The organism is Caproiciproducens sp., from assembly GCF_053840905.1.
On the sequence record NZ_JBNLXQ010000009.1, the window covers coordinates 1 to 57,050 of the forward strand.

Consider the following 57,050-nt stretch of genomic DNA (forward strand, 5'->3'; position numbering starts at 1 on the left):
ATAGCTTTCGTTGTGGGGGCGTAGCTCAGCTGGGAGAGCGTACGGTTCGCATCCGTAAGGTCGAGAGTTCGATCCTCTTCGTCTCCACCAAACCCAAGGCACCGACTCTTAAAGGGTCGGTGCCTTGGGTTTTATAGATTGATGAGGGATCGGACTCCGGCGCAAGTACAGAGAAAAAGCACGATGGCCCGCGCACCGGGAAAAAGGCAGGGACTCGCGGAACGCGGGCGGAAACCGGACCGCCCGATCCTCTTCGTCTCCACCAGATTTTTATCAAAAGAAGCCGATTTCTGCAAAAGAATCGACTTCTTTTTTTATATGATAAAATAAGATATAGATTCGGCCCTGACGTGATTGAGCGGATCAGGGGACTGATCGGTATTGGCTTTCGGGCCGCAAAGGGAGGGCTATTCACGCGTAAAATTTTCACTTTTGTTCTGGTTTTGGGTATATTCTGCAGCTTGTGCGGGTGCAGCAAACAAAGTCCCGGTACAAATGATTCCGGCTCGTCCCGGACGGTATCGCAAACTGTGTCAAGCTCTGCAGATTATTCTGTTTACCAATTTTATACGGTGGATGATCATGGCAATATCTTAGACTCCAAAACCGGGAAGGTTGTCACGAATGACATATTAGCCGTTGACAGCAGCGGAAACATTGTGCTGAAAGAAAGCCAACAGGTCGTTGTATCATCAAAGCAAGTGCAGGAAAATAAAAAGCTGTACAGTTTCTCGCAAAGCACTTCCTCACAAACCACAAATAAAGCAGAAAGCACATCAAAAGCCGAAGAAGCGAACAGCTCCTCTTCCAGCAAAAAATCCACTTCCTCAGCAGTAAAGCCTGCCGTTTCGTCAAAACCTAAGCCGCACAGCGAGCCGGTTCCCATGGACAAGGCAAAAAACTGGGATTCGCTATACGGCTCAAAGGAATGGATTTTCTTTAATACGGAAGAAAACAGACAGAAATATGACGGCTCTTCTGCCTTTGTATGCAGGTTTTCCGCGGGGCAGGATTCGCGCGCAACGATTTCTGTGGAATCCTATTGTTTGTTAGACAAATGGAAATATCCTTTAAACAGTGACGATGTAGTACGAACAATGAACGGTCAAAAATATGTTCAGATCTTTTGGAGCGGGTATAAAGGAGACCTTTATACTTTTGTCGGCAGCGAAGATACCGTCATCCTTGAACTGAAATGCTATGATGCTACCGGCCATAATTGGTTGTCCGACGAGTTGAAATTCAAACGTACCGAAAATAATTCTCTGCAGCTGATAAGCGGCGATTACAATGAGTTCGGACTGAAAAACGGTGATGTTTTTGTACGATAATCTGCGCATTGGCCGCAGTAAATGTTTATGCCGCCGCAAATGAATTTTGTGCTGTCTTGTGGGCGGGCGGAGAATAAACTTTTTTGACCTCATCCGGTGCGGACAAAAGCCGCATTTTCCAAGGTTTCAAGAATCTGAGAAAAAATAAAAAAGCAGAGCATATTCGATGAATGGCTTTAAAATGGAATTCTCACAATATCATTTTAAAGGTCACCGATATGCTCTGTAATTATTTATGTCGGAAAACTGCCTGGAGTCAGAGAGGGAATCTTTGAAGCGCCGGTATCGCTGTCCGTGATGCGACAGGCATGCTCAGTCCAGTTTTTCCGTATGGGGTCCTGCCTCAGAATAAAAATTGCTTCGCGTTGTAACAGCTGATCACAATAATAACTGCCATGAGGGCAATAAAGAGCTTACGCACCTGTTCGTCATTCAGGCGCCGGTTCAGAACTCGCCCGGCAATTCCCCCCATGACTCCTCCCGCTACCATTGCGATCAGCCAGATTATCCTGCACTCCGGCACACTGCGCGTGGCAAGAGTCGTCAGCAGGCTGGCCAATTGGCTGATAAAAATGATATACAGACTGTTTTGGGCGGCTGTTTTCGTGGACATAGAGAAGAAATAGTAAAACAGTACCAGATTGATGGGTCCGCCGCCGATGCTCAGAAAGCTCGATATAAGTCCAAGCAGGAGGCCGATCATCAGGCAAGCCGGAATATTTCGGACGTTATGCGTCCGTATACGGTCACTTTTGACCGTATACAGCAAGGTTCCCAGAACAATAACTGCAAGGCTGACAGCCTGATATCCTCCTACCCGCTCAGGCTGAGCGGCTGCGGCCCGCAGTAAGCTGAACAGGTTATTCCCCAGAATGCCGCCCGCCGCCGCGCCGACGGCCAGAGGGGTGACGGTTCTAAAGGCCACCTGGCTTTCTCCGTTCAGCAGTTCCTTACACACCGAGTAACAGGACATACTGAGCACCATGCAGCCCGACAGAAAGCTGATAGTTGAAACCGACGCGACGGACAGACTGTCCAGAACCGGCTTCACAATGACACCGCCGCCGATCCCGCAGATCGCCCCGGCGACGCTGGCCAGAAAGCTGATAAGCAGCAAAATAATGGTCATGACGTGTAACGCTCCTTAAAAATAGAGGCACGGCGCGCAGCGCTGTCCCTGTTCAGGCCGCGCAGACTCTGCGGCACTCAGCCGCAGCAGGGATGATCGGAAGCGCCGTCCCTGAAAGTGCTGTTTTTGTCGGGGTCCTTCATGCACAAATGAACCGCCGCGGTCGTAAAGGTCTGGGGCAGAGCGAGAATGTTGGGATTTTCCCCAACAAATTTCCGTTTGGCATCCTCAAGCGCCTCTTCGAAAGTCGCGCGGGTTTTCAGCCCCATTCCCCGGGCAATACCCGGCTCTCTGGCACCCACGATATAAATCGCGCTGGTGTGCATTTCCGCAATATGCCCGCAGCTCATCATGGAAAAGCCATGGAAGGGGTGGAACGCATTCGCAAACCGATATTTCCGGATATAGTCCTCATTGGTCGCAAAGTATTCTCCGTAACGGTTCATGTCCGGCAGAATCTGCATATAATCGTGCTGGAACAGGTTGTACAGCTCCCGGAGATACGGCCAGCGTTCGTCGTGGAAATAGCCGTCACAGATGCTGGAAACGATGAAAACACAGTGGTCGCTGAGAATCCGCTTGTGCCGGATGACCTGTGCCGAGAGGGCCTGCATCATCTGGATCGGGTTCGTTCCCATGCCGTTGCCGTAATGGAAGTTCGTGGGCATGCCGAACACGACGACGTCATATTTCTTTTTGGCCCAGTGGATATAGGTGCGCTTGTCAGCCATCTTCCAGCTGATCGGCTGCATTTCCTTTGCCCAGCCCGAGTTGATCTCGATCTGGCGGGATTTCGTATCCAGAACGGCGTCGCAGCAGAAGAATTTCTTTCCCATTTTCCCTTCCATAAACTGGCCCTGCTGATCGAACTTGTTCCGCATCTCGCTGTTGGTGGACACGGGGACGAAGTCCTGACGGTGCATGACCTGGGGAACATGATGGGCCGCGATACTCCGCCAATGCGTGATGCCCGTCGAGCAGTGTTTGTATCCACCGGAATATCCGCCGTAGGGGTTGCCCTGCGTATGGCCGATCAGGATGGCAACGTCGGCATCATAAACATACTTGTTCATGATGACGTGATCGCCGTTTGCGGTGTAGCCAAGATCGATCAGATGCTCATAATCCTCGCTGTCGTGGCTTGTGATCTGTCCGGAGGGGTAAAATTCATTAAAAAGATCCGGTCCAAGAATGGTTTTCATTTCCGGAACGGTCGCTCGCGGATGAAGGCCGTTTGAAATAAGAAGCAGAACGTCCTTCTTTTCAACGCCTGCGCCGTAAAGCTCGTCGAGACAGACCCGGATTGCCACCTTTCGGTGGCTTGTGGGCTGATTGCCCCCCTTTACGATATCGGGGATGATGATGACAGCCCGGCTGCCCTTGTGCGCGAGCGCTGAAAGCGCCGGCATGCCGATCGGGTTCCGGACGCTCTCAAGCGTCGCGTGATAGAGACTGTCCCAATCCTGTGGAAGGCAGGGTGGGTCCGGGACGGTTTCACCTGGGATAAAAACGTCCGTATCGTCGGGCAGCTCGGCACTCATCATGCCCTGACCATATTCAAATTCTAATTTCATTGCTTCCGTTCTCCCTTCCCATATCCTTGGTGGCGACCCAGTCGCAGCCCGTTCCGCATACATTGGGCACCACCACGTCGCCGATCTTTACCGGAGCGCTCAGGCAAACCGTATTCAGCATGCGCATCACCTCGCGGATTTTCGCTTTTGGTACGGCTCCGGACGTTTTGACCGGACAGCACGGATGCGCCGCGTTCCGGATATGTACGATGCTGGTCAGCACCCGGGTAGGATTCGTAAGCTCTTTTTTACCGTAAGCTTCACCGCGGGGACAGCCAAAATTGGTGACCCGGTAGCCATTTTCTTCATCCACGCGCAGGTGGCAGCCCTTTGGGCAGACAATACAGATCAGTTCAGTCATCGTTCATTCCTCCTTAACGGCCAGCTCCACGGTCAGCCCATCCCCAAGCGCCTTGTTAAGCAATCCTGCCGGAATTGTGATTTTTTCCATTTCTCCGGGTGCCAGATGGTCCCGCTTAAAGCTGCAGAGCACGTTTTCGCCGTCCGTCACGCGGACCGTACCGCCGTGATAGACGTTGTTTACGCGGAAAAAGACATCGACGGACTTTTCCACCTTGCCGGGACGGATTTTCTGAGGCACCGTATAATTGACGCGCGGACCATTTTTGAGATTCAGCACCCGGCCAGGCATCTCCTCCCCGCCCGCTTTGACATATTCGGCTGCGGCCTTTCCGGCGCGCTGGCTCTCCGCGGTAACAAAATCGACGAGGTCATGCACATGAACCACATTGCCGCAGCTGAAGACGCCCGGCATTTCGGTCTCCATATTCTCGTATACGACCGAGCCGTTGGTACGGCTGTCCATGGGAATGCCTGCGGCGCGGGTCAGCTCATTTTCAGGGATAAGTCCCACGCTCAGCAGCACCGTGTCGCAGTCCAGGCTTATCTCCGTACCGGGAATCGGCTTTCTGTCCGGTCCGACTTCGGAGATCAGCACCTTCTCCACCCGCTGCTTACCAACGATTCCGGTGATAGTATGAGAGAGATACAGCGGAATGTTATAGTCGTTCAGGCACTGAACGATATTTCGGTTGAGCCCGTTGGAATAGGGACACAGTTCCACACAGGCGAGCACCTTCGCGCCCTCCAGGGTCATGCGCCGCGCCATGATGAGACCAATATCGCCGGAGCCCAGAATAACCACCCGTCTGCCGACCATCCAGCCCTCGACGTTGATATAGCGCTGGGCGGTACCTGCCGTAAAGATGCCGGCCGGCCGGTCGCCGGGAATGCCGATGGCGCCGCGGGTGCGCTCCCGGCAGCCCATCGCCAGGACGACCGCTTTTGCGTGCACTTCGAGCAGCCCCTCCGCGGCGTTGACGGCGTATACGGTTTTGCCCTCGATCAAAAGCACCATCGTATCCAGTTTTAACACCACGCCCATAAGATTTGCCTTATGGATAAAGCGGGCGGCATACTCCGGGCCGGTCAGTTCCTCTTTAAAGTAGTGCAGTCCGAAGCCGTTATGGATGCATTGGTTCAGAATGCCGCCGGGCTCTTTGTCCCGTTCCAAAATCAGTACGCTTTCCGCTCCGTTTTCCTTTGCCGCGCAGGCGGCCGCCAAACCGGCCGGACCGCCGCCCACCACGACAATGTCGTATTCAAGCTTCATAATCATCCGCCTCCTTGATTGGCGAAGTAAGCAGGAAGGTACCCTGCTCGTCCATGAGAATGTCCATGGGCGAGACGTTCAGTTCCCTCGCCAGTATCTCGTGAACCCGGGGGCCGCAGAAGCCGCCCTGGCACCGCCCCATGCCCGCGTTGCACCGGCGCTTGATGGCGTCGATGGTTCGCGGCTGTATGGGCCTGTGGATAGCCTCCACGATCTCGCCCTCTGTCACAGTCTCACAGCGGCAGATGACCCGGCCGTAAAGCGGATTTTGAGAAATGATCTTCTCCTGCTCTTCCCGGCTCAATTCGCGGAATTTGATCCGCTTCCTTTTATCAATAAAGTTTTTCTTTTCATTCAGGACAAGGCCGCAGCCTTCAAGAAGCTTCGCGCCCTCTTTTGCAATCGCCGGCGCACTGGACAGTCCCGGGCTCTTGATTCCCGCCAGATTAATAAAATGCGGACAGATTCCGGATTCTTCGATAACAAAATCCGGTATCTGCGTGTTGGGCCGCACGCCCGCGTATTCGTGAATGATCTGCCGGAAGTCAATGCCGGGCACCGAACGGTGGCCGTGTTCCTGAAGCTCCTCCAGCAGCGGGGAAACGGTGGCCACGCAGTCTCCGTTTTCGACCACATAGGAATCCGGGCCTACAATCAGATTGCCGTGTACGGTGGGCGCCACGAGCACACCTTTAAAGCCGTGCTCGTCAGGGCACGGAAAAATAACCGAATTGATGAGTTTTCCCTGATTTTTGTCCAGCACGTAGTACTGTCCGCAAAAATTGGTCTGTTTCAAGTCGTTTCCGCCCACCAGCCGGTAGACGTCCGCCGAGAACGCGCCGCCCGCGTTAACGACATACTTTGCCTCGTAAACGTCCGTCCCGGCCGTCACCTTAAAATGCCCCTCCGGCATTTTCTCAATGTCCGTAACCGGACTGCAAAGCCTGACCACGGCGCCGTTGGTCACGGCGGTCTCGGCCATGGCAATGGCATACTCCCAGGGGTTGATAATCGCCGAGGAGGGCGCGTATAAGGCGGCGATCAACCCGGGATTCAGACCGGGCTCCAAAGCCAGGGCTTCCTCCGGGCCGATAATGCGCACGCCCGGCACGCCGTTGGCTATGCCCCGCTCGTAAAGGGCATCCAACTCTTTTTTCTCCCGTTCATTAAAAGCAATGACAAAGCTGGGGATCTCCCGCCGCTCAACGTCCAGCTTTTCGCAGATCTCTTTGGCCAGCCTCACGCCCTCCACGTTCAGTCTGGCCTCCAGGCTGCCGACGGGACAGTCGAATCCGGCGTGCAGAATGGCGCTGTTCGCCTTTGTCACTCCGTTGGCCACATCGTTGGAGCGCTCACATACGCATACCGAAAGGTCATACCGTGACAGTTCATAGGCCATCGCCGCGCCGACCACGCCGCAGCCCACAATCAAAACATCATACATACATTATTCTCCTTACCACCACTTGATCTGATCGGTGACATACTGACGGATGTCGATGAACGCCTGATCGGTCACGTCCCGGGGGCGGGGCAGTTCCACCTTCATATCCTCTTTGATGGTGGTGGGCTTGTTGCTGAGGATCAGAATGCGTTCGGCCAGATAAACGGCCTCTTCGATATTGTGCGTGATGAAGATCACCGTACTGCCCAGTTCCCGCCACAGGCGGATCACTTCGTCCTCAAGATAAAAGCGCAGCTTGATATCCATCTGGCCGTAGGGTTCGTCCATCAGCAGAAGATCCGGATTCATGGCAAAGGCCCGACCGATGATAATACGCTGCTCGGTGCTTACCGACAGCTGATGAGGATAAGCGTCACGGAACGGCTCCAAACCCATAAGCTTAATGATAGTTTCCACCCGTTTGTCGATCTCCCCCTTTGGAAGCTTTTTCAGCTCCAGGCCGAAGCGCAGGTTCTGCTCCACCGTCTTCCACGGGATGGCGGAAGGCTCCTGAAAGACAAACGCCAGATTATGCTTTTGCGGGGTCGCAGATTCCCCGTCGATCAAAAGGTCGCCCTTGGAGGGCATATAAATACGGGTCAGCAGGTTTAAAAAGGTGGTCTTTCCGCAGCCCGTCGGGCCTACGATACAGACGAATTCCCCCTTTTTGACCTTAAAGCTGATGTTGTCGAGAACATGCAGGTTCCCGAAATATTTGGTGAGGTTGTTGACCTCCACTTTATATTCGCTCATCATGCGCCTCCTTACAGTGCTAGGTCGGTGTTTTCGCTGATCAGCTTTCGCAGGCGCAAAAACTCCGGGTCAATCGCATTGCGCGGCCGCGGCAGATTGATCTCATAGATGTCCTTGACCGCCGCCGGACAGTTTGTCAGCAAAATAATTCGATCGGCCAAATACAGGGCCTCCTCGATGTTGTTCGTCACAAAAATAACCGTGCGCTTTTCAGCTTCCCATATCCGCAGGACTTCGTCCTGCATGGCGTAGCGGGTCTGGGCATCCAGCTGGCCGAACGGCTCGTCCATCAGCAGGATTTCCGGGTTGTTCGTATAGGCGCGGGCAATACCCACCCGCTGCTTCATGCCGCCGGAAAGCTGATTGGGATAGCATTTCTCAAAGCCCTGTAAGCCTACCAGATCGATGTATTTCTGTGCGATTTCCCGCCGGTCTCCTTTTTTCATCCCTTTTATCTTGAGACCGAACTCGACGTTTTCCATAATGGTTTTCCACGGCATCAGCGCCAGCTTCTGAAACACCATGCCGATTCGCTCGTCGCTGCCCCGGATTTCCTCCCTATCCAGCAGGATGCGCCCTTCCACCGGTTTTTCCAGTCCGGCGATCATATTGAGCAGTACGGATTTTCCGCAGCGTCCGGGGCCCAGAACGACCAGGAATTCAGACTCTCTGACTTCCAGAGACACGCCGACAACCGCGTCAAAGACCTTGTTCTTGACGATATAGCTTTGGGAGATATTTTCCAGTTTCAGCTTGATTTTTTTGCTGTCCATGGCAAGATGATCCTTTCTAAGACTTGAATAATAACAGCCAGCAGCGCACCCACCAGACCGATGCAGATCATTGAAAGCAGGCAAAGGGAATAATCCCCCGAATCCATGCCGCGGGTAATCAGAAAACCCACGCCGGATTTTCCGCCCAGCATTTCGGCTGCCAGCACTACCATCCAGCCCGCGCTGGTGGATGTCCGGATGCCCGCGAATATAGCGTCCAGCGCCGAGGGAATGGCGATCTCAAACAACATCTGGCGCTGGCTGGCGTTAAAAATGCTCCCTACGTCCAGATACAGCTTCTGTACGTTGGCAATGCCGGCCTCTGTATTTACCACCACCGGCATCAGCGCACCGACAAAAACGATCAGGATCTTCGGGAACTCACCGGTTCCGAACCACATGGTCACCAACGGTACCCAGGCCAGAGGAGGAACCGAGCGGAAGGCCGTAAACAGCGGGCCCAACAGGGCGTTCGCCTTTTTGTTCCAGCCGATCAGTACGCCGAAGGAAATGCCGGCCAGCCAGGATATGCCCAACGCGATGAAAACGCGCTGGAGGCTTGCCCAGATATGGCCCATCAGGCTCAGGTTCTTAATGGGCTTTTGCAGAAACAGGGTAAATCTGTCGGCGATGTCCTTTGGCGAGGGAAAGTTGCTGCCTTCCGCGGAAGATGCCGCGAACCACAGCAGCAGCAGCAGTGCAACGGATACGAACGGAAGCACGCTGTAAATTTTGCTGCGCCGTCGTTCCCTGCGCTCATATTCGCTGCACACGATCGTCTCTTCCGTTTTTTTCATTTCTTCCACCCCAATACTCTGTATTCGATCCTGCCCAGCAGCGAAGTGAACAGAACCCCAATGGCGCCGATGACCACGATGCCGAGAATGATGATGTCGGGCCGGGCAAACTGACGGCCCTGCTGGATCATATAGCCCAGTCCGGTACTCGCAGCCAGCATCTCCGCCGCTACGAGCGTGGCCCACGCATTGCCCAGCGCCACCCGTATGCCGGCAAAGGTCATGGTCATGGCGGAAGGAATCCCGATTTTTCTGAAAATCGTGAAATTAGAGGCGCCGCACGTTTTTGAAAAATTGATCAGCACGGGGCTCGTCTGCCGGATTCCGGTATAAGCGTTGATCACGCAGGGAACGAAGGCCGAGAAGAAAACGATAAACGCTTTTGCTTTCAGGCCCACGCCCAGCCAAAGGATCGTGATCGGAATCCATGAAACGGGCGGGATCGGGCGCAGGATCTCAAAGATCGGGCGCATAAATTTGTCAAAAGCACGGTACCAGCCCATGAGCAGGCCCAGCGGCACACCGATGACGATCGCCAGTCCGAAGCCCGTGAGCGCCACCTGCAGGCTGCTCAGGATATGCAGGCCCAGCGTCGCGCCGTCCGGATTGGGGTCCGTCCATTTTTCAAAAAACAGTTCGACGACCCTGGACGGCATGGGCACGTACCGGCTGGGCAGCCAGCTTGCCGCGACCGCCACCTGCCATAGAATCAGAAAGCCCAACACGCCGATAATGGAAAGCATCGTCAGCTGGTAATCGCTGTGGCGCTTCTGGCGCTGTACCAGCTGGACCCGTTCTTCGTCTGTCAGTCTGGCAGCCTCGTATTCTTTTTCACTCATATTCGTTCCTCCTTAAAGGCTTGTTACGACGCATCATGCCGGTGCTGAAATAATCGCTTATAGAATCTTCGGGATCGTCCGATCCAACCGGTTAAGGAGGCCGGGACGATCCCATAAGATATTGCTGTTTTTCGGAAGGCGCCTCTTTACGAAAGATATCCCAGCTGCGTCAGCGTATCCTTACAGGACTCGGCAACCGAGGAGTCGACGAGGCCCTTGTCCAGAATGTTCTTACGGTCCGCCGCCGTATAGCTTCCCAGTCCGATAAAGAAGTCCAGCGTTTCAAAAAGATAATTGGAAGCCTGAAGAACCTCTCCGGAGCCGGAACGGTCCGTCACTTTGGTCGTCATATCGGTGTAGCTTTCCTTGACGGAGGGGCATTTGAAAATCTTCAGTGCGCGCTCACAGATCGACTCGCTGGACGCCACGCCCTCATCCTCGCAGGACTGCACATAAAGCTCCACCGCCTTGGACATGTTTGCATCGCTCTCCTGGCACCATGCCGCGGTCATGTAATAGACCATCCAGGTCAGTTTGAGCAAATCTGCTTTGTTCTTAACGGCGTCCCCCGTCGCACACAGTCCGCAGACGTTGTTCAAGCCCATCTTGCTCATGTCCGTCACACGCACGAGTCCGCTGTCGTCCGCGTTGTACGCCACGGCGTTCCATGCGCAGACCGCATCGCCCTGACCCGCCTTAAACGCGGTCAGACTGCTGGTAACGTCCATGCTGACAATGTTCACGTCGTTGATGCTGGAGCCGATGCTGTTCAGATAACTCGCGCACATATACTGCAGGGTCGTTCCGCTGTTAAGAATGATGGTCTTGCCTTTCCACAGATCCGGGTTCGCAGGATCCTTTGCAAGGTCGCTGTCCGGGCGGACAAAAAGGGCGGTGTTCAATTCGTTGTCGCACAACCCGATCAAATGGACGTCGTGGTTCTTCATGCCGTTCAGGACGCCGGGGCCTCCCACGTCGCACACATCCCAGTTTGAGCTTACCTCCATCATCGCCGGGCCGTTAATAAAGGATTCATATTCCACATCGATGTTCAATTCTTTGAAAAATCCCATTTTGTCGGCAATATAGAAGGGCATGCTGTGTGCGGAGCCGGAAAAGAACCCGACCCGCAGGGTCGTGGGCTTGTCCAGCGGGGTAAGGCCGAAGGTGGTGCCGGATTTTTCCGTGCCCGCAGCGCTTCCTTCCGCACTTGAGGCCGCAGAGGACGCGGAGTCCGCGGTTCCGCCGCAGCCAGCCATTGTCGTGCAGATCATTGCAAGCGTAAGAAACAGTGCAAGTGCTCTTTTCATGTTTTTCATGTTGTTTCCCCTTTCAATACATAAGCTCTTAATGCCGCCGAAATCTGAAAGATTAAACCAGGCAGAAGCCTCCGCAAATGTCAGAAACCAAACCGCATCATCAAAAGCACAAGAATGGTCCTGCAATCCTCAGTTTTTGCTTCAATTTGCGTAGAAATTCAACCCAAATATCTCGCAAATCCAGATCATCTTTGCGGCATTTTCCTTTCGACATCCGTCGATTTTTTCTATTACAAAGGTACCATTTTCGCTGATACACTGCAAGCGATTTTCGTAAATTTTACACTCCGTTTTACCCAAACGTTTTCATTCCCACTTATTTGCAAGTTTTACGGTCAAATTTTTGTGATATCTGTCAATTGAATTGTACTTTTTGCATAACTACTACAAAAAATTCCATAATAGCCCGAAAATTGTTTCTGAATTTTATTGTCTTTTGCGTATTTTTGTGCTATCTTTTTAAGCAAAGGAGCTGTTGTATATGACTTTAAAGGAAATTGCAGCCCAAGCCCATGTGTCGATCTCAACCGTCTCCCGGGTGCTTAACGCTACATCGCCAAGTGCCGCCGGCAAAGAAATTCAGGAACGCATATGGAAAATCGCGCAGGCGGGCGGTTATATGCCCAACAGAGAAGCCCAGTCTTTGAAGAAGTCCGGTAAGACCTCGCCGCAGCCGATCAGTTCCATCTACTGCCTCGTGGCCTGCTCACCCGAGGAGGTGCGGGACGACCCTTTTTTCACCCACGCCATATCCAGTATCGAGCGTGAAGCCTTCCAAAACGGCTATACATTGAAATACACCTTTTATTCGGGCGGAATCGAAAACGGCTCTACCGATCAGTTTATGCAGGAGGCTTCCAGCGATCAGCTCATCATCATCGGAAGGTTTCAGTCTCAGCTGTACCAGCTTCTGAGCAAGCATTTCAAAAAAACCGTTTATCTTGGATGGAACGATCTGGACGTGAGATGCGACGGCATAATCTGCGACGGCTATCTGGCCTCTCAGGAGGCTGTGCGTTATCTGTACGGCCTTGGACATCACCGCATCGGCTTTGTGGGAACGGATCGGAACGAGGCCCGCTTCCGGGGTTACCTGCACGGGCTGGAACTGCTGGATCTTGAGCGCAGCGAACGGAACATTGCCACAAATCCGGTGCTTTCCTTTGAATGCGGCTTCCGGGGTTTGGAACGTCTTCTGGCGCAGGGTATGGACGCCACAGCGCTTTATTGTGCCAACGACAATACCGCCATCGGGGTACTGCAGGCCTGCAAGGGCCACGGGATTCGGGTGCCGGAGGATCTTTCGGTAATGGGTGCGAACGACATCGAAGCAGACCGGTATGTCTCGCCGATGCTCACAACCATCCACATCCCGTTGGACGAGATGGGAAAGATCGCGACACGCGTGCTCATCGACCGCATCAACGGCGGGCATTCCTCGCCTCTGAAGGTCATCGTACCGTGCCACATCGTGCGGCGGGAAAGCTGTTCCGCTCCTCCCGCCACGCCGCGAACCGCCGCAGAGCTGCCCACGGAAGCGGCAAACTCCTGCGTGGAACCAAAGCCATGAACAAAGGTTAAAAAGCAGGAAAGGGATTTGGACCACAAAGGTTCAAATCCCTCAGACGACGGGCAAAATATCAATACCCGTCTGGAATCCGGAGCATGGTGCGTGATGATCTCTTTTTATCCTTCTTCATAGCAAATGATGGGGGTTCCTACTTCTATATTTTCAAAAATCGTTTTCGCCAGATAGAACGGGGCGTTGATGCATCCGTGAGTCCCGTTTCTTTTATAGATCTCTCCTCCAAAGGAATATCTCCAGCTGGCGTCGTGCAATCCTGTATTTCCGAAAAAGGGCATCCAGTAAGTGACATTGGCTTCATATCCCTGGCCGCTTAAAACGGCGCCTTCCTGTTTGTAATTGAGCATGTAAACCCCGGTCACAGTGGACCATCCCCTGTTGGGATTTCCGGTTACCACGGAGCCGTTGGTCAGGAGCTTTCCGTCCAAATAGAACCATACATGCTGTTTTGTTATGTTGATTTCCAAATAGGTATCGCCGATTTCATCTTCCCCTCTGAATAAAGCCCTCTGGGCATAGACCGGCTCTTTTTCCACTGCTTCCCCGCGCGTTATATTTTCCAACAGCGCTTCCGCTTCGGCCTGCCGGTCGATTTTCCACCCGTAAAGACCGCCTTTCACCGCAACGGTTTTCCCCACGGATGTTTTGAAGCTTCTTGCCGCTCCGACCGTATCGTATTTTCCGCTCAATTCAATGACATATTTTTTAACTGCGGTTTGATTGATTGCAATTCCCAAATCTTCACTGACAGTAATCCATTTATGGATGGTATCCCCATTTACCGTTTCCCTTTTCCCGTCGAATCGATAAGTGATATTTGCGGATACATATCTGTTCAGCAGGTTCTCTACTATGTGCGTTTTATAGGAGCTCAAGGTATACTCCGGCTCTTTGTAGCAATGCTCTTCCTCTAAATTTAACTTTGCTTCTCCCTTTTCAATCCTCGTCTTTACGGCTTTGTTCAACCGATCCTGAAGGATTGCATTCCCATATACTTCTTTGACCGCTTCATAGAACCCGTTGGAATACTGAAAAGTGACATTTTTCGGTTCCTCGGCAGTCCTATTGGAACAACTTAATTGGTCAATTTCCTTTTTTAAAAGGTCTTGATTGTAAAGATATAAATCATTGATCGTATATTTTTTACCTTCAAATAACGAGCTTATCCATTGAAACGGTCTTTGCAGAGGGTAAATACCAGAAATCCCGACTTCTTCATGATACCGCAAGCCGATATCGTGTCCCGCTATCTTCTCCGTTTCCCCATTTCTTTCCGTTAACTGCAGTTCGTAGCCCTTCATATAGTCTCTGACCGCCTGATCCGCAGTTCCGTACGCTTTTAATGAGACATTCGCTCCGTTTATTTCCGTATTGAAAAAGAAATGGCTGCAAAAGTACAGGGAAACCAGTGTATAGAGCAATGCAATGGAAGCCGCTGAAATGAAAATATTTTCCGCAGGCCCGCTTTTCAGGAGCTTTTTTAGATCAATATGTCTCATATGGCTCTATCCCTACCGTCACATCTATAATCAATCCTATCATATGTGCGCATTTCTGCTTTTAAAACTCTAATACCGCAGTTTAACTTTTTTTGCGTTTCAGGCTTTTAGCTGATATAATATTTCAAAGTACACGGATCGATACCATGAGAGGGGACTCCGGTATGCCGCCAATTTTCAATAAAGTTCATCATATTGCGATCATTTGCTCAGACTATCAGAGATCCAAAGAATTCTATGCTGGCCTTCTGGGCCTGCCCGTTATCCGCGAGGTCTATCGCCGCGAGCGGGATTCTTACAAACTTGACCTGAAAATCAGCGATTCCTGCAGTCTGGAGCTGTTTTCTTTCCCGTCTCCGCCCAAACGTCTTAGCTATCCGGAAGCGGCCGGGTTACGCCATATCGCGTTTGAGGTGGAAAACATCGAGGCGGTCTGCTCGTTTCTGCTTGCACATGGCGTGGCGACAGAGCCCATCCGGATTGACGAATTTACAAATAAAAAATGCACGTTTTTTCATGATCCCGACGATCTTCCCATCGAAATTTATCAAGGTTGACATGAGAGCGTGTATGCAAACCGGGCGTCCCGCCGGTTCGGCTAAAAGGGCGGCTGACTGCGTCAGACACCCGACATGCGGCGCAAGTATCCCGGGTTTAGGTTCTTTTGCGTTTCGGGCCTTCGGCTGATATAATACTTACAAGTACGTTGCTTATAAAATGCAAAGAAAGGATTTCACTATGATTTTATCGGATAAAACCATTATTAAAATGCTAAAGGAAAAAACATTATTGATAGAACCGATCGGGGAAGAACAGATACAGCCCGCAAGCGTAGATATCCGTCTTGGAAACACATTCAGTATTGTGGAAGACTCCCCCGACGGAATCATTACCTTACAAAATGAAATCCGATATAAAACCATTCAGACGGATAAATATCTTCTCCTCCCCGGGCAGTTTGTCCTTGCCACCACATTGGAGTATTTCGTAATGCCCGATGACCTGACCGCGTTTGTCGAGGGCAGAAGCTCCCTTGGAAGAATGGGCCTGTTTATCCAGAACGCCGGATGGGTGGACCCCGGCTTCGAGGGAGAGATCACCCTTGAATTATTTAACGCAAACCGCTGCGCGATCGAGCTGCAGTCCGGCTGGAGAGTGGGACAGCTGGTATTTGCCCAGATGGACGGTATCGCCCTCAAGCCCTATCAGGGGAAATATCAGGGGCAAAAAGGCGCTACCGGTTCAAAAGTGTTTCTGGATAAAGAAAGAAACGGGGAGAAGAACGATTATGGAACTTGTAACAAAGAAATTTAAGGAACTGACGCTGGATGAGCTGTACGATATTCTGAAACTCCGCGTCGATGTGTTTGTTGTAGAGCAGAATTGTCCCTATCACGAAATGGATGATCTGGATCAGTCGGCTTATCACGTATACTTAAAAGACGACGAAGGAATTCAGGCATATCTGCGGGTTCTCGATGCGGGTGCGGCATTTGACGAAGTGGCGATCGGACGCGTCGTAGCGCGCAAACGCCGCTGCGGATTGGGGACACAGATCCTCTCCGCGGGAATAGAAACAGCCAAAAGGGTAATGGGAGCCAAAAAAATCAAAATCGAAGCGCAAACCTACGCATGGTCGCTTTACGAAAAAGCGGGGTTCCGGCAAATTTCAGAGGAATTCCTTGAGGACGGAATTCCCCATATTCTGATGATGCTGGAAATATAAATTCCGGCAGTTTCCGTCACGCCGCAAAATTGCTCCAAACGGAACTGTCCGTGCGGAATCCCAGTGTTTCGGCATACGGAATCAAAATTTCGGCATGGTCGTCCGGCGTGCTCACAGTGAAATTCACGACGATTCCGTCCTTTTTGAAACAGAGTTGGGACTGGTCCAGACTGTCCTTTAAAACCTGAGGAGTAAAATACGTCTGAAGTTCGTGGGAAAGCTGCTTTTTTACGGCCTCGTCCGCCGCTTTGTACAAAGCGTCATTATTCACAATCAGGTCCTGTTCCATAACCGCCTGATCCGCTTTCAGATCGTAATTCACTGTGCGAACCGATCGGAACGTATGAGGATTCCCTTTTTTCAAAAAAGAAGTCTCAAACGCCGCGCTGACAAAATCCTTGGAACTGAATTCCACACGTCCGGCTGTTTCGGCCATGATCCCCGCCGCGTCCTCATGCGCCTTTACGTTGTCCATGGTGCTGAGCGCTTCTTTTTTCAGCTGCGCATTGACTCCGGCATATTCTTTTCCGTCAAATTGCGGGTATCCCGCTGTGATCTCCGTATCGCCCTTTTTGTATTCCGCGGAAACCGTACGGACAGACGCTTCCCCGGAAGATACGCTTTCCGGTGCGCTCTGTGCGGCGGATGCCGCGCGGATTTCCGTGCCGCACCCGGCAAGCGCGGTCAGTATCGCCATTCCGATCCAAAAAACCATCCGTTTTTTCATTAATCAATACCCCTTTTCATCATGCAAGTTCGATTTTGCTTGTTCCATTATAGGCCTCGGTTCCAAAAGTTTCCAGTTACAGGTTCGTAACGACGGTTACAGGAGTCCTCTTATACAAATGATGTTTCAAAATACTGAAAAACAAAATTCCCCTCACGATAAAAGGGCTGCAAAGAGAAAAGACAACCTCAATAAAGAACAAAGGAGATCAGAATCATGGAGAGCAAAATTGCAAACGCCGTCAACCTTCGTTACTCGCCCGTAGCCGTTCTTTTTTCCGACAGCAAGCCGGAAGGCGCCCTGCAGTTCGCGCAGGGCCGTCACGGCTGCGTGGCGGCAATGCTGATGTCCGCGGCGAAAGGAAGAACCGCCGCTTTTGACCGTCAGACGTTCGGCTGTCTGGGCGGGGGGACCGGGCTTGGCTTTGGCAACCAGTACACCAAATTTCCCGGCGGAATCGAGTATTACCTTTCGACGGGCAATCAGGAATTTGCCCGCAGCGAGGCCGCCAAAAATTTTCACACCTCCACCCCGCTGGATATAGGGGAAAGATATTATAAGACCCCGGAACTGGCAAAAAAGTTCATCGATTCCCTGCCTATGACGGACGTCCCGACCGAATACGTCCTGTTTCAGCCGCTGGAACAGGTGGACGGGAACGAAACGCCCGAGGACGTCGTATTCCTGGCAAATCCGGACCAGCTTTCCGCGCTGATCGTCCTGGCCCACTACGACAGGGAAGCCGGGGAAACGGAAACCGTGATCGCCCCCTTCGGCGCCGGATGCCACAGCGTGTGCATCCTGCCGTTTGCCCAGGCAAAAAAGGAACATCCCAGCGCGATTATCGGCATGACGGATATCTCTGCGAGAAAATACATCGATAAGGACCTGCTCTCGTTTGCCGTCCCCTATCAGATGTTTTTGCAGATGGAAAACAACGCGGAGGGCAGTTTCTTGCAGGGCGCGACCTGGGCGAAGGTATTGGAGAGAAACCAATAACACAGATCATTCTATCTACAGACAGGCGGCGGACAGGATTTTATCCTGCCCGCCGCTTTCCTTTTACGCTTATTCGCTTTTTGTGCCGGTGTAGACGAGAACCGCGTCACGCAGAAACGCGGCCAGCCCTGGCTGGTGCTTGTCATAATAGGCGGTGAAGCGCGGATCGTCCACATACATCTGCGCGACCCCGGCGTGCGCTTCCCTGCTGTAGCTGTCCCAATAGAAGGTCAGCCACTGACGGTGCAGGTCCGCCGCCCGCTGCGCAAGCTCCCGGCGGGGTCCCCCGTCCGGTAGGCGCTGAGAAGCGTCTGCATGATTTCCTCACCCAGGGCGGTAACCCGGCCGTACTCTTCCCGCGTCATATTCTTCAGCTTCCGGTTGGTTCTGTCTACCGCTTCTTCTCCGTACTTCTCACAGATTTCCGCTCCATATTTCCGTTCGTTTTCGTCAACGAGCTTCTGCTTAAAGCCTTCAAATTTTTCCTGATCGGCCATATCTGTCTCTCCTTTCGCGTAAGCCAGTGTTTTTTCCACATTGGCGATGAGCGCGTCGAGCCGCACCCTTTTGGCAAGGAGCTTCTCACGGTGGGAACCCAGCGCGTCCTTCACGGCAAAATCCGGTGCGCTGAGGATCTTCCCTATTTCCTCCAGGCTGACGTCCAGCTCACGGTAAAACAGGATCTGCTGCAGGCGGTCGACCTGATCCTGCCCGTAGATACGGTATCCGGATGAGTTGATCCTCGCCGGCTTGAGAAGATTGATCTCATCATAGTACCGCAGCGTACGTGTGCTGACACCCGACAGCCGCGCCAGCTTCTGAATCGTGTATTCCATGAAATCCCCTCCCTGCAAAAAGATCATACACCTTTCCGTTGCGTCAATGTCAATAGCCTGTTTTTTCCAGTCGATTTTTTATTTTTGCTTTTACCGCTGTGTTCTTTTTTGGGCAGGAATACGCCGGAATCTCCTCTCATATACTGGTAGAAAGCGGTTCTGTGCAAAGAAAGGACAGCCGCTTACCGCCATTTTATAAGGAAAAGGTGTGATGGATTTGGTGATACATATCGTGCGGCAGGGGGACAGCATCTATTCCCTCTCCAGACGCTACGGCGTTTCCATACAGAAAATCATTGCCGACAACAGCCTGGAAAATACGGAACGGCTGATGATCGGGCAGGCGATTGTGGTGGACGCGGACAGTGTCGACCACACCGTGGCTTCCGGAGAGTCGCTGTATTCCATTGCCCGGCGCTACGACACCACGGTGTTCCGCATTCTGAGCGCGAATCCCTCTATCACCGACCCCTCCAGAATCAGGGCAGGCCAGGTCATTACGATTCCTCTTTCCACCGAAAAGCTGGGAACCATCGATGTAAACGGATACGCTTTCCCAAACATCAACACCACTACGCTCGAAAACACCCTGCCCCATCTCACCTATCTCAGCATTTTCAGCTATCAGGTCCGTCCGGACGGCAGTCTGGCCCCCATACAGGATACCCCGCTGATTCAGGCCGCATGGAATCAGAATGTCGGTCCCATGATGGTCATTACCAACATTCAGGAGGGAGCCAGCTTTAACAGTGATCTGGCCCATACCATTCTGGCGAATCCGGATATTCAGAATACCCTTTTGGAAAATATCGTAAGGACGCTGAACGCAAAACAATATTACGGGCTGGATATCGATTTTGAATATATCTTTCCAAATGATAAGAACAACTATAACAGCTTTATCAAAAAGGTCGTCGACAGGCTGCGTCCGCTGGGCTATATCGTTACCACCGCTCTCGCGCCGAAAACCAGCGAGGGACAGACGGGGCTGCTGTACGAGGCGCACGACTATGCCGCGCACGGCACCCTGGTGGACCACGTCATCCTGATGACCTACGAATGGGGCTACACCTATGGGCCGCCCCGCGCGGTCGCCCCGGTCAATCTGGTGGAGAACGTGCTGCAATACGCCGTTTCCGTCATTCCCAGCAAAAAGATCCTGATGGGGATTCCCAATTACGGCTACGACTGGACGCTGCCCTTCGTTCAGGGCAGCGCCGCCCGCTCCCTGACCAACCCCGGCGCCGTCAGCCTCGCGTCCAGAGTGGGCGCGCAGATCATGTTCGACGAGGAGGCACAGTCCCCCTTCTTCAATTACTATGAAAACGGAAAACAGCACGTCGTCTGGTTCGAGGATGCCCGAAGCATTCAGGCAAAGCTCAGGCTGGTGGATCAATACAATCTGGGAGGTGTCAGCTACTGGACCATCAACAGTTTCTTCCCCCAGAACTGGATCGTGCTGAACTCCATGTACAATGTCAGAAAAGTAAGATAAGCAGAAAGAAGGGCCTGAGCGGGATGCTCAGGCCCTTCTTTCCGTTACAGCCATGAACGGTTTTTTCTGATATAGAGGGACTTGACGATCTGCGCAAACAGGGTATATCCCAGTACAATCACCGCCAGCCAGCCGAAATAGGGAAGCGGCAGAGCCGCCAGCCCAAGATATTCGCCGAGCGGCGTAAACGGGATCGCTACGCCGATCGCCATAATCACCGTAGTCAGAAGGACAACGGGAGAAGCCGCGCGGCTCTGGATAAACGGCAGCTTCGGCGTGCGGATCAGGTGGACGATCAGCGTCTGCGAGATCAGGCTTTCCACAAACCAGCCGGCGTTGAACAGCGCGACCAGCGCCGGATTGGAGGCCGTATTGCAGCCGAACACAAACCACATCAGCAAATAAGTCGCAATATCGAACACGGAGCTGACCGGTCCGATAAAGATCATGAATTTGCCGATGCTCGAAGCCTCCCATTTGCGCGGCACGCGCAGGTAGTCCTCATCCATATTGTCCCACGGGATGGAAATCTGGGAAATGTTGTACAGAAGGTTCAGCACCAGAATCTGTACCGGCATCATCGGCAGAAACGGCAGGAATGCGCTGGCAACAAGCATGGAAAGCATATTGCCAAAATTGGAGCTTGCCGTCATCTTAATGTATTTGATGATATTTCCGAATATTTTTCTTCCCTCAATCACACCGTGCTCCAGGACCATCAGGTCTTTTTCCAGCAGGATGATGTCGGCGCTCTCCTTGGCGATGTCCACCGCGGTATCCACGGAAATCCCGACGTCCGCCTTGCTCAGCGCCTGCGCGTCATTGATGCCGTCGCCCATAAACCCGACGGTATGGCCCAGCTCCTGCAGCGCGTCGACAACGCGCGCCTTCTGAACGGGGGAAAGCTTCGCGAAAACAGTGGTATCCTCCACCTGCTTCAAGAGCTCGCCCTCGCTCATTTTCTCCAGTTGGGAGCCCAGCAGGATTTTGTCAACCGGCAGGCCGACCTCGCCGCAGATTTTCTGCGTAACCCCTTCATTGTCGCCGGTCAGCACCTTGACCTGTACCCCGTACTCCTTCAGGGCCCGTATGGCGGTGGCGGCGGATTCCTTCGGCGGGTCCAAAAGGCCGAGATAGCCCATCAGCGTCATGCCGCTTTCGTCCTTGACGCCGAAAACACCCTCCACGGCCGGATTCTTTTTCTGCGCGACCGCAATCACTCTCATTCCCTGTGCGTTGAGCTCGTCCGTCATGCGCACGACCTGTTGGCGCAGCTCACCGGTCAGCGGGACAACCTCCCCGTCGTATTCGCAGAAGGAACAGATCTCCATGACCTCTTCCACGGCGCCCTTTGTGATCACCTGCGCCTCTCCGGTTCTGTTTTTCAGCACGACGCTCATTCTGCGGCGGGAAAAGTCAAACGGAATCTCATCGACCTTTGTGTATTCGTTGTTCAGATAGGTGATGCTCTCTTCTCCGGCCTTCTCAATGACGGCCAGATCGATCAGATTTTTCAGCCCGGTCTGGAAATAGCTGTTCAGGTAGGCGTGCTTCAGGACTCGGATGTCTTCCTCTCCCTGCACGTTCAGATGGCGCTCGATAATGATCTCGTCGCGCGTCAGCGTACCGGTTTTATCGGTGCAGAGGATATCCATCGCGCCGAAATTTTGGATGGAATTCAGGTGCTTGACCACCGTCTTCTGGCGCGACATACTGACGGCGCCCTTGGCAAGGTTGGTGGTCACGATCATCGGCAGCATCTCCGGCGTCAGGCCGATGGCGACCGAAATGGCAAACAGCAGCGCTTCGATCCAGTCGTGCTTCGTGATACCGTTGATCAGGAAGACGACCGGCACCATCACCAGCATGAAGCGGATCAGAAGATAGCTGACGGCGTTGACGCCCTTGTCAAAGCTGGTGGGCGCGCGGTCGCCCGAAAGCTCCCTGGCCATATTGCCGAAATAGGTGAAATCTCCGGTGGCGAGCACAACGGCGGTAGCGGCGCCGCTGATAACGTTGGTCCCCATAAAGCAGATATTCCGCAGATCGAACAGGTTGTGCCCCTCCGTGGCCTTATCCGGCTCCGGATACTTCTCCACCGGTTCGGCTTCTCCGGTCAGGGCGGACTGGCTGACGAACAAATCCTTCGCCTTCAAAATCCGCACGTCCGCCGGAATCATGTCGCCGCCGGACAGCACAACGATATCGCCGGGCAGCAGCTCCGCCATCGGAATCTCTTCCCGGCCGTTTTCGCGGCGGATCACCGTCGCGGTCGTCTTGACCATGGATTTCAGCCCTTCCGCTTCCTTTCCGGAACGGAATTCCTGAAAGAAGCGCAGCCCCCCGCTTACCAGGACCAGAAAAAGAATGACGATCACGGCCGCCGGGCTTTTTTCGTCCGGCTTCGCGAGGACCACCTCCGTCAGGAAGGAAATCGCGGCAATGATCAGCAGGACGAGGGTGAACGGGTTGACAAAGGCTTTCATCAGCTGCACGTACCACGGCTTTGGTTTTTCATGGGAAATCTCATTGCTTTTGTACTCTTCGGAAAACATTTCCACATCGACAATGTCCAGTCCCTTTTCCCTCGTTTTCAGGGCGGAGAGCAGCATGTATTTCTCCATTCTGGAGTACTCCGCCAGCTTTTGCGCAATGGCCTGCGCGCTGATTCCGGTTGCCTGCAATTTATTCTTTTTCATTTTTGCACCTCTCTTTCAGAAATGAATCAAGCATAGAAATCCCCCTGCCGGATTTTGTGAGGCAGGGGGACAATAAACCGTATTGCTATCACATACTATTCAACTACAAGCAGATGATAGCCTCTTTTCTTCGATAAGTCAAGACCAAACCGAAAAATCAGTTTTTCAGGTAGGCAGGCTGTGCCTTGACGTCCTCGGCGTAATCCGGAACGAGCGAAGGCAGACGCAGCCTGCGCTCCAGGCACTCCGACCCGATGCCCGTCGACGAGAACATCAGCAGGAACATCATCCCCGTCTGGATCCAGAAAATCGTAACGTCGGTAAGGCCGTGCACGAAGACTGCAACGACGGCGGCAAGGACAAGAATATTCAGGTCCCTGCCCAGATTGTTCTTAAACCGCAAAGCCAGCAGTTTCAGCTGCATAGCCGCATAAAAGCCGATTGCGCCGAACCCGATAAAGCCGAAATTCAACAGGGTGTCCAACAGCAGATTATGGCAATGGTAGGTTTTGTACCCGCCCAGCTGCTCACAGATCATCTGATAGGAAAGTGCCCCGGTTCCCAAAAACGGATGGCGTACAATCCCCTTGATCGCGGTTGTCCAAATTGAAATCCGCTGTCCGCAGGTGCTGTCGATCGCTTCCAGCCCCCTTGGAAAAATCGACGGAAAAACAAGGCTGACGGAAATAAAGGCAGCCGCAAGCAGCACCAGACCGGCCGCCAGCCTGTATCTCCTCTTGTAGAGCAGGACGGTCATAACCGCGCACGCGGTGGCGACGAAGGCCGAAAGGCTCGCCGACAGATAAAGCCCGACCAGGTTGATGCCGATAACGCCCAGATAAAAGTTTTTGTTCTTTGCTTTTGTAAAAATCCGATAGATGGCAATAATGATAATAAATTCAATCATCATGCCGTAGCAGTTCGCGTTGTGGAACGCGGAAACCGGGCGGTATCGGGGCGCGGCGCCGTAAGCAGTGATCTTCTGAAAAACCGCGATCAGCGCGCACCAGATACTCGCAATACAGGACACATCCATGACCTGATCGAAAAGCCGGCGCGTCATGACGCTTCTGACATAAAAGGCGCAGGTCGCGGCGGCCAGAATCACAATGGCATAGAGCATGCCCCAGTAATTGTTATAGGTGGCGGACACAAAAAAAGGAATGATTAAAAAGCCGAGCAGATATTTGGAGTACGGAGACGAAAAAGCTTTCGTCCTTATTTTGCAGTTCATCATCGTCATCACGGCGATCCCGCAGGTTACGGCAACGCTGAAATAAAAGGGAGTAAAAATAGAGACTGTCAGCAGCAAAACGAGCAAACTGTCAAAATCCCGGACAGGCAGCTTTGTCTTCTGAAAATCAATGTTTATCATGCTGATAAGGGCCAGACCCCTTTCTTCACATATTCCTACACTGTTAAACGGTGGACCCAATTCATCCACGATATCTTATACCGCTTAATTATACTCATAATGCAAATACGAAACAAGGTAAATTATCAATCGAATATCCCGCTTGACCAAATCACAATTTGGTGATTTCGACGGAAATTGTTGCGAAATTTTGAAGTTTTTTTCAAATATTTATTACAATGACAAAAAAGCGGCTGACTATAGTATAATGAATTTCATTAAGATTAATACACGGACGGGGATAAATTCATGATGGATGCAAGCAAAATTTCCGGGCTTTCGGAAGAAGAAGCGGAAGCGCGGCGCCGGCAGGGTCTGGTAAACGGCACAGAGGAAATAAAAACCAAAACGGTCGGACAAATTATTCACGGCAACCTGATCACGCCCTTCAATATAGTAAATGCAATTCTCGCGGGCTTGATTTTAATGGTGGGCTCCTACAAGAACCTGTTGTTTATGGGCGTCATTTTTTCGAACATCCTGATCGGGACCATTCAGGAAATCAAGGCAAAAAAGACGATCGACCGGCTGAAGCTGATCGCCGCGCCGAAAGCGCATGTTCTGCGCGGCGGCGTCAAACGGGACCTTCCCGTCAGCGAGCTGGTGCTGGACGATATGATGGTGCTTTCCTCCGGAAATCAGGTCTGCGCCGACTGTGTGATCGCGGACGGCGAATGCGAGGTCAACGAGGCGCTGATTACGGGCGAAGCCGACCTGATCGTCAAAAAAAGCGGCGACCATCTTCTGAGCGGAAGCTTTATCGGGAGCGGAAGCTGCCTTGCGAAGGTCGAACATATCGGAGCCGAAAATTACGCGGCAAAAATTACGCAAAGCGCCAAATACCTGAAAAAGCCGAATTCCGAAATCATGACATGGATCAATAAAATCATCAAATACACCGGGTTTTCCATTATCCCGATCGGCTTGATGCTGTTTTACAAACAAATCTACATTTCGGGACAACCCTTCAACCGCGCGGTCGTCAGCACCGTGGCCGCGCTGATCGGCATGATTCCGGAAGGGCTTGTCCTTCTGACCAGCGTCGTGCTGGCGGTGAGCGTGCTGCGCCTGGCCCGCCACAAAGCATTGGTGCAGGATCTCTATTCCATTGAGACCCTCGCCCGCGTCGATACGCTCTGCCTGGACAAAACGGGGACCATTACGGAGGGAACCATGCAGGTGGACGCCGTTGTCCCCCTGTGCGACATTTCCCGTCAGGAGGCCGAGGACGCGATCGCCGCGGTGATGAAGGCGGTCAATGACGACAATCCGACCTCCAACGCTCTGAAGGCGCTGGACCGCAAGCCCCCCGCGTGGAAATGCACAAATACGGTCGCGTTTTCTTCCGCCCGAAAATGGAGCGGGGCGAGCTTTCAGGAAGCGGGCAGCTTTCTTGTGGGCGCGGGCGAGTTTGTCCTGAAGGACGGCTTTGAGCAGATCAGGCCGGAGGTTGAAAAATATTCCTCCCGGGGGCAGCGCGTGCTGCTTCTGGCCCACAGCAAACATCCGCTGGACGGCAGCGGCGTACTGCCCGCCGACATCTCTCCCCTTGCGCTGATCCTCCTGAGCGACAGAATCCGCAAGAACGCAAAGAAGACACTGGAATATTTTTCTTCCCAAGGCGTCGATCTGAAAGTGATTTCCGGCGACAACGCGGTCACGGTCGCCAATATCGCCAAAAAGGCCGGACTGAGAAAGGCCGACAGCTATATTGACGCGACCACGCTGAAAACCGATGAAGAGCTGAAGGAAGCGTCGGCGAGATACTCCGTATTCGGGCGCGTTACGCCGCGGCAGAAGCTCGACCTGATCAAAGCATTAAAAGGGCGGGGACGCACGGTCGCCATGACCGGCGACGGCGTGAACGACGTGCTCGCCTTAAAGGAAAGCGACTGCAGCATCGCGATGGCCTCCGGCAGCGACGCTTCCAAAACGGTTTCGCAGGTGGTTCTTCTGGATTCGGATTTCGCAAGCATGCCCCGCATTGTCAACGAGGGGCGCCGCTCCATCAACAACCTGCAGCGCTCAGCCTCCCTGTTTCTTGTAAAAGCGATATTTTCCGCGATCATCGCGGTGCTGTTCATTTTTTGCAGCTGCGACTACCCTTTCCAGCCGATTCAGTTTACGCTGATTAACGCCGTAACCATCGGATATCCGTCGTTTATCCTGGCGCTCGAACCCAACCGGGAACGGATCCGGGGCAGGTTTATTGTCAACGTGATCAAAAAAGCGCTGCCGGGCGCGCTGACAATGGCGCTGAACATCGTTCTGCTTGTGCTTCTTTCCGGCTTCCTGAATTTTACACAGGAGCAAATCTCCACGCTTGCCGTGATCATTACCGGATATACCGGCCTGATGACCCTATTTAAAGTCTGCATGCCGTTCAACCTGAAGCATGCCGCGTTATTTTCCGTCATGGCCTCCGCTTTTATCATTGCGCTGGTTTTCTTCCAGTCGTTTTTTGCCGTGGTGGACCTGACCCTGCCCATGGTGCTGGTGCTGGTGCCCATGTTCCTGGTGGCCACAAGCCTGATGACCGTCATCCTGCATATGATTGAAAAGGTGATCATGAAAAAAATCGGGAATTAGGCCTCATTCCAGTTTGATTTTCCGGAAGTAGGCCTCCGTCGTCATTTTGCCGGGCCGGAGGTACCTGCCGAGGCCATAAAGGCATTCGGGATCCTCCGTAATATAGTTCATCCGACTCTCGCAGGTCAGGCTGGCCTGAAAGCCGAGCTTCCGGATAATCGGTACCGACGCGCCGCTGATGGCGCCGAACGGATAAACAAACGCGCTGGGAGTATGGCCGGTATGCTCTTTTACTTCCCCCTGCATTTTGCTGAGGTCCTCTGTCAGAAGGGAGGTGTAGCTGCCGACGCTTTCTCCCCGTTTCATCCCGGCCCCGAGCCGGCCGTTTTTATTTTCATGAAGATTATAGGTATGGTTCTGAATTTCCACCCGGCCGGATGCGATCATCTCATTCAGCTCATCCCAGGTGCAGTGTGAATAATTGGCGTGCTCCGGGCTGACGCTGTCGGAAAACAGGTCGGTATAGTAGCCGATTGGGGAAAGCACCATTTTCATATCGTATTTTTCAACAAGAGGATAGGCGTAGAGATAATTGTTGTAGTACCCGTCGTCAAACGTGATCATGACGGGCTTGGACGGCAGCGGCTTCTTCTGATTTACATAATCCAGCAAATCCTGTACGACAACCGCCGTATAGCCTTTTTCCCGGAGATACCGGAGATCTTTTTCAAAGAGATCCGGTGAAATCACATATACGCCCTGATAGGATTTATCTTTCAGCATACTGTGATACATCAGAACAGGCAGCTTGATCCCCTTGCCGTTATCCGTCGCTTTGGCGGGGTTCACCGCGCCGAAAGCGATGATCAGTACAATGGCCGCCGTGGTGAATAACATCAGGGACAGCTTGCGGTTCATGCGGACAGTTACAAACATAGGAATTCTCCTCCTATGGAAATATATGGAGCGCGGCCGGCAGATATCACAAAAGGACAGGGCAAAGCCGACGCTTTGCCCTGTCCTTTTGAGTTTATCCTTTTGTTACGGACACAAGAAAGTTTTCTATTTCCCCGTAAACTTCCTGTTTATTGGTTTCGCTCAGAAGCGCGTGACGCGCCCCGGGGTATAAAATCAGGCGGACGTCGTGGCCGGTTCTCCTGAGCCTTGCCGCAACCTGTTTGACCCCTTTGCCAAAATCTCCGACGGGGTCTTTTTCGCCCGACAGCAGCAAAATGGGGATTTTCGGCATCTTCTTAAACCAGCGGGAAGAGCTGATCTCGGCCTGCAGGTAAACGATATCCCGATAGCCGGAAACGGTCAGATCAAACCCGCAGAGCGGGTCTTTCGTATACCTTTCCACCTCTGCCTCATCGCGCGAAATCCAGTCGTTCGGCGTCATAAACGGCGCAAAGGCCTTGTTGTATTTTACGGTGGAAAGCTTCGCGAAAAGCGGATCGTGGCTTTTTTCACCCTTCTTTTTGACAATGGCGTCGCCGAGCCGTTTCTGGGCGGTAAGCACCCCCCGGCCGGGACTGCCGCAGGTGCCCATATAAATCGCCCCGTCCAGCTCCTCACCGTATTGGGCGGCGTAGGAACGGGCCAGAAAAGAACCCATGCTGTGTCCCATCAGCACATACGGCACATCGGGATAATCCTTGCGCATCAGGGCATACAGCTTATGCATGTCTTTGACAAGGTTCTGGCAGCCGCCCTTGCCGAAATAACCGTACTCACCGCCGGCCGAAACCGATTTTCCGTGGCCCAGATGGTCGTTGATGGCCACGGCGTAGCCTTTTTCAGCCATTTGGCGGGCAAAATCCATGTAAAGGAGGCTGTGCTCCGCCATTCCATGGGAAATCTGCAGCACGGCCCGGACATCTGCCTGATCGGCAGGCTCCATAATCCGTGCAAAAATCCTTTCGTCATCCGCACAGGAATCAAAAGACATCTGTCTTTCTACAATATCCAATTGCGTCACCTCTCCATGCTGCGATTGTATTCTGTGTATTCATTATATCGCAGAAAAAAAGGAAAATGTGATACGATTTGTAAACAAATTTATACAGAAATATGATAAATGACCAAATAATGAAAAATGGTTCCCCCAAGCACAAACAAATGCCACACGGAGTGCATATATTTAACTTTTTTCCCCACTCCGTAAATCACCGCGCCGACTGTGTAAAACACGCCGCCGGCAATCAGGTTGAAAATAGCGCCCGGATCAAGGTGCGTGAGCAGCGGTTTGAAAAAGAAGATCACGAGCCACCCCAAGGCCAGATAGCAAACCATGGAAAACGTTTTGAAGCGCTTGAGATCGATCGCGTTGAGCACGATGCCGACAACGGCCACCGTCCATACAATCGAAAACATGACCCAGCCCGTAACCCCGCCGAAGCACAGCAGCGAAATCGGCGTGTAGGTTCCCGCGATCAAAAGAAAAATGGTGCAGTGGTCGAGTATCTGGCAGATTTTTTTTCCCGGGCAGACTCCGAGCGCGTGATAAAGCGTGGAAACCGTATACAGCAGGATCATGGTTACGCCGAAAACGGAATCCGCGGCAAGCGTCAGCGGATCGCGGCGCCCGTTGACCAGAAGCGCGACAAGGCCGGCGATCGCAAGACCGGCCCCGACCCCGTGCGTGGCGGCGTTGATCATTTCCTCCGCTACGGTGTAGCTGGGAAGCTCCAGCTCCTTGCGGCGTGCGGTCCTCCATTCGGATTTATTTATACTGTTATCGTTCATAATATCAACTTCTATCATAAATTATTTTATGTAGTATTAAAAACTATATAACAGTTTACAACGACTCTTTCCGTTTGTCAAGAGCCTGCCGAAACGCCTTCCAGATTAAAAGAAGGAATAAAGCTCCGGTTCGCCGATTCCATTTCCTGCACGAAGCCGTCCAGATTCAAACGGAACAGATGCTCCTGAACCTTTTGGTATTCCCGTTTTGTGATTCTGCGGTTGATTTCGGGGTAATCCGCTGCTTTTCCGCAGGGCACGTACTGCGCCATCAGGCTGACAAGTGCCCCGTCCGGAAGATTTTCGCCCAGCCAGTCCAGAACGGCAAGGGAGTTGCGCGTATTGCCCGGCAGAATCAGGTGCCGCACGATCGTGCCGCGCGTCATCATCCCCTCGTCGTCAAATTGGGCCGGGCCGGTCTGCCGCGCCATTTCCAGCACGCAGGCCTTCGCGCGTTCCGCGTAGTCCGGCGCGCCGGAATATTTCAGGGCGATCGGGTCGTCCGCGTATTTCAGATCGGGAAGATAGACATCGATCAGGCCCTCCAGCAGCCTCAGCGTTTCCAGGCTTTCGTAGCCGCCGGAATTGTACACGACGGGAATCCGGGATTTCCGGAGCTTCAAAGCCCCGATGACGGCGGGGACAAACTGGGTGGGGCTGACCAGATTGAGGTTGTGCGCACCCTGTTCGGCAAGGCGGTCGAAAATACGCGCAAGCTCCCGCACACCGACTCTTTTCCCCACCGCCTTTTCGGTGCTGATCCGGTAATTCTGGCAGAACACGCATTTCAGGCAACAGCCGGTAAAAAAGACCGTGCCGGAGCCGCGTTTTCCGCTGATACAGGGTTCCTCCCAGAAATGCAGCGCCGCGCGGGCGACGACGGGGTCGGTCCCCAGCCCGCAGAACCCGGCCCCTTCGGTTTCCGTCCGTCTGGCTTTGCAGGCGCGCGGGCACAGCATACAGCGCTCCGTCGTCATGCTTTTTCCCCCTTCAGGCACATCATCGCGGCAAGACCCCCGCGTTTTCCCCCGCTGGCCCGGTGGGACCAGAGCCACTGCGCGTTGCATTTTGTACAGAGCCGCGCCACCTCGATATTCTGTGCGGGCACGCCCGCTTCCATGAGGAGGCGCCGGTTGGCCTCCCATAAATCGACCGTATATTTCCCCCCGCCCTTCTCAACGATGAATTCGTGCGGACGGATTTCGGTCAGCGCGGCAAATTCCCTGCAGACGGGGGCGTCCACCTCAAAGCAGCACGGGCCGATGGACGGCCCGACGGCGGCAAGGAGCTCCTTCGGGCTGCTGCCGAACTCCCGGACCATGGCTTTGACCATTTCGGCCCCCATTTTGGCGACGGTACCGCGCCAGCCCGCGTGGGCAAGGCCGATCGCGCGGCGTTCCGGGTCGAGAAAGAACAGCGGCACGCAGTCGGCGTAAAAAGTGGTCAGGGTCACGTTTATTTCATTGGTGATCAGTCCGTCCACGCTGTTCCTGTCCTTCGGCTTCCAGACGCCCGTTCCGCGGTGTTCCGGACCCACCCGGCGCACAACCGTGTGGTGGTCCTGGGCCGACGCGACCAGCGTGGAGTAATCGAAGCCCGCCGCGGAGCAGAACCGCTGAAAATTCCGCACCACGTTTTCGTCGCTGTCGCCCCGTCCGAAATTCAGGTTCATCGAAGCGTATTCCCCTTCGCTCACACCGCCGGTCCGCGTGGAAAAGGCATGGCTGACGAAGCTGTATTTTTCAAAGGAGGGAAAGGTCAGAAAGACGACGCCGTCCCTTTCCCGCCGATTCATATTGTTCACGCTACAACTCATAAAGACGCCTCCCGGATTGATTGTCTTGATTCTATCATAACAAAAAAGGGAATGCAAATATCCGGGCGTAAAAAAGAGGAGGGCTTTCAGCTCTCCTCTTGAGGCCCTGCGTCCTCCGTTTTATCCTTTTCGGCATTGACCGGAAGGATCGTCTTTTTTACAACCATGCCCTCGTATTTCAGCTTGAACTGCACCCGGCCGTAAAACCTGCGGTGACAGTGCCAGCAGATGAACTCCGCGCGGTAGCTCTTGTTCTTGAGCTGCCATTCGCTCGTCCTGTGCGCCCGCCCGCCGCAGAGATCGCATCTGAAATGCAGATCGCTCCGTTTGATCAGCGGGTTGTTCAGATCGCAGACAATCAGTGTCTTGAAAAGAATCCGGTTGTAAAACTCATCCGTTGTCGCGTCCTGAACAAACGGCTCCAGCTGCCCGGGGGCATACAGCTTCTGAAAGCACCGCAGCGACAGCAGGCTGTCCCCCAAAGCGCGGTGATGGTCAAAGCCCTCCTCGTCGATATCCAGCAGCTGCGCGGAAGTGCTCAGGCCCATTTGCTTCGCCGGGTCGTAATCGAGCCTCTTTTCGCAGTAGGCCTGAAGATCCACATAGCGCTTCAGGAAGGGGATACGCTCGTTGCCGCAAAAGTAGCGGCAGTTTTCAATCAGCGCAAGGACATCCGACGTACCCCACGTCATGAACACCGCGTCGCCCGCCCATTTCCGGAACCGGCTCACGACCTGCATGAACTGCAGCCCGTCCTTCAGGTCCTCATTGGTAATGCTGGTCAGCGTTTTGATTTTCCCGCTGATTTTCTTGCCGACCTGCGGACGGATCAGAGCCTCAAAGGTATCGACCACGTTCAGGTCACAGTCCACCTTCACCGCGCCGAACTCGATGATCTCGTTCATAAAGCCCTTGAGCCGGCGGTTGTAGGTCCCGTTCCATTCCAAATCCAGTATTACAAAGCTCATATCATTTATTTTTACTCGCCTGTTTCATCCGAAGCTCTTTGCTCAGTACCATCTTACGCATACGGATGCTTTTTGGCGTCACCTCGACCAGCTCATCGTTGCGGATGAACTCAAGGCTCTGTTCCAGACTTAAAACCGTGTGCGGAGTGAGCTTCAAAGCGTCGTCCGAGCCGGAGGCGCGGGTATTGGTAACATGCTTCTTCTTGCAGACATTGACGACGATATCGTCGGATTTCGGGCTGGCGCCGACAATCATGCCCTCGTACACCTCAACGCCCGGCCCGATGAACAGGCGGCCGCGGTCCTGCGCGTAGAAAAGGCCGTAACCGGTGGACTCGCCGGCTTCGTGCGCGATCAGCGAACCCTGCGCGCGCGTCTGGACGTCGCCCTTATACGGCTCGTAGGAATCGAACACGTTGTTCATGATTCCGTTGCCGTTGGTATCGGTCAGGAATTCCTGGCGGTAGCCCATCAGGCAGCGGGCCGGAATCTTGAACTCAAGATGGGTCATGCCGGTGTCGCGCGTACCCATGTTGAGCAGCTCGGCCTTGCGGTTGCCCAGCTTTTCCATAACGGCGCCGACGTAGCTGTCGGGCACCTCGATCATGAGCAGCTCAATCGGCTCGCATTTTTTCCCGTTGACGGTCTTATAGATCACGTGCGGCCCGGAAACCTGAAACTCGTAATCCTGACGGCGCATCTGCTCGATCAAGATGGAAAGGTGCAGCTCGCCGCGCCCGGAAACCTTAAAGGTATCCGCGGAGTCGGTCTCTTCCACACGCATGGCGACATTGGTTTCCACCTCTTTAAAGAGGCGGTCACGCAGGTTGCGCGAAGTGACGTATTTGCCCTCTCTTCCGGCGAACGGGCTGTTGTTGACCATGAACATCATCGAAACGGTGGGCTCGTCTATCTTAACGAAGGGCAGCGGCTCGATACAGTCCGGCGCGCAGGCGGTTTCCCCGATATTCAGCCCGGTAATGCCGGAAACGGCGACCAGATCGCCCAGCTTCGCTTCCTGCACCTCCACCCGCTTCAGGCCCTCAAACTGATACAGCTTGGCAACCTTTACATTCTTCTGCTCGCCGTCGCGGCAGCAGAGGACGACGTTTTCCCCGCTGTGGATCTCGCCGCGCTCCACGCGCCCGATCCCGATCCTGCCGACGTAGTCGTCGTAGTCGATATTGGAAAACAGGACCTGTGTCGGCCCGTTCAGATCGCCCTGCGGCGCGGGGATATACTGAAGGATGGCGTCGAAGAGCGGCGTCATATCCTTTCCCGGAACATCCGGGTCCAGCGTGGAGTAGCCGTCGCGGCCGGAAGCGTAAACGACCGGGAATTCCAGCTGGTCGTCATTGGCGCCCAGCTCAATGAACAGGTCGAGCACCTCGTCCACCACCTCCGCCGGCCTCGCGCCCGGACGGTCGATCTTGTTGACGACCACCAGCGGCTTTTTGCCGAGGCCGAGCGCTTTTTTCAGCACGAAGCGCGTCTGCGGCATGCAGCCCTCAAACGCGTCCACCAGAAGCAGGACGCCGTCCACCATCATCAGGATGCGCTCCACCTCGCCGCCGAAATCGGCGTGACCCGGAGTGTCCACGATATTAATTTTGACGCCGTCGTACATGACGGCCGTATTTTTGGAAAGGATCGTGATGCCGCGTTCGCGCTCAAGGTCGTTGGAGTCCATGACCCGCTCGGCAACATTCTCATTGGCACGAAAAATGCCGCTTTGTTTCAGCAGCTGATCGACCAGCGTGGTTTTGCCGTGGTCGACGTGTGCGATAATTGCAACATTTCGAATGTCATTTCTTGAATTCATAATCGATATTCCCTCTTTAATCATAAGTTCACAAAACTTTAATATTATACCACATTCCCACAGGTTTGTGAATAAGCGCCGCGAATAAAGCACGGGCCTGCCCGACAAAAAAGCGCCGGCAGTATACCGGCGCTTCGCAATATTGGAGCGAACGACGAGGCTCGAACTCGCTACCTCCACCTTGGCAAGGTGGCGCTCTACCAGATGAGCTACATTCGCAGATTTGGTGCGTGGATAATTATATGACAAAACCCGACCTTTGTCAAGGGAATTTTCAAAAATATTCTCCCCTTTTTTTGAATTCCCTATTTCGCATCCTTATGCTATAATAACAGACAAGACTAAAACCGAATTGTTAGGGAAAGGTGACCCTCTATGAGTTATTCCATTAATCTCGGAGACTGGAACTCCGTTTTCGCGGTGCCCTGCTCCGTAGTTGACCAACATATCAAGCTGGCCGGTTCCGTTCAGCTGAAGGTGCTTTTATGGGAGCTTCGCCACGCGGGCGACCCCTTTGAAGCGACGGATATCGCGAAAGCGCTGTGTATTGACAAGGCCGACGTCGCCGACGCCATGCTCTACTGGCAGCAGACGGGGCTTTTCTGTGAGAAAGACAAAGAGCTGACGCCTCCCGGAAGGACGGAGACCGTTCCTGAAAATAAAGAAGCCGTCCCGATGGAAAAAGGGCCGGAACACGAACCGGAAAAGCCCGGGCCGGCACCCGCCGAAAAACCGCGCAGGCTGTTTTTCCGCCCGCAAAAGCCCGACAACGCCTTTGTCGCGAAAAGGATCGGCGAATCGACGGAAATCGCCTGCCTGATGCAGGAGGCCGAGCAGATTCTGGGCCGGCTGATCTCCAACGGGGACTCCGCGATGCTTCTGATGCTGCACGATGATTTCGGGCTGCCCGCGGACGTGATCATCATGCTGCTGCAGTATGTGGTCAGCATCGGCAAGGCAAACACCCGTTACATAGAGAAAGTAGCCATGAACTGGGCCGACGAGGAAATCTTCACCCATGAAAAGGCGGAGGAAAAGCTGCGCAGGCTGGACGAAAGCCAAAAGGCGTGGCGGGTGGTAGAGCAGGCGGCCGGCATTCCCCACCGCGCGCCTTCCACCAAGGAGCAGGCGTTCGCCTCGGTCTGGGTCGCACAGTGGAAGTTCACGCTTCCGCTGATTCACGAGGCGTATGAGCGCAGTGTGGACAACACCGGAAAATTCACTATCAGCTATATGAACAAGATTCTGGAGCGCTGGAACCGGGAAGGCATTTCTACGCTGGAGCAGGCGCAGAAGGACAAGGAGGAAAGGGCGGCCGCGCGCAAAAGCGCCAATCCCCAGAAAACCTCCTATGACATTGAAGAATACGAGCGTTCCAGCGTGTTTGACAATTTTGACAGGAAGTGATCGCATTGGGCTACAGCAGGGAGGTTTACGAGAGCGCGGAACAGATTCTTTCCGAGCGCCGTAAAAAAGCGGAGGACACGGCCGCGCAGCGAAAGGCGGCGTTTTACGGAATCTGCCCGGAAGCCGCCGAAATCGAGTCCGTCCTGTCGCGCACGGCAATCGCCGCGGCAAGGGCGGTTTTGGGCGGCGGCAGCGCCAGAGAGCAGCTCACCCGGTTAAAAGCGGAAAATCTTGCCCTTCAGAATCAATTAAAAGAAAAGCTGAATTCCTTTGGCTGCGGCGAGCATTATCTGGATCCGGAGTATTCCTGCAGGCTCTGCGGCGACACCGGGTATGTTGACGGCAGGATGTGCGAATGCATGAAGAAGCTTCTCCGCGCGCAGGCCTATGATTCCTTGAACGCCCTTACGCCGCTGAAGCTCTCCACCTTTGAAAGCTTTTCGCTGGATTTTTACCCGGACAAAGCCGAAGGCGACACGGCAAGGTCCCCGCGCAGCGTCATGGAGGGCGTATACCGCAACTGCCGCAGATACGCGGACAGCTTTTCCCCCTCCTCCCCCAGCCTGATGATGCAAGGCGCCACGGGGCTGGGCAAGACGCATCTGTCGCTCGCCATTGCCAACACAGCCATCCAGAAGGGCTTCGGCGTGGTTTACTGCTCCGTCAACAACATGATCGCCAAGCTGGAACGGGAGCATTTCGGCCGCGACGAGGGAAACACCGGCCGCATGATCCTGGACTGCGACCTGCTGATTCTGGACGACCTGGGCACGGAATTCCGAACCGCGTTTTCCTGCGCCGAAATTTACAATATCGTCAATACGCGGCTGATGACCCAGAAGCCGACCATCATCAGCACGAACCTTTCCATCCAGGAGCTGCAGGAACGGTACACGGAGCGCTTTGCTTCCAGAATCATGGGGGATTACGTGCGCGTCCTTTTCAGCGGAAGGGACAACCGTCTGCAGAAGCTGTTAAAAAGTCAGTGCTAAAACAAAACGGGGGCTGCGTCGCGCAGCCCCTTGCTTATTTTATTCGATATTTTCGCCGAGGGCGTCAAGGCTCTGGGCTTTCAGGTAGGCGTTGATAAAGCCGTCCAGATCGCCGTCCATCACGGCGTTGATATTGCCCGACTCAAAGCCGGTGCGGTGATCCTTGACCAGCGTATAAGGCATAAAGACATAGGAACGGATCTGCGAGCCCCACGCGATTTCCTTCTGGACGCCCTTGATGTCCTCGATGCGCTCCAGATTTTCGCGCTCCTTGATTTCGACCAGCTTGGATTTCAGCATCCTCATCGCCACGTCGCGGTTCTGGTACTGGCTGCGCTCCACCTGACAGGACACCACGATCCCTGTGGGGATATGGGTCAGGCGCACCGCGGAGGAGGTCTTGTTGACCTTCTGGCCGCCCGCGCCGCTCGCGCGGTAAACGTCCATTTTGATGTCCTCGGGGTTGATCTGGACCTCCACGTCGTCATCGATTTCCGGCATTACTTCCAGGGAGGCAAACGAGGTGTGCCTTCTGCCGGAGGCGTCGAACGGGGATACGCGGACCAGCCTGTGCACGCCCGCCTCGCTCTTTAAGAAGCCGTAGGCGTTGATGCCCTCGATCAGGATACTGGCGCTTTTCAGCCCCGCTTCCTCGCCGTCCAGATAGTCCAGCGTTTCCACCTTGTAGCCGTGGCGCTCGCCCCAGCGGCAGTACATTCGGTACAGCATTTCCGCCCAGTCCTGCGCCTCCGTTCCGCCGGCGCCCGCGTGGAACGTCAGGATCGCGTTCTTGCCGTCGTATTCCCCGGTCAGCAGAGTGGACAGGCGCTGCGCTTCCAGCTCATCCTGAAACTTTTTCAGTTCCTCCTGCGCTTCCGGCAAAAGGGATAAATCTCCCTCCTCATTGGCAAGCTCTATTAATGCCAGCGTATCGCCATACGAATTTTTCAGCCGTTCATATGCGGCAGCCTTATTCTTCAGCATACTGGAACGCTGCAAAACCTTTTGAGAAGTGCTCATATCGTCCCAGAAACCGGGCTGAGCGGCTTTTTCGTCGAGCTTCGCAATCTCTTCGCGCATGCCTTCAAGCCCAAGCGCTTCCGCCAGATCGTCCAGATCCGGCTCCAGCTCCTGCAAAGCAAGCTTCATTTCTTCAAACTGCAGCATACTATCATCCTTCAAATAAATTATTCCATTACAGGATTTTCAATCCGCTTATCGCGTAATTCCGTGTTCCCTCCGACGGAACCGGAAGGGAACCAAAGTGGAGTCTTTCAGTAAAAAATGCAAGGATTGTTATTAATTATAAATTATTCCGTGTATAATGTAAAGATGAAATTACGGAATAACGGCCCCGCACACCGCGCCGGACGTAAGCCTGACGCGCGGTCAATTATGAATTAGCTGAAAACTTATTGAATATATTATTGAAGTTTCTTTTGAAATTATATACAATAGTTTCATATAACAGGATTGATATCTACATTATGGGAGGATAAACTATGATTGACTATACAGGTTTAAACTGCCCTGTCTGCGGAAAACCTTTTGCGCGGGACGACGATATCGTCGTCTGCCCCGAATGCGGCGCGCCGTATCACCGCGAGTGCTACATGCAGGCGGGCAAATGCGTTTTTTCGGACAAACACGGCACCCATGCCGCGTGGACTCCCCCGCAGAAGGAACCGAAGGCCGCCGACCCGGCGGCAAACGGGGCGGAAAACAGAACCAAACGCTGTCCGCGCTGCGGCAGTCTGAATTCACAGAACGCGATGTTCTGTGACCACTGCGGCCAGTCGCTGACCATGAACCAGCAGGATGTCGCCGGTTTCCCCAAAAGCGGCGGATTTCCCCAGAACGGGTTCCCTCAGAACGGCTTTCCCCGGGCGGGCGGCCCCTTTCCGCCGGGTCAGCCGGGTCAGCCGGGACAATCGGGTCAGCCGGGCCAGCCAATGCCGTTTATCTTTGACCCGATGGGCGGCGTGAACCCCAACGAGCCGATCGGCAGCGTCCCGGCGGGAGACCTCGCCAAGCTGGTACAGGGCAACACCCAGTATTATCTGCCGGTATTCCTCAACCTCAAGCGTTTTCACAGAAACCGTTTCAATTTCAGCGCGTTCCTGTTTTCGGGCGGCTGGATGCTGTACCGCAAACAGTACAGAATCGGTTCCATAATTACCGCGGTCATGACCGTTCTGTACCTGATTTCCACCTATGTGTCCCTTAATTTTTCCATGCCGCTGCTGGAATCCCTGATGCAGCAGCAGGGAATTTCCATCGATACGGTTTCGCCCACCTATTCCCAGCTGATGCAGGTGTCGGAGCTGCTTGCGCAGCAGCCGGTCCAGCAGATCCTCCTGTTCTGCGTGCCGACCATCATCGCGCTGGTCCAGATCGTCCTCATGCTGGTGGTGGGATTTAACGCGAACAAGTGGTATTTGAATCACTGCATCGGTAAGATCGAGCAGATCCATCGTCATACGCCGGAGCCGACCCTTGCCGCGATTCAGCTGCAGGAGCAGGGCGGCGTGAACACTTCTCTGGCGATCGGCCTTCTGATCTGTTATATGATCGTGTTCTATCTGCCCCAAATATTCTAGATATTAGGAGTGTAAAAATGAAAGTAACAAAAGCTGTCATTCCGGCCGCCGGGCTGGGGACCCGCGTGCTGCCGGCAACCAAATCCATGCCGAAGGAAATGCTGCCGATTGTGGACAAGCCCGCCATCCAGTATATTGTGGAGGAAGCCGTCCGTTCCGGTATCACGGATATCCTGATTATCACCAACCGCGGCAAGGGACTGATTGAGGACCACTTTGACCGCGTGCCGGAACTGGAGGCAAAGCTGACCAGCGGCGGCCCGGATAAGGAAAAGATTTTAAAGGAAATTATTGACCTCTCCCACGAGGCGAACATTTACTTCGTCCGTCAGAAGGAAACCCGCGGCCTTGGCCACGCGGTGAACTGCGCCCGCTCCTTCGTCGGCAGCGAGCCGTTCGCGGTCCTGTACGGCGACGACGTCATCATCGGCGAGGACCCCGCCTGCGGCCAACTGATCCGGGCTTACGACGAGTTCGGCAAGGGTGTTCTGGGCGTGAAGCAGGTGACCGCCGAAGCGATCACCAAATACAGCTCCCTGAAGGTGGAGCCGATCCACGACAACTACTTCCGCTGTACGGATATGATCGAAAAGCCGTCCCCCGACAAAATCATGTCCCTGTATTCCATTCTGGGCAGATGCGTCCTGACGCCGGATATCTTCGATATTCTGGATCGAACCCAGCCGGGCGCCGGCGGGGAAATCCAGCTGACCGACGCCATGTGCGCGCTGGCCCGCTCCGTGGGCATGGTCGCGGTGGACTTTACCGGGAAACGCTATGATATGGGAAACAAGCTGGGCATCATGCAGGCACAGGTGGAGGTCGCGCTGAAGCACCCGGATATCGGGCCCGAGTTCAGGGCGTACCTGAAGGAGCTCTGCAAAACGCTGTGATTTTTGTCTTGACTTCATAATGCCTTGCTGATATAATTATTCTGTTAAGCCGCAATTTTCGGCTTACTATCCTTGCTCCGGATTTATTTCGGGGCCAAAGTCCAAAAGGAGGTGCAAATAATGTCAGATGTAAAGAATTCCTATGAAACCGTATTCATCCTCTCCACAAAGCTCGGTGAGGACGCGATTGCCGCCCTGGTTCAAAAGTTTAAGGATCTGATCGAGGCAAACGGTACCATCGACAGCATTGATGAGTGGGGGAAACGCAGACTTGCATACCCGATCATGAAGCAGGAAGAAGGCTACTACACCTTGGTGAACTTCACGAGCGCTCCCGAATTTACGGCTGAGCTCGACAGAATTTACAAGATTACCGACGGTGTCCTTCGTTCTCTCATCATAAAGAAAGAAAGCTAAGAAGGAAGAGTGATTTGAATGCTCAATGTCGCTGTTTTAATGGGCAGACTTGTTGCCGACCCTGAACTTAGGCATACGCCGAACGATGTTTCCGTAACAAGCTTTACAATTGCCGTCGACCGTTCCTATGTGAAAGCGGGAGCGGACCGTCAGGCCGATTTTATCGATATTGTTGCGTGGCGCAGCACGGCGGATTTTGTGTGCAGATACTTCCACAAAGGCCAGCTGGTTGCGGTACAGGGTTCCATCCAGACGCGTACCTATACCGACAAGGACGGAAACAAGCGCAAGGCGTTTGAAGTCGTTGCTGACAATGTGCATTTTGCAGAGTCAAAACGCGACAGCGCAGGAGCGCAGGGCAGCAATTATCATTCAAAAACGGATATTCCCGCCGAGCAGCCGGCCCCCGCTTACACAAGCGGCGATACCGGCGATTTTGAGGAGATGCCCTTAGACGACGATCTGCCGTTCTAAGCATTCCCTCTTCAATACTGATGAGAAAAGGAGGCTTATTGCCATGGCTGATAGAAACGACAGAAACGACAGACAGGATCGCCGCCCCGGCGGACGTAAATCCCGCAAAAAGGTTTGCGGCTTTTGCGTCGACAGAGTGGAATCCATCGACTACAAGGATGTTGCAAAGCTTCGCCGCTTTATTTCTGAGAGAGCCAAGATTCTGCCCCGCAGAGTAACCGGCACCTGTGCGCATCATCAGCGTGAGCTGACCATCGCCATTAAGCGCGCGCGTCATCTCGCACTGCTTCCCTTCAGCAGCGACTGACGCCGCTGACTGCAAATTGGATTTTCAGAGCGGGCGCACAGGCGCCCGCTCTTTTGTTTGGAGGTCTGTTATGCTGATCGACATTCATGTCCACATGTTTACCGACCGGATTGCCAAAAGAGCGCTGAAAAAAGTCTCCGCCAACGTCTGTCAGGCGACCTACTGCACGGACGGCACGGTGGGCGAAACCACTGAAAAGCTCCGCAGCTGGGGAGTCGACGTCTGCGCCGCGCTCAACATCGCCACAAAGCCGTCCCAACAAACCGTTATCAACAACTGGGCGGCGTTCATACAGAACGAAAGTATCCGCTCCTTCGGCTCGGTGCACCCCGACGCGCCGAACGCGGTGGAAGAGCTTTACCGGATCAAATCGCTGGGGCTGTCCGGCGTAAAGCTTCATCCCGATTATCAGGATTTTTTCATAGACGATAAAAAACTCTTCCCTGTCTACGAGGCCATTTCCGAACTGGGCTTGCCGGTCGTTTTTCACACGGGCCGCGATTCCCTTTTTTCAGAAGGAACACACGCCCCTCCCACCGCCGTCGCAAGGGTGGCGGATTTGTTTCCCCGCATGACGATCATTGCCGCGCATATGGGCGGGATGGCAATGTACGGCGAGGTAGAGGAATCCCTGATGGGGAAAAACGTGTTCTTCGACACGGCGATGTCCATGTTTTGGTGTACGCCGCGGCAGTTTGAAAGTCTGGTGAACCGGCATGGAGCGGAACGCGTGCTTTTCGGAAGCGATTGCCCCTGGAGCCGTTCCTGCGACCAGTTTGCGTTTATTGAGCGCACCGGGCTGACCGACGCCCAAAAGGAGAAAATATACTGGAAAAACTCGGCGGAGCTTTTGAAGCTTCCGGTTTCGAAATCGTGGCGGCGGGCATAGAAAAAACGAAAGCGGCAAAAAAACAGGAACGGAAATTTCCGTCCCTGTTTTTTATTTCTCATGGTTTCATGATTCGGCGGGAGCGGGGCGGGCAGGCCTGTCGTCGTCCTGAATTCGGATATCCCCCAGCTGGCCGCTGAAAATTTCCAGCTTGCCCTGAAGCTTGGCACCGTTGTTCACCGTAACCGTGCCTGCTTTCAGATCGCCGATCACAATTGCGTTGCTCTGGCAGACGATGCTGTTCTTGGCCTGAATATTGCCCTGAAGCCTTCCGTTGATCGTCAGGTTCTTGGTCCTGATATCGCCGATGACAACGGAATCGCTGTCGATGTTCATATCCTCGGTGGCGGTGACATTGCCGCGGACCGTACAGGCCGAAAGCGTAATGCTGGAGCCCTGAATATCGCCGACCTGCTTTCCGTTGACCCTGATATTGCCGGTGGTCGTAATTCCGCCCGTAACCGTTCCGTAAATCTCAAGGTTGCCCTCCGATTTGATATCGCCGGCAATAACGGTGCCCTTTGATATCACCGTGGTCTGCTTGGATGCATTGTAATCATTGGCGGTAGGAAGCTCGTACGGCTTCTGGGGCTGAAAATCCGACTTCAGCGGCTGGATTTCGGGTCTGCCCGTTTCAATCGGTTTGGGCGCGCTGAACTGCAGGTCCTCGGGCTCGTCTTCTTTTACTTCGAGCTTGAATTCCGCGACGTTTTCTTCACGGGCATATTCTACCATTTTGGATTTGCCAAACTGCATGGAAGAAACTTCTTCTTCTTCTTCGTAATCCGGGCCGTCCCAGATTCTTTTTAAAATACTGATCAATCTGCTATTCTCGTTTTTTCTGACTGCTTCCATCGTCCTGCCTCCACAAACGTTGTTTTATCATGATATAAAAAAACATATTTCACCACTTTCTTTAATAATAATCTATTTTTTCAAATTTTTCCAGTATTATTTGCAAAATTTTTAACTTTTTTGTAATAAAATGTATAAACTCGGGGATTTCATAAGCATTTTGCAGGAACCATGCAAAAAATTTTCACACGGCTTCGTTTTGGCATCGGACAATTTTTTTGCAAAATTGCAGGAAAATGGCACCTGAAAGAATAATCATGCGTACATTATATCAATCCATTTACACTTTTACGGTTACGGATATTCATCATACTGCCCGATTAAATGGAAACGAGAAAATTATGCCGCGAAAAATGCCGGATCGTAAAACGAAAAATTCATTTTGCTTGAATTCTGTATATCCGCATGATATAATCATAAAAAGTTTACACAACGTTCACAGGCGTCCCGGACGGGCCGCAAAAATAAACTGAATTGACTGAGGAGGCAACCTGACATGAAAAGAATTGCAGCACTGCTGCTGGCATTGGTAATGACGGCAACAGCATTTTCAGGATGTAAAAAAGTGGACACCGCGTCCGGCTCCGCGGAAACCGGCAGCGACACCATCAAAATCGGTGTATTTGAACCTTTGACGGGCGCAAACGCCGCCGGCGGCGAGGCCGAAGTCGAAGGTATTAAAATCGCCAACAAGCTCTACCCCGAAGTTCTCGGCAAAAAAGTGGAAATCGTTGTTGCGGACAACAAATCCGACAAGGCTCAAGCCACCACGGCTGTCGCCCGTCTGATTGAAAAAGATAAGGTTTCCGCCATTATCGGCTCCTGGGGCTCCAGCTTTTCCATGGCCGCCGGCGATCTGGTAAAGAAAAACAAGGTCCCCGCGGTCGGCGCTTCCTGCACGAATCCTCTGGTGACAAAAGGAAACGACTATTATTTCCGCGTCTGTTACCTCGATCCGTTCCAGGGAACCGTCATGGCGAACTACGCCTTTAAGAGCGGCGCGAAAAAAGCCGCCGTCATTCAGGAGGTTTCCAACGACTACGCGGTCGGTCTGGCTACATATTTCAAAGAGGCCTTTATCAAGCTGACCGGCGACCCGAACTCTGTTGTAACAACCGTTAACTACAACACCAACGATCAGGAATTCGGCGCGCAGCTTTCCACCGTAAAAGCAGCCAATCCGGATGTGGTCTTTGCCCCCGGCAATTTTACGGAATCCGCGCTGGTCATGAAGCAGGCCCGTCAGCTGGGCATCACCGTCCCGTTCCTCGGCGGCGACACATGGGACATTGACGAGTTCACCTCCGTGGGCGGCGCCGACGTGGAGGGCGCCACCATCTCCACCTTCTTCGACGATTCCGCTCCCGTAACGGAAGAGGGCAAGAAGTTTGTCGAAGCCTATAAGAAGGAATACCCCGACAAAAATATGGCCGCGGTCAGCGCGCTGGGCTACGACGCTTACCTCGTTATCATCAAGGCGATTGAAGCCGCCGATTCCTCCGACTCCATCGCCATCCGCAGTGCTTTGGCAAAGACAAAGGACGTGGAGGGCGCCACAGGAAAACTGACCTTTAACGCGGACGGAGATCCCGACAAAGATTCCGCCATTATCAAAGAAGTGAAAAACGGAAAATTCACTTATAAGGATACGGTTACAATCGCAAAATAACGAATAATTGACGTAGGGATGTTGTGCTATGACACTGGAACTGTTTTTACAAAATCTGGCAAACGGGATTGCGGTGGGGAGCCTGTACGCCCTGATCGCCGTCGGCTATACGATGGTTTACGGAATTCTGCGCCTCATCAACTTTGCCCACGGCGATATTTTTATGATGGCGGCCTACTTTACCGTTTTTGGTGTTGCGGTCTTTCACCTGCCGTGGTATTTCGCGTGTATTTTTGTCGTCGTGCTGACCGCGGGGCTGGGTATGCTGATCGAAAGAGTGGCCTACCGCCCGCTGCGCGACGCGCCGAAGGATTCCGTGCTTGTTTCGGCAATCGGCGTTTCCTTTCTGCTTGAGAATCTCGCCACTTATCTTTTCAGCGGAAAACCAAAGGCTTTTCCGGATTTTCTGGGATTGATGTCCACCGTTTCGCTTGGGACGGTCTCCCTTCAGAAGGTCGCGCTCGTTGTACCGCTCGTTCTGGTCGTGTGCATGTCGATTCTTCTGTTCGTCACCAATAAAACCAAGCTCGGCATGGCGATGCGCGCCGTTTCAAAGGACTATGAAATCGCGCGCGTAATGGGAATCAACATCAATCTGGTCATCGCCGCAACCTTTGGCATCGGCTCCGGCCTGGCCGCTGTCGGCGTGATTCTGTGGGGAATGAAATACCCGCAGGTATCCCCCCTGATGGGGGTTATGCCCGGGCTGAAATGCTTCATCGCCGCGGTCATCGGCGGGATCGGCAACATCAAGGGCGCTGTTCTGGGCGGCTTTATTCTCGGCCTGATCGAGGTTATGCTGGTTGCGTTCTTCCAGCCGCTGACCGGTTACCGTGATGCGTTCGCCTTCATCCTCCTGATTTTAATCCTGCTGGTAAAACCGACGGGGCTGATCGGGGAAAAGACAACGGAGAAGGTGTGATAGGATGAAAGATACAAAAAAGCGCAACATCATCTGCACTGCGATTCTTGCGGTCATTGTACTGGCACTGATCTATTTCGCGAACAACTATCTGGACGCGTACGTCGTCAGAATCCTGAATCTTTGCGCAATTTACACCATTATCGGCCTTTCCATGAACCTGATCAACGGCTTTACCGGCCTGTTCTCTCTCGGCCAGGCCGGTTTCATGGCGATCGGCGCGTATACGGTGGCGATTTTCACGCTCCCGCTGGATATGCGCTCCACCATCTTTTATATGGAACCCATGAATCCGGCCATTGCCGGGATTCATCTCCCCTTTGTCCCGGCGCTGCTTCTGGGCGGCGTGATCGCAGGAGCCGCGGCCTTTCTGATCGGCGCGCCGGTGCTGCGGCTGCGCGGCGACTATCTGGCGATTGCAACGCTGGGCTTTTCGGAAATCATCCGCATCCTGCTCACCAACCTGCAGAGCATAACGAACGGAGCGCTCGGGATCAACAAAATTCCGGATAACGCGAACAACATGTGGTGGTCATTCGGCGTCGCCATCATTATCCTGATTCTGACTGCGCTGCTGATCAATTCCAGCTACGGGCGCGCGTTCAAGGCGATCCGCGAGGACGATATCGCGGCCGAGGCAATGGGCATCAACCTGTTCAAGCACAAGGTCATGTCCTTTGTCGTGGGCGGCTTTTTCGCCGGCATCGGCGGGGGCCTTTACGCTTCCCTGCTCGGCACGGTGGACCCCAAGCAGTTCTATTTTACGTTCACCTACAACTTCCTTCTGATTATCGTTCTGGGCGGCATGGGCAGCATCAGCGGCACCGTGATCGCGTCGTTCATCGTGACCTGCGGGCTGGAGCTGCTGCGCACCTTCGACGAACCCCTGACCGTTGCCGGCTACGAGGTTTCGCTGTTCCGCCCCGGCTTCAGCATGGTAATCTTTTCCCTTCTGCTGATGATCATCGTTCTGTTCTACAGCAAGGGTCTAATGGGCAGAACGGAACTGACCTGGGACAGGATTTTTCACTTCTTTGAAAAAAACAAGTCTAAAAAATCCCCGAAAAGCACAGAAGGGGGCAGCACGAAATGACACCGGACAACAAAAGCATCAATGAAACCATCGATAAAAACGTCGTACTCAGAACCGAAAATATGACCATGCAGTTCGGGGGCGTCGTCGCTGTCGACAATCTGCACCTGACGATCCGGGAGCATCAGATCGTGGCCCTGATCGGCCCGAACGGCGCGGGCAAAACGACCGCCTTCAACATGATTACCGGCGTGTACACCCCTTCCAGCGGCAAAATCTTTCTGCACGGCGAGGATATCACGGGCATGAGCCCTGATAAAATCACCCGCAGGGGCGTGGCGCGCACCTTTCAGAATATCCGCCTGTTTAAGGATTTGTCCGTATTCGACAATATCATCATCGCGAAGCATTTTTCCATGAAAAGCAATCTTTTCAGCGCAACCCTGCGGCTTCCGGGCGCGGTCCGCGCCGAGAAAAGGATGCGTAAGGAAAGCGAGGAGCTTCTGGAAAGGATGGGGCTGGCCGACGTGAAAGACGCCGTCGCAAGCTCCCTCCCCTACGGACAGCAGCGCCACCTTGAAATTGCGCGCGCGCTGGCCACCAAGCCGGAGCTTCTTCTGCTTGACGAGCCCGCGGCCGGGATGAATCCGCAGGAAACCGAGGACCTGACCGCCTCCATCAAGCAGATCCAGCAGGATTTCAACCTGACGGTTTTCCTGATCGAGCACCATATGGATCTGGTGATGGAGATATCCGACCGGATTTATGTGCTGGACTTCGGCCAGACGATCGGCAAGGGGACACCCGCTGAAATACAGAACAACCCGCGTGTGGTAGAGGCTTATCTGGGGGTGGACGAAGATGCTGAAAATTGAGAATTTATATGTCTCCTACGGCGGCATCGAAGCCGTCAAGGGCATTTCCTTTGAAGTGCCGGACAAGAGCATCGTTACGCTGATCGGCGCAAACGGCGCGGGAAAAAGCACCACCCTGCGCGCCGTGGTCGGCCTGGTCAAGCCGCAGAGCGGCAGGATCCTTTATAATGACGAAGACATTACCGGAAAACCTTCGGAGGAAATCGTACGGCACAGAATCACGCTGGTTCCGGAAGGCCGCCGTATTTTCCCGAACCTGACGGTTTTCGAAAACCTGAAAATCGGCGCATACATGAGAAAAGACGATTACTCAGAGGATATCAAATGGGTTTACGAACTTTTTCCCCGCCTGAAGGAACGCTCGTGGCAGCTTGCCGGAACCCTTTCCGGCGGCGAACAGCAGATGCTGGCCGTGGGCCGCGCGCTCATGAGCAAGCCGGAGCTGATTATGATGGATGAACCTTCGCTCGGCCTTGCCCCGCTGGTAGTCAAGGGCATTTTTGAAATCATCAGGGAGATCAACAAGCTGGGCGTCACCATCCTTCTGATTGAACAGAACGCCAATCTGGCGCTGCGGGTGGCGGACCAGGGGCACGTGCTTGAAACGGGGCGCATCAAGCTTTCCGGCAAGGGACGGGAGCTTCTGGAAAACGCCGAAGTCAAAGCCGCCTATCTGGGCAACAAAAAGCACGAGCTTCCGGCGCAGTAAGCAATAACAAGTTTTGGCCCCCTCGATGAGGGGGCTGTCAGGCGAAGCCTGACTGAGGGAATTCGATATCAGCAGTCTTTTTTCACTCCCTCCGACGCGTCGGGCGCGTCACCTCCCTCTGTGAGGGAGGCAGAGAACTTTTGTCTGTAAAACTGACTGAGGGCCCATGACGTTGTCATGGACCCTCAGATTTATTTGGTACGCGATTTTCTGGAGTTTGTTTTCTGCTGTACGGGAGCGCTTTTTTCTTTGATATAAACCAGCCTGTTATAGCCGTCGCTGTTCCGTTCGGAAAAAATATCGAAGATTTTCAGCGACTGGAGCAGCGGGGTCAGCTTTTTAAAGCCGTAATTTCTGACGTCAAAATCGGGGTAGCGGCGAACCAGCATGTTCCCGATTTCACCGACGAAGGCCCTTCCGTCGTCGTCGGATATTTCCTGGACGATCGTCCGTACGGCGCTTTTAACCGTTTCCAGAGGCATCATTTCCGGCGCAACCGTTTCCGTCGCTTCCCCTTCCGCGGGCAGCTCGTTGGACGCCGCCGTTTCACGCGCCAGGACCTCCAGATAGCGGAACTTGTTGCAGGCGGATATAAACGGAGGGGGCGTTTTCTTTTCCCCCATGCCGACCACGTTCATACCGGATTCGCGCAGCCGCACCGCGAGGCGCGTAAAGTCGCTGTCGCTGGAGACGATGCAGAACCCTTCCACATTTCCGGAATACAGGATGTCCATCGCGTCGATAATCATCGCGGAATCCGTCGCGTTCTTCCCGGTGGTATAGCCGTACTGCTGAATGGGAGTAATCGAAAATTCCAGCAGCACGTTTTTCCACGAGCCGAGCGCGGGCTTCGTCCAGTCGCCGTAAATCCTTTTGTAGGTCGCAACGCCGTCATTGGAGATCTCATCCAAAATGTATTTGATATATTTCTCCGATACATTGTCCGCATCAATCAGTACTGCAAAGCGGTTGTCCTGCGGCATTAAAATTACCTCTCTTTTCTTTTATGTGTCAGTAAAAATTCAAACCTCTTTTTTATCTCGTTACTTAGTATAAATCATATGGAAGAAATTATCAAACGGTACGGCGATCCGATTTATTCAAGCGGATAATGGACGCCCCATTCGGCGCGAAGCCGGTCCGTCAAGGCCAGAAGGCTGAACAGGTCCTCGGCCTGCTGCTGATTGACGGTAAGCGGCTTTCACACGGGACATGCTTGCCGTGCTCCGGACAGAGCCGGGCGTACGGGCCGCATCCGGGGTTTTCTTACGGTATGGACAGATATCGGCCTGCCCCCCACGCGACGCCGCGGTCGCACTCTTCCTCTGGCACGACCGCAAAACGGCCGGGCATTTCCGGGATCTTGCACCCGCGGGGAATAAACACGGAGGAGCCGGCAAATTCCAGCATCGGCAGGTCGGTTTCTCCGTCCCCCATGGCCAGAACCTCCTCCGGCCGGATCCCCAGTCTTTCACAGACATAAGAGAGCGCGGCGCCTTTGTTCGCTTCGGGAGGGTTGATTTCTCCCACATAGGGATAGGAACGGCCCGTAGCCAGATGAGAAATTTCTTCAGGCCAGGTCTGGAATGCTCTGTCTATGGACTGTTCGCTGCCTACGAGCATCACCTTGTTGACCTTCTCCAGCGGCAAATCCTGAAAGGCGGGCACCTCTGCCCTTTTGAACAGCTGAAAAGAGTCCATTACATCGAAAATCCATTGTTTATCCATATTTTCCGGAATCCACAGCCGGACAATATCCGGCTGAAAGGCCATTACGGTGATATTTCCGGTTTCCGCGCCCTGTTGATAGACTGTTTGCAGATCTTTGGCGGACAGGCAGGTTTCCGCCCACACCTCGTCGCCCGACAGAATCAAAGAGCCGTTTACGAGAATCAGTGGGCCTGTGATTCCCAGCTCCGAGCAGACGGACTTCACTCCCTGCAGCGGCCGGCCCGTGGCCAGAACGACCTGAATTCCCCCGGCTGCCGCCGCTTTTACGGCGTCGGCGTTTTCCGGACTGATTTTCCCCTCTTCATCGGTCAGGGTACCGTCTACATCCAGCGCCATGAGTTTGACAGACATATGATTAACCCTCTTTCAAAATCAATTCCTTTTTTCCAAAAGGCGGACTTGTCCCTTTCCTGCTTCTACTTGTATTATAAAGAAGAAAATGGTAAAAAGCAACCTTCACCGACTGCCGTCGTTTCTCCGGCAGATGGGCACTATGCCTTTCCGTACCCGGCTTCCAGGCAAAAGAAAAGGGCCCGCGTGTGCAGGTCCTTTTCTTTTGCTTTCTCAGCTGAAGATTTCCTTCAGCTCTGCGCGGCTTGCGTCGTCGGTCAGCGCCAGGATATCGTCATCCTCCAGGATTTGGGTATCTCCTTTGGGGATCAGGGTGGAATTGTCGCGCGTAATCGCAATCAGCACTGTTTTCTTCGGGATGGACAAATCTTTCAGAAGCTGATTGGCGGCCCTGGAATTCGGCTGAACCTTCATCTGGACAATCGAATAATCTCCGCGGCTGAGCTTCAGAAGCGTGAACATATCCTTCATGTTCATCTCTTCCACTACAAAGTGCGCCATCAGCTCCGCCTGATTCACACCGATATCCACACCCATGCCGCTGTTGAAGAGCCATGCGTTTTTAGGATTGTTGACTCTGGCCACCACTCTCGGCACACCGAATTCCATTTTGGCGAGAGTGGAAACGACCAGATTGATTTCATCCGCGCCGGTAACGGCGGCGACTACGTTTGCGGAAGCGATGTCAACGCTTTCCAGCACTTCCGGGTCCGATCCGTTGCCGAACACCAGGGTTTCCGCGGGCAGCTCTTTTTCCAGCTTGTGAAAAACACTTTCGCGGTGCTCGATGATCCGTATTTCGTGACCGTTGGACAGCAGCAGATTGGCAAGATAAGAACCGACCTGTCCGCCGCCTATAATGATGACTTTCATTTCAATTCCCCTTTCATACCAATCCCAGCATCGATTTCAATTTGTGGGCAGCGGAGGCAGCCACCGTAATATAAAGAATGTCCTCCGCTTCCAAAGTCGTACCGGCCGTTGGAATAAACGTCTTGTTGTAGCGGCTGACGCCGGTTACGTGGATTTCCCCGATCGCCGTTATCTCCTGGACCGTATGGCCGACCAACAGGGGCGGGACCTCAATGCGCACGATATTCACATTTCCGTTCCCCATTTCATACACACTGTCCATCTGGTGGTAGGTCAGAAGCTCCGTCGCCCTTTCAATCCCCCACGCCGTTGTGGAAATGGTCTGGATCCCGATCCGGCGGTAAAGATCAGCCTTGGTCGAATCATAAAGGCGCGCGACCACACGGGGGACGCGGTAAATATTTTTGGCGATCCGCGCGATCACAACGTTGGCTTCATCGCTCGCCGTACAGGATACCACGGCGTCCACCTGATCGATCCTGGCTTTTTTCAGCACGTCCCGGTCAAAGCCGATTCCGGTCACTTTGATTCCGCTGAAGTCCTTGCCCAGACTTTTAAAAGCGTCCGGGTTGGAATCGATCGCCGTTACCTGATGTCCTTTTTTCATCAGATTGAGGGACAGCCCCGTCCCCATTCTTCCTAAACCTACTATGATCACTTTCATGCCGTTCACCTCTCTGTTCTTTTTTCGTAACGCCTGACAGTTTTCTTTCTCAGAAACGCTTTTCTTACTTCTTCAATCACCACAATCAGCGGAGGCCAGGCACATAGAATCAGAAAATCCTGCAAACTGAGCGACGCCGTGTGGAAAACGGACTGCAGCGGGGGCAGGTAAGTCAAAGCAACGATCAGCACAATTTCGAAGATAATCCCGAAATTCACCTGCTTGTTGCTGAACAGACCGACGTGGAAAACGGACTGTTTTTCCGTACGGCAGTTAAATACGCCCCCGATCTGGGAAAAGACGATACCGGTGAGCGCCATGGTAGTCGCCTTGATATAGACCGGATCCACCCCGCCGGCAAGCGGCACGGCGGGCCACCCGTTTTGCAGATTGACAAAAAAGTAAGAAAATGTGGAAGCAATGGATGCTAATAAACCATACCACAAAAACGCCTTGACGACCAGCTTTTTGGTTAACAAAGATTCCTTTTGATTGCGCGGGGGCTGGTCCATGATGCCCTCCTCCGGTCTTTCCGTTCCCAGGCCCAGCGCGGGCAGCATATCGGTACCCAAATCGATGGTAAGGATCTGCATGACCGTCAGGGGCAGCGGAATGGCCCCGCGGGAAAACAGGAACATGGCGGAGGGAACCGCCTCCGGCATGTTGGAGTTCAGAATATAAAGCAGGAACTTGCGGATGTTGCTGTAAACCGCGCGGCCTTCCTCAATAGCGTGGACAATCGAAGCGAAATTATCGTCCGTCAGAATCATATCCGCCGCTTCCTTGGCCACATCCGTACCGGCAATGCCCATGGCTACGCCGATATCGGCCTTTTTGAGCGCCGGGGAATCGTTCACGCCGTCGCCCGTTACGGCGACGATCTCGCCCATTGCCTGCAGATTGGACACAACGCGGAGCTTCTGCTCCGGCGCCACACGGGCAAAGATGATTTCATCCTTCAGATATTCCCTTAACCGGTCATCCGAAAGCTCTTCCAGCTCCAGGCCCGAGACAACGCGCGGGTTCGGGCTTTTCACAATGCCGATGCGTTTCGCAATGCTCTCGGCCGTCAGGCCGTAGTCCCCGGTAATCATAATGATACGGATACCGGCGCGGTGGCATTCCTCGACGGCGGCAGCGACCTCCGGACGCGGGGGATCGGCCATGACCACCAGCCCTACAAAAACCAGATTCTGCTCGATCGTTTCGGGCGTGTAGGCGCTCATCGCTTTCGGGATGTTGTCCTCTTTATGCAGAAGACGATACGCGACCGCCAGAACGCGCAGGCCCTCATAGGCGTACCCGTCGTTTGCCTCCATGATCTTCTGGCGCATCTCTTCCGTCATCGGCTGAACCTGGCCGTTCACACGGATAAACTCGCTCAGCTTCATGACCTCTTTCGGCGCGCCCTTCACATAGGCGATGCGTTCGGTTCCCTCCATCGCTTTCTGCAGCTGATGGATCGTCGTCATTCTTTTACGCCGCGATTCAAAGGGCAGTTCCCTCAAACGCGGGGTCAGTTCCAGCTGTTTATGGACGTCGATCCCGGCCTTCTGCGCCACCACGCCCAGACAGGCTTCCGTCGGGTCGCCCAGCACCGTGTAGCGGGCCGATTCTTCGTTCGGCGGCAGCAAACGGGCATTGCTGCACAGGGCCGCGCCCGTCAGCAGCAGATTCAGGTCCTGATTTCCTTTGGCGGTGACCTTTTTTCCACCCTCAAGGATATCCCCTTTGGGTTCGTAGCCGACGCCGGTGACGTCAAATTCTTTTTCCGCCAGCCATAAATGGCTGACCGTCATTTCATTTTGCGTAAGCGTACCGGTTTTATCCGTACAGATAACGGAAGTGCTGCCCAGCGTTTCCACCGACGAAAGCTTCTTCACCAAAGCGTTCCTCTTGGACATGCGCTGTACGGCCATGGCAAGCGACAGGGTAACGGTGGGAAGCAGCCCTTCCGGAATAAAGGCGACGATCATCCCCAGCGCAAAGACAAACGATGCGGCAAAGGGCTCGTTTACAAAGAAATATGACGCCAGGAAAAACAGGATGCCAAACAGGATCGCGATGATGGAAATCTGCTTTGTCAGGCGGTTCAGCTCTTTTTGAAGAGGGCTTTCTTCTTTTTCCATGTTCTGAGTCAGGTCTGCAATTTTACCGAACTCGGTTCCCATGCCGATCCCCATCACAACGGCTTTTCCGTTGCCCTCCGAAACATTCGTGCCCGCAAAGATGAGGTTCGGCGTTTCAGCCCGCGTCAGGTCGTCCTTCAATACGGCGTCCTTGAGTTTGCGGACCGGGTTTGATTCTCCCGTCAGCGTGGACTGGTCCACCTGCAGGTCGTTGCATTCGACCAGACGGGCGTCCGCGGATATTTTATCCCCTTCTTCCAGGAGCATAATATCGCCGGTAACCAAATCCTCGGCCAGAATTTTCTGTTCTTCCCCGTCCCGGATCACCCGCACATACGAGGGCAGCATATTCTTCAGGGCTTCCGTAGCCTTATCGGCACGGCTTTCCTGCCAGAAGCTGAACACGCCGTTGATGACATTGACCAGCCAGACGGCCACGCCCAGCTGGGGCATGCCCGCAAAAAAGGCCACCGCACCCGCCACCCACAGCAAAATTGCCATCAGATGGGTGAAGTTGCCCAAAAAAGTAAGAACGGCGGATTTTTTCTTTTGGGAACTGATCAGGTTTTTGCCCTGTTCCTTTTGTCTCTCCTGCGCCTGCGCCTGTGTCAGTCCCCGGGGAGTTGTTTTCAGTGCTTCATAGGCTTTATCTACGGGGAGTTTATAAATGATTTCTTTATCACCCGATGTATTCTCCATGGTACTCAATTGTTTGCCAATCCTTCTTTCTGTAAGAATAAAAATTTCCTTTGCGGGAAAAAACGTGAAGAACAGTGAGAACAGGGAATTGTTAATAAAATATGTATTCCCCATTGATAGAGAATCATTATAAACCTTTGTGAAGCAATCTACAATTTGTCCAGTCAAATCTTAATACAATATTAATATGCGAAAAACGACAAAACGCGGCAAGTATCGCGACGGAGAATCCGCCCTCCCGCCGAGCATGCTTTTGCCGTGTTCTGTGCAGCCGGGATCAGGATGTCCAAGCCGGTCACTGTTTTCCGAAAACTTCGCTCTGCTTCTGCATATTTTCAATTACCACGTCATAAATCGTGCCGAACTGTGAAAGGTATTTCATTACCTCCCACGGTTCGTTCGTGTGAAAGTGTATCCGGAGCAGCTCCTCGTCGCCGACGACCAACAGGCTGTCGCCGGGCGGCGTTTGTTCCAGATGCTCTCTGATCTCATCGGCAGGGATTCCCTCCCCTTCCACCAGCATTTGCGTGTCAAAAACAAATTCTATTTTTTCCATATATGACCCTCCTTATATATTAGGATATTATCCCGTCTTTCTTCGGGTGAAAGCGGGCCTTCCGCATCCGCCCCGAATCAATTTCCAGCCTCCGGCCGCCGCTTAACGAAAAGGGGTCGTATTCCGGCGCTTCTGTTTTTTAACGGCGTTCCAGTTCTGTGCCGTAACGCCGATATGACCGACGCCCAGAACGGCAGCGGCAGCGCCCAGCCAGACCGCCCGCGCATAAACGGACAAAAAGAACACCGCGGCCACCGGCAAAACAGCCAGCGGCAAAGGGATTCCTAAAAACGGCCTGTAAAAATCCACGGACACATGCTTACCGGTAAAATACCTTCCCCAGCACATCAGATAGACAAGCATGAGAAAACCGGCGGCACCCAGCCAAATCGTCCAGAAATCGATTTTCCGTATATTGAGGTCATCAAAAATCAATATCAGCGTGGTGGTCAGGACCTGCCCCGCCCTTTCGAAAACCAGCAGTATTCTGTTTTCTTTTATTTCCCGAAAGTCCACCGGCAGGTTTAACCCATAAAAAATATTGGGAATAAACAGGCAGCATAAAAAAATCAATCCGATATAAGAAAATCCCAATCCTCCCAAGCTGTTTCCTCCCTGTCGTGATATTCATACCGGTCCCGTATGCGCTGAGAAACCTTTCCTCGCTTTTCCATTGTCTAATCGAGCCGCTGTATGGACTGCCGGCCGATAGAAGCAGGAATCATAATCTTCGATTTTATTATAATCGATCAACAGATCGTGTTCAACTCCTTTTTAGCCGTCATGATCGATCCCAATACATTAATAAGCACAAAAACGGTTTCCTATTCTGAATTGCTCAATTTATGTGATCGGCGTAAGCCGAAGGAAGGCACCCGCCATTCAGGGAGTATGGCAGCATGTTTTCAATGAACGGTTCCCGAAACGCATAAAAAGTCCGAATGGAAAAAAGAAGGCCCTCCCAGCCGGAAACAGCTGAGAGGGCCGCCAGTGTGAATTGAGCTAATTATTGTATGATAGGTCCATGCACAAACCTATTCCCCCTATTATAAAAGCCCAATTTTAATTATATTATAGCAAAATATTTAATAATTTTCAAGAATAATTTTTAAAAAATTGGGGACAGCCGATAAATCATCCAACTTTCTGCCGAAAGGCCCGCATAATTTAACCCGCTGATCACAAACTATTTATGAGGTGATTTTAATGGCTCAAGGTTTACAGGATCTTTTGGCATCGAATAAGGATATCAGTCAGTATTTCTTATCGCTGCCGACCAACGTGCAAAACGCAGTCACCGGCAGCGGAGAGGAAATCTGCTCACTGGAGGACCTTCTTCGCCTCATTCAGTCAATATCCGGAACCTGCTGAATAGGATGCGGAAATAAATCCCCTGTCTGCCAACGACGGCCGTCAGGGGATTGTTCTGTAATTGCAGGATGACAGAGAGAAAAAATTCAGGCAACGGGATATGCCGAAAATATTCACTCTTTACATTCCTGTTCAACATATTGACAAGCCATGTTTGAAAATCATAGTATGTAACAACTCAG

The 57,050-nt window shown here is 53.3% G+C and carries 52 protein-coding genes, 2 tRNA genes and 1 pseudogene; 23 read left to right on the plus strand and 32 right to left on the minus strand.

Translation table 11 applies throughout. The annotated features are described in order from the left end of the window. The first annotated feature begins 14 nt into the window (after positions 1-14). A tRNA-Ala gene (locus ACQGQ5_RS10320) sits at positions 15-90 on the plus strand. Between the two features lie 440 nt (positions 91-530). Further along, entirely contained in the window at positions 531-1,331 is an 801-nt protein-coding gene (locus ACQGQ5_RS10325) for a hypothetical protein (protein ID WP_455736423.1), read from the plus strand. A 343-nt stretch (positions 1,332-1,674) separates the two neighbouring features. Here ACQGQ5_RS10325 and ACQGQ5_RS10330 read toward each other — a convergent pair whose 3' ends face one another. The 10 genes from ACQGQ5_RS10330 to ACQGQ5_RS10375 all read right to left on the minus strand — a co-directional run bounded on the left by ACQGQ5_RS10330 (position 1,675) and on the right by ACQGQ5_RS10375 (position 11,592). Further along, positions 1,675-2,460, minus strand: coding sequence for a sulfite exporter TauE/SafE family protein (locus ACQGQ5_RS10330; RefSeq protein WP_455736424.1), 786 nt, complete (start codon positions 2,458-2,460; stop codon positions 1,675-1,677). Between the two features lie 77 nt (positions 2,461-2,537). Continuing rightward, complete coding sequence (locus tag ACQGQ5_RS10335; RefSeq protein WP_455736425.1) at positions 2,538-4,034, minus strand: lactate racemase domain-containing protein; 1,497 nt, start codon at positions 4,032-4,034, stop codon at positions 2,538-2,540. Next, positions 4,018-4,395, minus strand: a complete 378-nt coding sequence (locus ACQGQ5_RS10340; RefSeq protein ID WP_455736426.1) for a DUF1667 domain-containing protein — start codon at positions 4,393-4,395, stop codon at positions 4,018-4,020. Before ACQGQ5_RS10340 ends, ACQGQ5_RS10335 begins: the two co-directional genes overlap by 17 nt. Before the next feature lie 3 nt (positions 4,396-4,398). After that, on the minus strand, positions 4,399-5,667 hold the full coding sequence (locus tag ACQGQ5_RS10345) for an NAD(P)/FAD-dependent oxidoreductase (protein ID WP_455736427.1): 1,269 nt from the start codon (positions 5,665-5,667) through the stop codon (positions 4,399-4,401). Next, positions 5,657-7,111 carry an FAD-dependent oxidoreductase gene (locus ACQGQ5_RS10350; RefSeq protein WP_455736428.1) on the minus strand — a complete coding sequence of 485 codons (1,455 nt, stop codon included), beginning with the start codon at positions 7,109-7,111 and terminating at the stop codon, positions 5,657-5,659. Before ACQGQ5_RS10350 ends, ACQGQ5_RS10345 begins: the two co-directional genes overlap by 11 nt. 12 nt (positions 7,112-7,123) lie before the next feature. Beyond that, positions 7,124-7,864: an ABC transporter ATP-binding protein gene (locus ACQGQ5_RS10355; RefSeq protein ID WP_455736429.1), complete on the minus strand. Its 741-nt coding sequence runs from the start codon at positions 7,862-7,864 to the stop codon at positions 7,124-7,126. A gap of 11 nt (positions 7,865-7,875) precedes the next feature. Next, the gene (locus ACQGQ5_RS10360; protein WP_455736430.1) at positions 7,876-8,637 is read right to left on the minus strand and encodes an ABC transporter ATP-binding protein; all 762 of its coding nucleotides are present in this window, start codon (positions 8,635-8,637) and stop codon (positions 7,876-7,878) included. Further along, entirely contained in the window at positions 8,613-9,434 is an 822-nt protein-coding gene (locus tag ACQGQ5_RS10365; RefSeq protein ID WP_455736431.1) for an ABC transporter permease, read from the minus strand. Before ACQGQ5_RS10365 ends, ACQGQ5_RS10360 begins: the two co-directional genes overlap by 25 nt. Then, positions 9,431-10,273 (minus strand): ABC transporter permease, encoded by an 843-nt coding sequence (locus ACQGQ5_RS10370; protein ID WP_455736432.1) that lies wholly within the window; start codon positions 10,271-10,273, stop codon positions 9,431-9,433. Before ACQGQ5_RS10370 ends, ACQGQ5_RS10365 begins: the two co-directional genes overlap by 4 nt. A gap of 146 nt (positions 10,274-10,419) precedes the next feature. Then, complete coding sequence (locus tag ACQGQ5_RS10375) at positions 10,420-11,592, minus strand: ABC transporter substrate-binding protein (RefSeq protein WP_455736433.1); 1,173 nt, start codon at positions 11,590-11,592, stop codon at positions 10,420-10,422. Positions 11,593-12,073: 481 nt separating this feature from the next. Here ACQGQ5_RS10375 and ACQGQ5_RS10380 point away from each other — a divergent pair, with 481 nt between their 5' ends. After that, on the plus strand, positions 12,074-13,162 hold the full coding sequence (locus ACQGQ5_RS10380) for a LacI family DNA-binding transcriptional regulator (RefSeq protein WP_455736434.1): 1,089 nt from the start codon (positions 12,074-12,076) through the stop codon (positions 13,160-13,162). 116 nt (positions 13,163-13,278) lie between these two features. Here ACQGQ5_RS10380 and ACQGQ5_RS10385 read toward each other — a convergent pair whose 3' ends face one another. Then, positions 13,279-14,676 (minus strand): peptidoglycan binding domain-containing protein, encoded by a 1,398-nt coding sequence (locus ACQGQ5_RS10385; RefSeq protein WP_455736435.1) that lies wholly within the window; start codon positions 14,674-14,676, stop codon positions 13,279-13,281. Positions 14,677-14,840: 164 nt separating this feature from the next. Here ACQGQ5_RS10385 and gloA2 point away from each other — a divergent pair, with 164 nt between their 5' ends. The 3 genes from gloA2 (at position 14,841) to ACQGQ5_RS10400 (ending at position 16,402) form a co-directional block, all read left to right on the plus strand. Continuing rightward, entirely contained in the window at positions 14,841-15,233 is a 393-nt protein-coding gene (gene gloA2 / locus ACQGQ5_RS10390; protein WP_455736436.1) for an SMU1112c/YaeR family gloxylase I-like metalloprotein, read from the plus strand. A gap of 181 nt (positions 15,234-15,414) precedes the next feature. Then, positions 15,415-15,990, plus strand: a complete 576-nt coding sequence (gene dcd, locus ACQGQ5_RS10395) for a dCTP deaminase (RefSeq protein WP_455736437.1) — start codon at positions 15,415-15,417, stop codon at positions 15,988-15,990. After that, the gene (locus ACQGQ5_RS10400; RefSeq protein ID WP_455736438.1) at positions 15,965-16,402 is read left to right on the plus strand and encodes a GNAT family N-acetyltransferase; all 438 of its coding nucleotides are present in this window, start codon (positions 15,965-15,967) and stop codon (positions 16,400-16,402) included. Before dcd ends, ACQGQ5_RS10400 begins: the two co-directional genes overlap by 26 nt. A 16-nt stretch (positions 16,403-16,418) precedes the next feature. Here ACQGQ5_RS10400 and ACQGQ5_RS10405 read toward each other — a convergent pair whose 3' ends face one another. After that, on the minus strand, positions 16,419-17,129 hold the full coding sequence (locus ACQGQ5_RS10405; protein WP_455736439.1) for a hypothetical protein: 711 nt from the start codon (positions 17,127-17,129) through the stop codon (positions 16,419-16,421). Between the two features lie 216 nt (positions 17,130-17,345). On the opposite strand from ACQGQ5_RS10405, the gene ACQGQ5_RS10410 reads away from it, so the two are divergent. After that, entirely contained in the window at positions 17,346-18,128 is a 783-nt protein-coding gene (locus ACQGQ5_RS10410; protein WP_455736440.1) for a DUF169 domain-containing protein, read from the plus strand. A gap of 69 nt (positions 18,129-18,197) precedes the next feature. On the opposite strand, the pseudogene ACQGQ5_RS10415 reads toward ACQGQ5_RS10410, so the two are convergent. Beyond that, positions 18,198-18,964 (minus strand): annotated as a pseudogene (locus ACQGQ5_RS10415) (MerR family transcriptional regulator). 217 nt (positions 18,965-19,181) lie between these two features. On the opposite strand from ACQGQ5_RS10415, the gene ACQGQ5_RS10420 reads away from it, so the two are divergent. Continuing rightward, positions 19,182-20,459 (plus strand): glycosyl hydrolase family 18 protein, encoded by a 1,278-nt coding sequence (locus ACQGQ5_RS10420; RefSeq protein WP_275714319.1) that lies wholly within the window; start codon positions 19,182-19,184, stop codon positions 20,457-20,459. Positions 20,460-20,503: 44 nt separating this feature from the next. On the opposite strand, the gene mgtA is transcribed toward ACQGQ5_RS10420, so the two are convergent. After that, the gene (gene mgtA, locus ACQGQ5_RS10425) at positions 20,504-23,158 is read right to left on the minus strand and encodes a magnesium-translocating P-type ATPase (protein ID WP_455736441.1); all 2,655 of its coding nucleotides are present in this window, start codon (positions 23,156-23,158) and stop codon (positions 20,504-20,506) included. Positions 23,159-23,315: 157 nt separating this feature from the next. Next, a complete protein-coding gene (locus tag ACQGQ5_RS10430; RefSeq protein WP_455736442.1) occupies positions 23,316-24,533 on the minus strand; it encodes an O-antigen ligase family protein in 1,218 nt (405 codons plus the stop codon). Between the two features lie 288 nt (positions 24,534-24,821). On the opposite strand from ACQGQ5_RS10430, the gene ACQGQ5_RS10435 reads away from it, so the two are divergent. Then, complete coding sequence (locus ACQGQ5_RS10435; RefSeq protein ID WP_455736443.1) at positions 24,822-27,161, plus strand: HAD-IC family P-type ATPase; 2,340 nt, start codon at positions 24,822-24,824, stop codon at positions 27,159-27,161. 3 nt (positions 27,162-27,164) lie between these two features. On the opposite strand, the gene ACQGQ5_RS10440 is transcribed toward ACQGQ5_RS10435, so the two are convergent. The 8 genes from ACQGQ5_RS10440 to ACQGQ5_RS10475 all read right to left on the minus strand — a co-directional run bounded on the left by ACQGQ5_RS10440 (position 27,165) and on the right by ACQGQ5_RS10475 (position 34,671). Continuing rightward, positions 27,165-28,037: a polysaccharide deacetylase family protein gene (locus tag ACQGQ5_RS10440; RefSeq protein ID WP_455736444.1), complete on the minus strand. Its 873-nt coding sequence runs from the start codon at positions 28,035-28,037 to the stop codon at positions 27,165-27,167. 94 nt (positions 28,038-28,131) lie between these two features. Next, positions 28,132-29,070, minus strand: a complete 939-nt coding sequence (locus tag ACQGQ5_RS10445) for an alpha/beta fold hydrolase (RefSeq protein WP_455736445.1) — start codon at positions 29,068-29,070, stop codon at positions 28,132-28,134. A gap of 89 nt (positions 29,071-29,159) precedes the next feature. Beyond that, complete coding sequence (trhA, locus tag ACQGQ5_RS10450) at positions 29,160-29,846, minus strand: PAQR family membrane homeostasis protein TrhA (protein WP_455736446.1); 687 nt, start codon at positions 29,844-29,846, stop codon at positions 29,160-29,162. Positions 29,847-29,923: 77 nt separating this feature from the next. After that, positions 29,924-30,823, minus strand: coding sequence for a radical SAM protein (locus tag ACQGQ5_RS10455; protein ID WP_455736447.1), 900 nt, complete (start codon positions 30,821-30,823; stop codon positions 29,924-29,926). Next, positions 30,820-31,662, minus strand: coding sequence for a peptidoglycan editing factor PgeF (gene pgeF / locus ACQGQ5_RS10460; RefSeq protein ID WP_455736448.1), 843 nt, complete (start codon positions 31,660-31,662; stop codon positions 30,820-30,822). The genes ACQGQ5_RS10455 and pgeF overlap by 4 nt, the downstream gene beginning before the upstream one ends. Positions 31,663-31,748: 86 nt before the next feature. Beyond that, the gene (locus ACQGQ5_RS10465; protein ID WP_455736449.1) at positions 31,749-32,630 is read right to left on the minus strand and encodes an exonuclease domain-containing protein; all 882 of its coding nucleotides are present in this window, start codon (positions 32,628-32,630) and stop codon (positions 31,749-31,751) included. A gap of 1 nt (position 32,631) precedes the next feature. Then, the gene (gene typA / locus ACQGQ5_RS10470; RefSeq protein WP_455736450.1) at positions 32,632-34,452 is read right to left on the minus strand and encodes a translational GTPase TypA; all 1,821 of its coding nucleotides are present in this window, start codon (positions 34,450-34,452) and stop codon (positions 32,632-32,634) included. Positions 34,453-34,595: 143 nt separating this feature from the next. Further along, positions 34,596-34,671, minus strand: a tRNA-Gly gene (locus tag ACQGQ5_RS10475). Between the two features lie 156 nt (positions 34,672-34,827). Between ACQGQ5_RS10475 and ACQGQ5_RS10480 the strand changes: the two genes are divergently transcribed. Both ACQGQ5_RS10480 and ACQGQ5_RS10485 read left to right on the plus strand, forming a co-directional pair. Further along, complete coding sequence (locus tag ACQGQ5_RS10480) at positions 34,828-35,859, plus strand: DnaD domain protein (protein ID WP_455736451.1); 1,032 nt, start codon at positions 34,828-34,830, stop codon at positions 35,857-35,859. Continuing rightward, a complete protein-coding gene (locus ACQGQ5_RS10485) occupies positions 35,856-36,851 on the plus strand; it encodes an ATP-binding protein (RefSeq protein WP_455736452.1) in 996 nt (331 codons plus the stop codon). Before ACQGQ5_RS10480 ends, ACQGQ5_RS10485 begins: the two co-directional genes overlap by 4 nt. A 39-nt stretch (positions 36,852-36,890) precedes the next feature. On the opposite strand, the gene prfB is transcribed toward ACQGQ5_RS10485, so the two are convergent. Next, complete coding sequence (gene prfB, locus ACQGQ5_RS10490; protein WP_455736453.1) at positions 36,891-38,018, minus strand: peptide chain release factor 2; 1,128 nt, start codon at positions 38,016-38,018, stop codon at positions 36,891-36,893. 335 nt (positions 38,019-38,353) lie between these two features. Here prfB and ACQGQ5_RS10495 point away from each other — a divergent pair, with 335 nt between their 5' ends. From ACQGQ5_RS10495 to ACQGQ5_RS10520, 6 genes are all read left to right on the plus strand, one after another. Then, a complete protein-coding gene (locus ACQGQ5_RS10495; protein ID WP_455736454.1) occupies positions 38,354-39,451 on the plus strand; it encodes an RING finger protein in 1,098 nt (365 codons plus the stop codon). Positions 39,452-39,468: 17 nt separating this feature from the next. After that, positions 39,469-40,344, plus strand: coding sequence for a UTP--glucose-1-phosphate uridylyltransferase (locus ACQGQ5_RS10500; RefSeq protein WP_455736455.1), 876 nt, complete (start codon positions 39,469-39,471; stop codon positions 40,342-40,344). A gap of 120 nt (positions 40,345-40,464) precedes the next feature. After that, entirely contained in the window at positions 40,465-40,761 is a 297-nt protein-coding gene (gene rpsF, locus ACQGQ5_RS10505; protein ID WP_141827864.1) for a 30S ribosomal protein S6, read from the plus strand. An 18-nt stretch (positions 40,762-40,779) separates the two neighbouring features. Beyond that, entirely contained in the window at positions 40,780-41,235 is a 456-nt protein-coding gene (locus ACQGQ5_RS10510; protein ID WP_455736456.1) for a single-stranded DNA-binding protein, read from the plus strand. 43 nt (positions 41,236-41,278) lie between these two features. Next, positions 41,279-41,542, plus strand: coding sequence for a 30S ribosomal protein S18 (gene rpsR / locus ACQGQ5_RS10515; RefSeq protein ID WP_455736457.1), 264 nt, complete (start codon positions 41,279-41,281; stop codon positions 41,540-41,542). Positions 41,543-41,612: 70 nt separating this feature from the next. After that, on the plus strand, positions 41,613-42,431 hold the full coding sequence (locus ACQGQ5_RS10520; protein ID WP_455736458.1) for an amidohydrolase family protein: 819 nt from the start codon (positions 41,613-41,615) through the stop codon (positions 42,429-42,431). Positions 42,432-42,497: 66 nt separating this feature from the next. Here the strand turns inward: ACQGQ5_RS10520 and ACQGQ5_RS10525 are convergent, their stop codons facing one another. Next, positions 42,498-43,286: a bactofilin family protein gene (locus ACQGQ5_RS10525; RefSeq protein WP_455736459.1), complete on the minus strand. Its 789-nt coding sequence runs from the start codon at positions 43,284-43,286 to the stop codon at positions 42,498-42,500. Between the two features lie 496 nt (positions 43,287-43,782). Here ACQGQ5_RS10525 and ACQGQ5_RS10530 point away from each other — a divergent pair, with 496 nt between their 5' ends. From ACQGQ5_RS10530 to ACQGQ5_RS10550, 5 genes are read left to right on the plus strand one after another with little or no spacing between them, the layout of a single operon-like run. After that, on the plus strand, positions 43,783-44,955 hold the full coding sequence (locus ACQGQ5_RS10530) for an ABC transporter substrate-binding protein (protein ID WP_455736460.1): 1,173 nt from the start codon (positions 43,783-43,785) through the stop codon (positions 44,953-44,955). 28 nt (positions 44,956-44,983) lie between these two features. After that, entirely contained in the window at positions 44,984-45,877 is an 894-nt protein-coding gene (locus ACQGQ5_RS10535; protein ID WP_455736461.1) for a branched-chain amino acid ABC transporter permease, read from the plus strand. A gap of 4 nt (positions 45,878-45,881) precedes the next feature. Then, positions 45,882-46,970, plus strand: coding sequence for a branched-chain amino acid ABC transporter permease (locus ACQGQ5_RS10540; protein WP_455736462.1), 1,089 nt, complete (start codon positions 45,882-45,884; stop codon positions 46,968-46,970). Continuing rightward, positions 46,967-47,785, plus strand: a complete 819-nt coding sequence (locus tag ACQGQ5_RS10545; RefSeq protein WP_455736463.1) for an ABC transporter ATP-binding protein — start codon at positions 46,967-46,969, stop codon at positions 47,783-47,785. The genes ACQGQ5_RS10540 and ACQGQ5_RS10545 overlap by 4 nt, the downstream gene beginning before the upstream one ends. After that, complete coding sequence (locus tag ACQGQ5_RS10550; RefSeq protein ID WP_455736464.1) at positions 47,772-48,494, plus strand: ABC transporter ATP-binding protein; 723 nt, start codon at positions 47,772-47,774, stop codon at positions 48,492-48,494. Before ACQGQ5_RS10545 ends, ACQGQ5_RS10550 begins: the two co-directional genes overlap by 14 nt. 191 nt (positions 48,495-48,685) lie before the next feature. Here ACQGQ5_RS10550 and ACQGQ5_RS10555 read toward each other — a convergent pair whose 3' ends face one another. The 7 genes from ACQGQ5_RS10555 to ACQGQ5_RS10585 all read right to left on the minus strand — a co-directional run bounded on the left by ACQGQ5_RS10555 (position 48,686) and on the right by ACQGQ5_RS10585 (position 56,100). Continuing rightward, on the minus strand, positions 48,686-49,477 hold the full coding sequence (locus ACQGQ5_RS10555; RefSeq protein ID WP_455736465.1) for an NYN domain-containing protein: 792 nt from the start codon (positions 49,475-49,477) through the stop codon (positions 48,686-48,688). Between the two features lie 283 nt (positions 49,478-49,760). Continuing rightward, entirely contained in the window at positions 49,761-50,576 is an 816-nt protein-coding gene (locus ACQGQ5_RS10560; protein WP_455736466.1) for a Cof-type HAD-IIB family hydrolase, read from the minus strand. Positions 50,577-50,789: 213 nt separating this feature from the next. Continuing rightward, complete coding sequence (locus ACQGQ5_RS10565; RefSeq protein WP_455736467.1) at positions 50,790-51,449, minus strand: potassium channel family protein; 660 nt, start codon at positions 51,447-51,449, stop codon at positions 50,790-50,792. A gap of 13 nt (positions 51,450-51,462) precedes the next feature. Beyond that, positions 51,463-52,113, minus strand: a complete 651-nt coding sequence (locus tag ACQGQ5_RS10570; protein WP_455736468.1) for a potassium channel family protein — start codon at positions 52,111-52,113, stop codon at positions 51,463-51,465. A 5-nt stretch (positions 52,114-52,118) separates the two neighbouring features. Next, positions 52,119-54,941, minus strand: coding sequence for a cation-translocating P-type ATPase (locus ACQGQ5_RS10575; RefSeq protein ID WP_455736557.1), 2,823 nt, complete (start codon positions 54,939-54,941; stop codon positions 52,119-52,121). Between the two features lie 295 nt (positions 54,942-55,236). Continuing rightward, positions 55,237-55,497, minus strand: coding sequence for a kinase to dihydroxyacetone kinase (locus ACQGQ5_RS10580; protein WP_455736469.1), 261 nt, complete (start codon positions 55,495-55,497; stop codon positions 55,237-55,239). A 102-nt stretch (positions 55,498-55,599) separates the two neighbouring features. Continuing rightward, positions 55,600-56,100, minus strand: a complete 501-nt coding sequence (locus tag ACQGQ5_RS10585; protein ID WP_455736470.1) for a hypothetical protein — start codon at positions 56,098-56,100, stop codon at positions 55,600-55,602. 603 nt (positions 56,101-56,703) lie between these two features. On the opposite strand from ACQGQ5_RS10585, the gene ACQGQ5_RS10590 reads away from it, so the two are divergent. Further along, positions 56,704-56,868: a hypothetical protein gene (locus ACQGQ5_RS10590; RefSeq protein ID WP_455736471.1), complete on the plus strand. Its 165-nt coding sequence runs from the start codon at positions 56,704-56,706 to the stop codon at positions 56,866-56,868. Positions 56,869-57,050: the final 182 nt, after the last annotated feature.

Bases quoted from the DNA above. Each gene is read 5' to 3' on its own strand.
- ACQGQ5_RS10465 (WP_455736449.1), bottom strand. From the start codon at position 32,630: ATGAGCTTTGTAATACTGGATTTGGAATGGAACGGGACCTACAACCGC.
- ACQGQ5_RS10580 (WP_455736469.1), bottom strand. From the start codon at position 55,497: ATGGAAAAAATAGAATTTGTTTTTGACACGCAAATGCTGGTGGAAGGG.
- ACQGQ5_RS10535 (WP_455736461.1), top strand. From the start codon at position 44,984: ATGACACTGGAACTGTTTTTACAAAATCTGGCAAACGGGATTGCGGTG.
- ACQGQ5_RS10385 (WP_455736435.1), bottom strand. From the start codon at position 14,676: ATGAGACATATTGATCTAAAAAAGCTCCTGAAAAGCGGGCCTGCGGAA.
- ACQGQ5_RS10495 (WP_455736454.1), top strand. From the start codon at position 38,354: ATGATTGACTATACAGGTTTAAACTGCCCTGTCTGCGGAAAACCTTTT.
- ACQGQ5_RS10370 (WP_455736432.1), bottom strand. From the start codon at position 10,273: ATGAGTGAAAAAGAATACGAGGCTGCCAGACTGACAGACGAAGAACGG.
- ACQGQ5_RS10440 (WP_455736444.1), bottom strand. From the start codon at position 28,037: ATGTTTGTAACTGTCCGCATGAACCGCAAGCTGTCCCTGATGTTATTC.
- ACQGQ5_RS10410 (WP_455736440.1), top strand. From the start codon at position 17,346: ATGGAGAGCAAAATTGCAAACGCCGTCAACCTTCGTTACTCGCCCGTA.
- prfB (WP_455736453.1), bottom strand. From the start codon at position 38,018: ATGCTGCAGTTTGAAGAAATGAAGCTTGCTTTGCAGGAGCTGGAGCCG.
- ACQGQ5_RS10430 (WP_455736442.1), bottom strand. From the start codon at position 24,533: ATGATAAACATTGATTTTCAGAAGACAAAGCTGCCTGTCCGGGATTTT.
- ACQGQ5_RS10545 (WP_455736463.1), top strand. From the start codon at position 46,967: ATGACACCGGACAACAAAAGCATCAATGAAACCATCGATAAAAACGTC.
- ACQGQ5_RS10345 (WP_455736427.1), bottom strand. From the start codon at position 5,667: ATGAAGCTTGAATACGACATTGTCGTGGTGGGCGGCGGTCCGGCCGGT.
- dcd (WP_455736437.1), top strand. From the start codon at position 15,415: ATGATTTTATCGGATAAAACCATTATTAAAATGCTAAAGGAAAAAACA.
- typA (WP_455736450.1), bottom strand. From the start codon at position 34,452: ATGAATTCAAGAAATGACATTCGAAATGTTGCAATTATCGCACACGTC.
- ACQGQ5_RS10330 (WP_455736424.1), bottom strand. From the start codon at position 2,460: ATGACCATTATTTTGCTGCTTATCAGCTTTCTGGCCAGCGTCGCCGGG.
- ACQGQ5_RS10575 (WP_455736557.1), bottom strand. From the start codon at position 54,941: ATGGAGAATACATCGGGTGATAAAGAAATCATTTATAAACTCCCCGTA.
- trhA (WP_455736446.1), bottom strand. From the start codon at position 29,846: ATGAACGATAACAGTATAAATAAATCCGAATGGAGGACCGCACGCCGC.
- ACQGQ5_RS10590 (WP_455736471.1), top strand. From the start codon at position 56,704: ATGGCTCAAGGTTTACAGGATCTTTTGGCATCGAATAAGGATATCAGT.
- ACQGQ5_RS10355 (WP_455736429.1), bottom strand. From the start codon at position 7,864: ATGAGCGAATATAAAGTGGAGGTCAACAACCTCACCAAATATTTCGGG.
- ACQGQ5_RS10455 (WP_455736447.1), bottom strand. From the start codon at position 30,823: ATGACGACGGAGCGCTGTATGCTGTGCCCGCGCGCCTGCAAAGCCAGA.
- ACQGQ5_RS10435 (WP_455736443.1), top strand. From the start codon at position 24,822: ATGATGGATGCAAGCAAAATTTCCGGGCTTTCGGAAGAAGAAGCGGAA.
- mgtA (WP_455736441.1), bottom strand. From the start codon at position 23,158: ATGAAAAAGAATAAATTGCAGGCAACCGGAATCAGCGCGCAGGCCATT.
- ACQGQ5_RS10540 (WP_455736462.1), top strand. From the start codon at position 45,882: ATGAAAGATACAAAAAAGCGCAACATCATCTGCACTGCGATTCTTGCG.
- ACQGQ5_RS10560 (WP_455736466.1), bottom strand. From the start codon at position 50,576: ATGTCTGTCAAACTCATGGCGCTGGATGTAGACGGTACCCTGACCGAT.
- ACQGQ5_RS10510 (WP_455736456.1), top strand. From the start codon at position 40,780: ATGCTCAATGTCGCTGTTTTAATGGGCAGACTTGTTGCCGACCCTGAA.
- ACQGQ5_RS10500 (WP_455736455.1), top strand. From the start codon at position 39,469: ATGAAAGTAACAAAAGCTGTCATTCCGGCCGCCGGGCTGGGGACCCGC.
- ACQGQ5_RS10360 (WP_455736430.1), bottom strand. From the start codon at position 8,637: ATGGACAGCAAAAAAATCAAGCTGAAACTGGAAAATATCTCCCAAAGC.
- ACQGQ5_RS10565 (WP_455736467.1), bottom strand. From the start codon at position 51,449: ATGAAAGTCATCATTATAGGCGGCGGACAGGTCGGTTCTTATCTTGCC.
- ACQGQ5_RS10400 (WP_455736438.1), top strand. From the start codon at position 15,965: ATGGAACTTGTAACAAAGAAATTTAAGGAACTGACGCTGGATGAGCTG.
- ACQGQ5_RS10350 (WP_455736428.1), bottom strand. From the start codon at position 7,111: ATGTATGATGTTTTGATTGTGGGCTGCGGCGTGGTCGGCGCGGCGATG.
- gloA2 (WP_455736436.1), top strand. From the start codon at position 14,841: ATGCCGCCAATTTTCAATAAAGTTCATCATATTGCGATCATTTGCTCA.
- ACQGQ5_RS10375 (WP_455736433.1), bottom strand. From the start codon at position 11,592: ATGAAAAACATGAAAAGAGCACTTGCACTGTTTCTTACGCTTGCAATG.
- ACQGQ5_RS10405 (WP_455736439.1), bottom strand. From the start codon at position 17,129: ATGAAAAAACGGATGGTTTTTTGGATCGGAATGGCGATACTGACCGCG.
- ACQGQ5_RS10555 (WP_455736465.1), bottom strand. From the start codon at position 49,477: ATGCCGCAGGACAACCGCTTTGCAGTACTGATTGATGCGGACAATGTA.
- ACQGQ5_RS10550 (WP_455736464.1), top strand. From the start codon at position 47,772: ATGCTGAAAATTGAGAATTTATATGTCTCCTACGGCGGCATCGAAGCC.
- ACQGQ5_RS10480 (WP_455736451.1), top strand. From the start codon at position 34,828: ATGAGTTATTCCATTAATCTCGGAGACTGGAACTCCGTTTTCGCGGTG.
- rpsF (WP_141827864.1), top strand. From the start codon at position 40,465: ATGTCAGATGTAAAGAATTCCTATGAAACCGTATTCATCCTCTCCACA.
- ACQGQ5_RS10530 (WP_455736460.1), top strand. From the start codon at position 43,783: ATGAAAAGAATTGCAGCACTGCTGCTGGCATTGGTAATGACGGCAACA.
- rpsR (WP_455736457.1), top strand. From the start codon at position 41,279: ATGGCTGATAGAAACGACAGAAACGACAGACAGGATCGCCGCCCCGGC.
- ACQGQ5_RS10525 (WP_455736459.1), bottom strand. From the start codon at position 43,286: ATGGAAGCAGTCAGAAAAAACGAGAATAGCAGATTGATCAGTATTTTA.
- ACQGQ5_RS10340 (WP_455736426.1), bottom strand. From the start codon at position 4,395: ATGACTGAACTGATCTGTATTGTCTGCCCAAAGGGCTGCCACCTGCGC.
- ACQGQ5_RS10520 (WP_455736458.1), top strand. From the start codon at position 41,613: ATGCTGATCGACATTCATGTCCACATGTTTACCGACCGGATTGCCAAA.
- ACQGQ5_RS10365 (WP_455736431.1), bottom strand. From the start codon at position 9,434: ATGAAAAAAACGGAAGAGACGATCGTGTGCAGCGAATATGAGCGCAGG.
- ACQGQ5_RS10380 (WP_455736434.1), top strand. From the start codon at position 12,074: ATGACTTTAAAGGAAATTGCAGCCCAAGCCCATGTGTCGATCTCAACC.
- ACQGQ5_RS10335 (WP_455736425.1), bottom strand. From the start codon at position 4,034: ATGAAATTAGAATTTGAATATGGTCAGGGCATGATGAGTGCCGAGCTG.
- ACQGQ5_RS10570 (WP_455736468.1), bottom strand. From the start codon at position 52,113: ATGAAAGTGATCATAGTAGGTTTAGGAAGAATGGGGACGGGGCTGTCC.
- pgeF (WP_455736448.1), bottom strand. From the start codon at position 31,662: ATGAGTTGTAGCGTGAACAATATGAATCGGCGGGAAAGGGACGGCGTC.